The 55865-nt window shown below is 73.7% G+C and carries 52 protein-coding genes, 7 tRNA genes and 1 pseudogene (2 of these 60 cut by a window edge); 43 read left to right on the top strand and 17 right to left on the bottom strand.

All coding sequences use genetic code 11. The annotated features are described in order from the left end of the window. Positions 1 to 800: the 3' portion of an argininosuccinate lyase gene (argH, locus tag ACWD3O_RS12115; RefSeq protein WP_451410994.1), read on the top strand. It extends 631 nt beyond the left edge of the window; the window shows 800 of its 1431 coding nt (coding positions 632-1431); its start codon lies beyond the left edge, outside the window; it ends in the stop codon at positions 798 to 800. 86 nt (positions 801 to 886) lie between these two features. Here the strand turns inward: argH and ACWD3O_RS12110 are convergent, their stop codons facing one another. After that, positions 887 to 1576, bottom strand: a complete 690-nt coding sequence (locus ACWD3O_RS12110) for a lysophospholipid acyltransferase family protein (protein WP_451410993.1) — start codon at positions 1574 to 1576, stop codon at positions 887 to 889. A gap of 278 nt (positions 1577 to 1854) precedes the next feature. On the opposite strand from ACWD3O_RS12110, the gene ACWD3O_RS12105 reads away from it, so the two are divergent. From ACWD3O_RS12105 to ACWD3O_RS12095, 3 genes are all read left to right on the top strand, one after another. Further along, positions 1855 to 3045 (top strand): glycerophosphodiester phosphodiesterase, encoded by a 1191-nt coding sequence (locus ACWD3O_RS12105; RefSeq protein WP_451410992.1) that lies wholly within the window; start codon positions 1855 to 1857, stop codon positions 3043 to 3045. Positions 3046 to 3169: 124 nt separating this feature from the next. Then, positions 3170 to 3679, top strand: coding sequence for a sigma-70 family RNA polymerase sigma factor (locus ACWD3O_RS12100; RefSeq protein WP_451410991.1), 510 nt, complete (start codon positions 3170 to 3172; stop codon positions 3677 to 3679). A 45-nt stretch (positions 3680 to 3724) separates the two neighbouring features. Continuing rightward, complete coding sequence (locus ACWD3O_RS12095; RefSeq protein WP_451410990.1) at positions 3725 to 4252, top strand: GNAT family N-acetyltransferase; 528 nt, start codon at positions 3725 to 3727, stop codon at positions 4250 to 4252. Here the strand turns inward: ACWD3O_RS12095 and ACWD3O_RS12090 are convergent. Together ACWD3O_RS12090 and ACWD3O_RS12085 are read right to left on the bottom strand one after the other, a co-directional pair. Then, positions 4234 to 4656 (bottom strand): hypothetical protein, encoded by a 423-nt coding sequence (locus ACWD3O_RS12090; RefSeq protein WP_451410989.1) that lies wholly within the window; start codon positions 4654 to 4656, stop codon positions 4234 to 4236. The genes ACWD3O_RS12095 and ACWD3O_RS12090 overlap by 19 nt on opposite strands. Position 4657: 1 nt before the next feature. After that, the gene (locus tag ACWD3O_RS12085) at positions 4658 to 5017 is read right to left on the bottom strand and encodes a hypothetical protein (RefSeq protein ID WP_451410988.1); all 360 of its coding nucleotides are present in this window, start codon (positions 5015 to 5017) and stop codon (positions 4658 to 4660) included. 181 nt (positions 5018 to 5198) lie between these two features. Here ACWD3O_RS12085 and ACWD3O_RS12080 point away from each other — a divergent pair, with 181 nt between their 5' ends. The 9 genes from ACWD3O_RS12080 (at position 5199) to ACWD3O_RS12040 (ending at position 17603) form a co-directional block, all read left to right on the top strand. Continuing rightward, on the top strand, positions 5199 to 5876 hold the full coding sequence (locus ACWD3O_RS12080) for an HAD family hydrolase (RefSeq protein WP_451415763.1): 678 nt from the start codon (positions 5199 to 5201) through the stop codon (positions 5874 to 5876). 375 nt (positions 5877 to 6251) lie between these two features. Continuing rightward, positions 6252 to 7313 carry a methionine ABC transporter ATP-binding protein gene (locus ACWD3O_RS12075; protein ID WP_451410986.1) on the top strand — a complete coding sequence of 354 codons (1062 nt, stop codon included), beginning with the start codon at positions 6252 to 6254 and terminating at the stop codon, positions 7311 to 7313. Beyond that, the gene (locus ACWD3O_RS12070; protein ID WP_451410985.1) at positions 7310 to 8083 is read left to right on the top strand and encodes a methionine ABC transporter permease; all 774 of its coding nucleotides are present in this window, start codon (positions 7310 to 7312) and stop codon (positions 8081 to 8083) included. Before ACWD3O_RS12075 ends, ACWD3O_RS12070 begins: the two co-directional genes overlap by 4 nt. 144 nt (positions 8084 to 8227) lie before the next feature. Then, positions 8228 to 9055: a MetQ/NlpA family ABC transporter substrate-binding protein gene (locus ACWD3O_RS12065; protein ID WP_451410984.1), complete on the top strand. Its 828-nt coding sequence runs from the start codon at positions 8228 to 8230 to the stop codon at positions 9053 to 9055. Between the two features lie 153 nt (positions 9056 to 9208). After that, positions 9209 to 9817 carry a GNAT family N-acetyltransferase gene (locus ACWD3O_RS12060; RefSeq protein WP_451410983.1) on the top strand — a complete coding sequence of 203 codons (609 nt, stop codon included), beginning with the start codon at positions 9209 to 9211 and terminating at the stop codon, positions 9815 to 9817. A gap of 137 nt (positions 9818 to 9954) precedes the next feature. Further along, positions 9955 to 11190, top strand: a complete 1236-nt coding sequence (gene cbiE, locus ACWD3O_RS12055) for a precorrin-6y C5,15-methyltransferase (decarboxylating) subunit CbiE (RefSeq protein ID WP_451410982.1) — start codon at positions 9955 to 9957, stop codon at positions 11188 to 11190. A 353-nt stretch (positions 11191 to 11543) separates the two neighbouring features. Then, entirely contained in the window at positions 11544 to 15317 is a 3774-nt protein-coding gene (gene cobT, locus ACWD3O_RS12050; RefSeq protein WP_451415762.1) for a nicotinate-nucleotide--dimethylbenzimidazole phosphoribosyltransferase, read from the top strand. Between the two features lie 226 nt (positions 15318 to 15543). Then, positions 15544 to 16776: a uroporphyrinogen-III C-methyltransferase gene (gene cobA / locus ACWD3O_RS12045; RefSeq protein WP_451410980.1), complete on the top strand. Its 1233-nt coding sequence runs from the start codon at positions 15544 to 15546 to the stop codon at positions 16774 to 16776. A gap of 14 nt (positions 16777 to 16790) precedes the next feature. Continuing rightward, complete coding sequence (locus ACWD3O_RS12040) at positions 16791 to 17603, top strand: TrmH family RNA methyltransferase (protein ID WP_451415761.1); 813 nt, start codon at positions 16791 to 16793, stop codon at positions 17601 to 17603. Between the two features lie 13 nt (positions 17604 to 17616). On the opposite strand, the gene ACWD3O_RS12035 is transcribed toward ACWD3O_RS12040, so the two are convergent. Both ACWD3O_RS12035 and ACWD3O_RS12030 read right to left on the bottom strand, forming a co-directional pair. Continuing rightward, positions 17617 to 18768: a hypothetical protein gene (locus ACWD3O_RS12035; protein ID WP_451415760.1), complete on the bottom strand. Its 1152-nt coding sequence runs from the start codon at positions 18766 to 18768 to the stop codon at positions 17617 to 17619. 54 nt (positions 18769 to 18822) lie between these two features. Continuing rightward, positions 18823 to 20136: a serine/threonine-protein kinase gene (locus tag ACWD3O_RS12030; protein WP_451415830.1), complete on the bottom strand. Its 1314-nt coding sequence runs from the start codon at positions 20134 to 20136 to the stop codon at positions 18823 to 18825. 543 nt (positions 20137 to 20679) lie between these two features. Between ACWD3O_RS12030 and ACWD3O_RS12025 the strand changes: the two genes are divergently transcribed. After that, positions 20680 to 21597, top strand: a complete 918-nt coding sequence (locus tag ACWD3O_RS12025) for a phosphotransferase (RefSeq protein WP_451415759.1) — start codon at positions 20680 to 20682, stop codon at positions 21595 to 21597. A 109-nt stretch (positions 21598 to 21706) separates the two neighbouring features. Then, positions 21707 to 21982 carry a TFIIB-type zinc ribbon-containing protein gene (locus tag ACWD3O_RS12020; RefSeq protein WP_451415758.1) on the top strand — a complete coding sequence of 92 codons (276 nt, stop codon included), beginning with the start codon at positions 21707 to 21709 and terminating at the stop codon, positions 21980 to 21982. 55 nt (positions 21983 to 22037) lie between these two features. Here the strand turns inward: ACWD3O_RS12020 and ACWD3O_RS12015 are convergent. The 5 genes from ACWD3O_RS12015 to ACWD3O_RS11995 all read right to left on the bottom strand — a co-directional run bounded on the left by ACWD3O_RS12015 (position 22038) and on the right by ACWD3O_RS11995 (position 22521). Next, positions 22038 to 22109: transfer RNA gene (locus ACWD3O_RS12015), tRNA-Val, on the bottom strand. Positions 22110 to 22156: 47 nt separating this feature from the next. Then, a tRNA-Val gene (locus tag ACWD3O_RS12010) sits at positions 22157 to 22228 on the bottom strand. A 35-nt stretch (positions 22229 to 22263) separates the two neighbouring features. Beyond that, positions 22264 to 22335 (bottom strand) — tRNA-Val (locus tag ACWD3O_RS12005). 1 nt (position 22336) lies between these two features. Then, positions 22337 to 22410: transfer RNA gene (locus ACWD3O_RS12000), tRNA-Cys, on the bottom strand. Positions 22411 to 22448: 38 nt separating this feature from the next. Then, positions 22449 to 22521, bottom strand: a tRNA-Gly gene (locus ACWD3O_RS11995). 200 nt (positions 22522 to 22721) lie between these two features. Between ACWD3O_RS11995 and ACWD3O_RS11990 the strand changes: the two genes are divergently transcribed. The 3 genes from ACWD3O_RS11990 to ACWD3O_RS11980 are packed head-to-tail and all read left to right on the top strand — an operon-like array spanning position 22722 to position 25458. Next, on the top strand, positions 22722 to 23774 hold the full coding sequence (locus ACWD3O_RS11990) for a chorismate-binding protein (RefSeq protein WP_451410976.1): 1053 nt from the start codon (positions 22722 to 22724) through the stop codon (positions 23772 to 23774). Next, positions 23771 to 24595 carry an aminotransferase class IV gene (locus ACWD3O_RS11985; RefSeq protein ID WP_451415757.1) on the top strand — a complete coding sequence of 275 codons (825 nt, stop codon included), beginning with the start codon at positions 23771 to 23773 and terminating at the stop codon, positions 24593 to 24595. Before ACWD3O_RS11990 ends, ACWD3O_RS11985 begins: the two co-directional genes overlap by 4 nt. Before the next feature lie 32 nt (positions 24596 to 24627). After that, positions 24628 to 25458 (top strand): GNAT family N-acetyltransferase, encoded by an 831-nt coding sequence (locus tag ACWD3O_RS11980; protein WP_451410974.1) that lies wholly within the window; start codon positions 24628 to 24630, stop codon positions 25456 to 25458. Positions 25459 to 25489: 31 nt separating this feature from the next. Here ACWD3O_RS11980 and ACWD3O_RS11975 read toward each other — a convergent pair whose 3' ends face one another. Next, complete coding sequence (locus tag ACWD3O_RS11975) at positions 25490 to 26008, bottom strand: DsbA family protein (protein ID WP_451410973.1); 519 nt, start codon at positions 26006 to 26008, stop codon at positions 25490 to 25492. 172 nt (positions 26009 to 26180) lie between these two features. Here ACWD3O_RS11975 and ACWD3O_RS11970 point away from each other — a divergent pair, with 172 nt between their 5' ends. Beyond that, complete coding sequence (locus ACWD3O_RS11970) at positions 26181 to 26609, top strand: hypothetical protein (RefSeq protein ID WP_451410972.1); 429 nt, start codon at positions 26181 to 26183, stop codon at positions 26607 to 26609. 210 nt (positions 26610 to 26819) lie between these two features. Next, positions 26820 to 26984 carry a hypothetical protein gene (locus tag ACWD3O_RS11965; RefSeq protein WP_356133946.1) on the top strand — a complete coding sequence of 55 codons (165 nt, stop codon included), beginning with the start codon at positions 26820 to 26822 and terminating at the stop codon, positions 26982 to 26984. 65 nt (positions 26985 to 27049) lie between these two features. On the opposite strand, the gene ACWD3O_RS11960 is transcribed toward ACWD3O_RS11965, so the two are convergent. Together ACWD3O_RS11960 and ACWD3O_RS11955 are read right to left on the bottom strand one after the other, a co-directional pair. After that, the gene (locus tag ACWD3O_RS11960; protein WP_451410971.1) at positions 27050 to 27607 is read right to left on the bottom strand and encodes a CGNR zinc finger domain-containing protein; all 558 of its coding nucleotides are present in this window, start codon (positions 27605 to 27607) and stop codon (positions 27050 to 27052) included. Between the two features lie 272 nt (positions 27608 to 27879). Next, on the bottom strand, positions 27880 to 28293 hold the full coding sequence (locus tag ACWD3O_RS11955; RefSeq protein WP_004002642.1) for an SsgA family sporulation/cell division regulator: 414 nt from the start codon (positions 28291 to 28293) through the stop codon (positions 27880 to 27882). A 330-nt stretch (positions 28294 to 28623) separates the two neighbouring features. On the opposite strand from ACWD3O_RS11955, the gene ACWD3O_RS11950 reads away from it, so the two are divergent. The 4 genes from ACWD3O_RS11950 (at position 28624) to ACWD3O_RS11935 (ending at position 30115) form a co-directional block, all read left to right on the top strand. Further along, the gene (locus ACWD3O_RS11950) at positions 28624 to 29052 is read left to right on the top strand and encodes a TIGR02611 family protein (RefSeq protein ID WP_451415829.1); all 429 of its coding nucleotides are present in this window, start codon (positions 28624 to 28626) and stop codon (positions 29050 to 29052) included. 55 nt (positions 29053 to 29107) lie between these two features. Beyond that, positions 29108 to 29179, top strand: a tRNA-Val gene (locus ACWD3O_RS11945). Between the two features lie 357 nt (positions 29180 to 29536). After that, positions 29537 to 30004, top strand: coding sequence for an SRPBCC family protein (locus tag ACWD3O_RS11940; protein ID WP_451410970.1), 468 nt, complete (start codon positions 29537 to 29539; stop codon positions 30002 to 30004). A 39-nt stretch (positions 30005 to 30043) separates the two neighbouring features. Beyond that, positions 30044 to 30115 (top strand) — tRNA-Val (locus ACWD3O_RS11935). 131 nt (positions 30116 to 30246) lie between these two features. Here ACWD3O_RS11935 and ACWD3O_RS11930 read toward each other — a convergent pair. After that, positions 30247 to 30972, bottom strand: coding sequence for an exonuclease domain-containing protein (locus ACWD3O_RS11930; RefSeq protein WP_451410969.1), 726 nt, complete (start codon positions 30970 to 30972; stop codon positions 30247 to 30249). A 178-nt stretch (positions 30973 to 31150) separates the two neighbouring features. Between ACWD3O_RS11930 and ACWD3O_RS11925 the strand changes: the two genes are divergently transcribed. The 3 genes from ACWD3O_RS11925 (at position 31151) to thrS (ending at position 35075) form a co-directional block, all read left to right on the top strand. Continuing rightward, entirely contained in the window at positions 31151 to 31717 is a 567-nt protein-coding gene (locus ACWD3O_RS11925) for a DUF4365 domain-containing protein (RefSeq protein WP_451410968.1), read from the top strand. Further along, a complete protein-coding gene (locus tag ACWD3O_RS11920) occupies positions 31714 to 32991 on the top strand; it encodes a hypothetical protein (RefSeq protein ID WP_451415756.1) in 1278 nt (425 codons plus the stop codon). The genes ACWD3O_RS11925 and ACWD3O_RS11920 overlap by 4 nt, the downstream gene beginning before the upstream one ends. 107 nt (positions 32992 to 33098) lie before the next feature. Continuing rightward, a complete protein-coding gene (thrS, locus tag ACWD3O_RS11915) occupies positions 33099 to 35075 on the top strand; it encodes a threonine--tRNA ligase (RefSeq protein WP_451415755.1) in 1977 nt (658 codons plus the stop codon). 26 nt (positions 35076 to 35101) lie between these two features. Here thrS and ACWD3O_RS11910 read toward each other — a convergent pair whose 3' ends face one another. Continuing rightward, entirely contained in the window at positions 35102 to 35752 is a 651-nt protein-coding gene (locus tag ACWD3O_RS11910; RefSeq protein WP_451410965.1) for a potassium channel family protein, read from the bottom strand. Between the two features lie 66 nt (positions 35753 to 35818). On the opposite strand from ACWD3O_RS11910, the gene ACWD3O_RS11905 reads away from it, so the two are divergent. Next, on the top strand, positions 35819 to 36379 hold the full coding sequence (locus ACWD3O_RS11905; protein ID WP_451410964.1) for an HIT family protein: 561 nt from the start codon (positions 35819 to 35821) through the stop codon (positions 36377 to 36379). Between the two features lie 22 nt (positions 36380 to 36401). Here the strand turns inward: ACWD3O_RS11905 and ACWD3O_RS11900 are convergent, their stop codons facing one another. Both ACWD3O_RS11900 and ACWD3O_RS11895 read right to left on the bottom strand, forming a co-directional pair. Further along, positions 36402 to 38021, bottom strand: coding sequence for a hypothetical protein (locus tag ACWD3O_RS11900; protein ID WP_451415828.1), 1620 nt, complete (start codon positions 38019 to 38021; stop codon positions 36402 to 36404). A gap of 250 nt (positions 38022 to 38271) precedes the next feature. Further along, positions 38272 to 40470: an elongation factor G-like protein EF-G2 gene (locus ACWD3O_RS11895; RefSeq protein ID WP_451415754.1), complete on the bottom strand. Its 2199-nt coding sequence runs from the start codon at positions 40468 to 40470 to the stop codon at positions 38272 to 38274. A gap of 292 nt (positions 40471 to 40762) precedes the next feature. On the opposite strand from ACWD3O_RS11895, the gene pgsA reads away from it, so the two are divergent. From pgsA to ACWD3O_RS11820, 15 genes and pseudogenes are all read left to right on the top strand, one after another. Continuing rightward, complete coding sequence (gene pgsA, locus ACWD3O_RS11890; protein ID WP_451410962.1) at positions 40763 to 41407, top strand: phosphatidylinositol phosphate synthase; 645 nt, start codon at positions 40763 to 40765, stop codon at positions 41405 to 41407. Further along, the gene (locus tag ACWD3O_RS11885; protein WP_451415753.1) at positions 41404 to 42324 is read left to right on the top strand and encodes a phosphatidylinositol mannoside acyltransferase; all 921 of its coding nucleotides are present in this window, start codon (positions 41404 to 41406) and stop codon (positions 42322 to 42324) included. Before pgsA ends, ACWD3O_RS11885 begins: the two co-directional genes overlap by 4 nt. After that, a complete protein-coding gene (locus ACWD3O_RS11880; protein WP_451410960.1) occupies positions 42321 to 43484 on the top strand; it encodes a glycosyltransferase family 4 protein in 1164 nt (387 codons plus the stop codon). The genes ACWD3O_RS11885 and ACWD3O_RS11880 overlap by 4 nt, the downstream gene beginning before the upstream one ends. A 665-nt stretch (positions 43485 to 44149) precedes the next feature. Then, complete coding sequence (locus tag ACWD3O_RS11875; RefSeq protein ID WP_451415752.1) at positions 44150 to 44692, top strand: hypothetical protein; 543 nt, start codon at positions 44150 to 44152, stop codon at positions 44690 to 44692. Positions 44693 to 44807: 115 nt separating this feature from the next. Next, on the top strand, positions 44808 to 45719 hold the full coding sequence (gene pdxS / locus ACWD3O_RS11870; RefSeq protein ID WP_356134157.1) for a pyridoxal 5'-phosphate synthase lyase subunit PdxS: 912 nt from the start codon (positions 44808 to 44810) through the stop codon (positions 45717 to 45719). An 8-nt stretch (positions 45720 to 45727) separates the two neighbouring features. After that, positions 45728 to 46342 carry a pyridoxal 5'-phosphate synthase glutaminase subunit PdxT gene (gene pdxT, locus ACWD3O_RS11865; RefSeq protein ID WP_451415751.1) on the top strand — a complete coding sequence of 205 codons (615 nt, stop codon included), beginning with the start codon at positions 45728 to 45730 and terminating at the stop codon, positions 46340 to 46342. A 48-nt stretch (positions 46343 to 46390) separates the two neighbouring features. Then, entirely contained in the window at positions 46391 to 47143 is a 753-nt protein-coding gene (locus tag ACWD3O_RS11860; RefSeq protein ID WP_451410957.1) for a YebC/PmpR family DNA-binding transcriptional regulator, read from the top strand. A 142-nt stretch (positions 47144 to 47285) separates the two neighbouring features. Continuing rightward, positions 47286 to 47807: pseudogene (gene ruvC, locus ACWD3O_RS11855) on the top strand (crossover junction endodeoxyribonuclease RuvC); the annotation flags it as partial. A gap of 314 nt (positions 47808 to 48121) precedes the next feature. Further along, a complete protein-coding gene (ruvA, locus tag ACWD3O_RS11850) occupies positions 48122 to 48736 on the top strand; it encodes a Holliday junction branch migration protein RuvA (RefSeq protein ID WP_451410956.1) in 615 nt (204 codons plus the stop codon). A gap of 9 nt (positions 48737 to 48745) precedes the next feature. Next, on the top strand, positions 48746 to 49873 hold the full coding sequence (gene ruvB, locus ACWD3O_RS11845; RefSeq protein WP_451415750.1) for a Holliday junction branch migration DNA helicase RuvB: 1128 nt from the start codon (positions 48746 to 48748) through the stop codon (positions 49871 to 49873). A 178-nt stretch (positions 49874 to 50051) separates the two neighbouring features. Beyond that, entirely contained in the window at positions 50052 to 50483 is a 432-nt protein-coding gene (gene yajC, locus ACWD3O_RS11840; RefSeq protein ID WP_451415749.1) for a preprotein translocase subunit YajC, read from the top strand. A gap of 143 nt (positions 50484 to 50626) precedes the next feature. Continuing rightward, on the top strand, positions 50627 to 52399 hold the full coding sequence (secD, locus tag ACWD3O_RS11835) for a protein translocase subunit SecD (protein ID WP_451410954.1): 1773 nt from the start codon (positions 50627 to 50629) through the stop codon (positions 52397 to 52399). Position 52400: 1 nt separating this feature from the next. Next, the gene (gene secF / locus ACWD3O_RS11830; protein ID WP_451410953.1) at positions 52401 to 53489 is read left to right on the top strand and encodes a protein translocase subunit SecF; all 1089 of its coding nucleotides are present in this window, start codon (positions 52401 to 52403) and stop codon (positions 53487 to 53489) included. A gap of 4 nt (positions 53490 to 53493) precedes the next feature. Next, the gene (locus tag ACWD3O_RS11825; protein WP_451410952.1) at positions 53494 to 54033 is read left to right on the top strand and encodes an adenine phosphoribosyltransferase; all 540 of its coding nucleotides are present in this window, start codon (positions 53494 to 53496) and stop codon (positions 54031 to 54033) included. Positions 54034 to 54252: 219 nt separating this feature from the next. Beyond that, a protein-coding gene (locus ACWD3O_RS11820; RefSeq protein WP_451410951.1) for a RelA/SpoT family protein crosses the window boundary here: on the top strand, positions 54253 to 55865 show its 5' portion. Its footprint extends 919 nt past the window's final position; the window shows 1613 of its 2532 coding nt (coding positions 1-1613); the start codon lies at positions 54253 to 54255; the stop codon falls past the right edge of the window.

Raw genomic sequence — 55865 nt, 5'->3', positions numbered from 1 at the left:
CCCTCGGCCTCGACCCGGAGGCCGTCGCCAAGGACCTCGGCTTCGAGCACGGCTCCGCCGCCAACTCCATCGACGGCACCGCCTCGCGGGACTTCGTCGCGGAGTTCGCCTTCATCACCGCGATGATCGGGATCAACGTCTCCCGGATCGCCGAGGAGATCATCATCTGGAACACGAAGGAGTTCTCCTTCGTGACCCTGCACGACGCCTTCTCCACCGGCTCGTCGATCATGCCGCAGAAGAAGAACCCGGACATCGCGGAACTCGCCCGCGGCAAGTCCGGCCGGCTGATCGGCAACCTCACGGGCCTGATGGCCACGCTCAAGGCGCTCCCGCTCGCGTACAACCGCGACCTCCAGGAGGACAAGGAGCCGGTCTTCGACTCCATCGACCAGCTCGAAGTCCTGCTCCCCGCCTTCACCGGCATGATGGCCACGCTCACGGTGCACCGGGAGCGGATGGAGGAGCTGGCCCCGGCCGGGTTCTCGCTGGCCACCGACATCGCCGAGTGGCTGGTCAAGCAGGGCGTGCCGTTCCGGGTCGCGCACGAGGTCGCCGGGGAGTGCGTCAAGGCGGCGGAGGCGGAGGGCAAGGAGCTCGACGAGCTCACCGACGAGCAGTTCGCGAAGATCAGCGAGCACCTGACCCCCGAGGTGCGGACGGTGCTCAACGTCCCCGGCGCCCTGGCCTCGCGCGACGGCCGGGGCGGCACCGCCCCGAGTGCGGTCGCCGTCCAGCTGGCCGAGGTCAAGCAGAACGTCGCCGCCCAGCACACCTGGTCCACCGCGCGCCGCGCCTGACGCCTCCCCGGGGCCCCCGCCACCACCCTGGCCGGGGCCCCGGCCGGGCGCGCGGCACGAAGGCGAAGGCGGCCTGAGGCCCGGCCTCAGGCCGCCTTCGCCTTCGTGGCGTACATGTCGACGTACTCCTGCCCCGACAGCCGCATGACCTCCGCCATCACCGAGTCCGTGACCGCCCGCAGCACGTAGCGGTCGCGGTCCATCCCCTCGTAGCGGGAGAACTCCATCGGCTCCCCGAACCGCACCGTGACCCGGCCCGGCCGCGGCATGCCCTTGCCGCCGGGCTGCAGCTTGTCCGTGCCGATCATGGCGAACGGCACCACCGGCGCCCCGGTCATCAGCGTGAGCCGCGCGATGCCGGTGCGGCCCCGGTAGAGGCGCCCGTCGGGGGAGCGGGTGCCCTCGGGGTAGATGCCGAACACCTTGCCCTCCTCCAGGACCCGGCGCCCCGTCATCAGCGCCGCCACACCGCCGTTGGCCCCGTCCCGGTCGACCGGGATCATGCCGACGCCGGTGAAGAACCACGCCATCAGCCGGCCCTTGACCCCCTTGCCGGTGACGTACTCGTCCTTGCCGATGAAGAGGACCTGCCGGTCGGTGACCAGCGGCAGCACGATGGAGTCGATGAAGGTGAGGTGGTTTCCGGCCAGGATCACCGCCCCCGTCCCGGGAATGTTCTCCGCGCCTTCGACGCGTGGGCGGAACATCAGGCGCATGATCGGTCCGAGCACTGCCTTGATGAGCGCGAAGCGGGACAACGAGCCCTCCCATGTCAAGGGGTCCGACGGAAACGGACGAGTCCGTGCAGGTGAGGACGATACTCGCGCAGGAGCGCCGGACGCACATCCGGTTGACGGAGCCGTTGCACAGTGTTGACAGCGAGTCACCCGGCCGCCGATCCGCGACACGCGCCCGACACCGGAACGGAACAGGGAGGCGGCGGCGAGACGACACCCGCTGTTTTCCGCCCGGTCCTTCCGGGGACCTTCAGTCGTCATGGACACGCACCTACGATCCGGCCGACCCGTTGACGTGATCTCACGAGGGAGCACCGATGTCGAGAACCTCAGGCGCCGCAGAATCCGACGAGACCGCGGGCCCCGCCCTCGGCACCGGGCGGCGGGCCCTGCTGGGCGCGGCCCTGCTGGGCGCCTCGGCGGCCGCGCTCGGCGCCGGCGGCACCGCCGCGGCCGCCGAGGGGACGGGACGCGGACGCGGCCTCGCCGGGCTGCCGACGCCGGCCGTGATCGCCCACCGCGGCGCCAGTGGCTACCGCCCGGAGCACACCCTCGGCGCGTACCAGCTCGCCCTGGACATGGGCGCGGACATCATCGAGGCCGGCGACCTGGTGATCACCAAGGACGGCCACCTGGTCTGCCGCCACGAGCCCGAGATCGGCGGCACCACCGACGTCGCCGACCACCCCGAGTTCGCCTCCCGCCGCACCACCAAGTCGCTCGACGGCGTCCCCACCACCGGCTGGTTCGCCGAGGACTTCACCCTGGCCGAGCTCAAGACCCTGCGCGCCACGGAGCGGATCCCCGCCAACCGCCCGCAGAGCACGCTCTACGACGGCGTCTGGGAGATCCCCACCTTCGAGGAGGTGCTGCGCTGGCAGGACGAGCAGACCCGCAGGCGCGGAAAGCAGGTCTTCGTCTACCCGGAGCTCAAGCACCCCACCTACTTCCGCGAGCTGGGCCTGCCCCTGGAGGAGCGGGTCGCCAGGCTGCTGCGCCGCCACGGCAAGGACCGCCGCAACTCGCCGGTGCTGCTCCAGTCCTTCGAGCCGACCAGCATCCGCAGGCTGAGCAGGCTCGTCGACAACCCGCTGGCCGTGCTGCTCTCCTCGGCCGGCAGCCGCCCCTGGGACTTCCAGCGGCAGGGCGACCCCCGCAAGGTCGCCGACCTGATCACGCCGGAAGGGCTCGCCTGGATCGCCTCGTTCGCCGACGGCATCGGCCCCACCCTCGACCTGATCATCCCGCGCGACTCCGCCGGCCGGCTCACCTCGCCGACCACCCTCGTCGCCGACGCGCACAAGGCGGGCCTGGTCCTCCACCCGTACACGCTGCGCAACGAGAACCCTTTCCTGCCGGCCGACTTCCGCCGCGGCACCGAGCCGGACGGCTACGGCGACGCGTTCGGCGCCTTCAGCGCCTACTTCGACACCGGCATCGACGGCGTCTTCACCGACCACCCCGACACCGGTCTGGTCGCCCGCGAGCTCTGGCGCGCGGCACGCTGACCCGGCGCCCGGGCGCGCCCACCGGCGCGCCCGGCGTCAACCCGCCGCGTCCGCGGCCCGTCGTCCGGGTGAATCCGGTCCGGTGGCGGCAACCACCGCCGCCGGTCCGCCGTCCTGTGAGCGTATGAAGCCGCACGACATGGTGGACCGGCTGCGCCCCCTGCTGGCCGCCGAGGCGGCGGCCGAGGCCGCGGCGGCCGGAGCCGAGGCCCGGGACCTCGAGCAGGCCGTCTGGCTCCGCCTCCTGGAACGCCTCCACCGGGCGGAGCCCCCGCGCGACCCGGCCCGCTGGCTGCGCACGGCGGTCCGCGCCGAGGCCCGCGGCCTGCGCCGGGCCGCTCGCCGGGAACGCTCGCTGCGCCGCGACCCCGCCGACGACCCGCACCTCGGCCCCGAACAGCTCGTGCTGGCTTCCGCCCGCCGCCGGACCCTCCAGGAAGCCGTGCGCCGCCTCCCCGGCCGCTGCCCCCGGCTGCTCGCCGCGCTCTTCTCGCCGCACGACCTCACCTACCGGGAGATCGCCCGGGAGTTGGGTATCTCACAGGGCAGTCTCGGACCGGAACGTTCCCGATGTCTGGGATGTCTGCGCCGGCTGCTCGGTCCGGAGGTTGCGCCCAGGCCGAGGCGGGGATAGGTGTGAAGGACCACTGGTGAGCAAGTGAGCGGGAGGCATGCACACATGGGCATGAGCGTGACCATCTCCAGGGCGGCCGAGCAGGACGCCGAGCAGATCTTCCGGCTCCGGTATCTGAGCTTCCAGAGCGAGGCGGTGCTCTACGGCGACCACCGCATCGGCCCGCTGACCGAGTCCCTCGCCGACGTCCGCGAGGAGATCGCCTCGGGCATCGTCTGCGTCGCCCGCCTGGGCGAGGAGGTGATCGGCGCCGTGTACGCGCGCGTGACCGGCGACGGCGCCGGGGAGATCGACGGCCTGTGCGTCCACCCCCGGCTCCAGGGCCACGGCATCGGCGCCCGGCTGCTGCGCGCCGCCGAGGCCGCGGTCGCCGGGACGGCCCAGGTCACGGCCTTCCGGCTGAGCGCCGGCAACCGCAGCGAGCCCGGCCTGCGGCTCTACCGCCGCCTCGGCTACCGGACCACCGGCCGCGCCGAGGGGCCCGACGGCATCCCGCGCATCGTGCTGGAGCGGACCACCGCCGTGCCCGAGGACCCCGGCACGGGGACGGCGGTCTACGCGGCCACGGCCTGACGGTCGTCGGCCCGGCCCCGGAGCAGCCAGTAGAGCGCGGTCACCGGAAGCAGCACCGGGATGAAGAGGTAGCCCATCCCGAACTCCGACCAGACCGTGGCGTCCGGGAACGCCCCGGGGTCGAGGACCGTCCAGGTGCCGACCACCAGCACGCCGAGCAGCTCGGCGGCGCAGCACACCACCGCCGCCCGCCGGGCCCGCTCGCCGCCGCGCACCAGCGTGTAGGTGATGAAGAGGTACACCAGGCCGGCCACCGCCGACAGCGAGTACGCCAGCGGGGCACGGTCGAACTTGGTGGACATCTCGTACACCGAGCGGGACACCGCGCCGACCACCATCACGCCGTACAGCCACACCAGCAGAATGCCCGGCCCGGACGTCAGCTCCCGCCGAGTCGAGGTCATCTCAGCCTCCCCAGATGTCGTAGAGCCGCACCTGCAGCACCGCCAGGACGAAGCCGCCCGCGGCGACCGTGACCGAGCCCCACCGGGTGCGCTCCGCCAGTGACATGAACCCGGCCGCCGGCACGCAGGCGAAGGCGCCGAGCAGGTAGGCCACGAAGATCACCGTGCCCTGCTCCGGGCGGTCGCCGCGGGCCAGCTGCACGATCCCCACCACGAGCTGCGCGGTGGCCAGCAACGTGACCACACCCATGCCGATGAAGTGCCAGTCCTTGGTCGGCTGGTCCCGCGAGGCGGCCCAGCCGCACCAGGCGGCGAGGAGGAGAGCCGCGACGGCGGTCGCCACGGTCAGGGGTACGAGCATGCCAGCGACCTTATTACGCGCGCCCCGCGCCGCTCCGCCCGACCCTGACCGCGGCGGAGGCGGGGGACAGGCCCGACCACGGTGCGCAACCGGCCCGCCCGCACGCGCCCCCGGGGCACCCCGAGCTTCCCTCGAACGGCGCCCCGGCGACCCCCGCGCGGGCCTCGCTAGGGTCGGACCCATGACGACGACCCTTCGCGCCGACGCCCTCCTGTTCGACAACGACGGCACGCTCCTGTCCTCCCTGGAGTCCGTCACCCGCTGCTGGACCCTCTGGGCCCACGAGCACGGCGTCTCCCGCGAGCAGTTCGCGGCCGTCGAGCTGCACGGCCGCCCCGCCGCCGAGATCGTCGCCGACCTGCTCCCCGTGCCGCGCGTCCCCGCCGCCGTCGCCCGCATCGAGGAGATCGAGGTGGAGGACGTCCCCCGCGGCGGCGTCACCCCGCTCCCCGGCACCCGGGAGTTCCTGCACGGCCTGCCCGCCGACCGCTGGGCCGTCGTCACCTCCGCCTCGCGCCGCCTCGCCGAGGCGCGGCTCGCCCGGGTGGGCCTCACCCCGGCGACCCTGGTCGCCGCCGACGACATCACCCGCGGCAAGCCCGACCCGGAGCCCTACCTGCTCGCCGCCAAGGCCCTCGGCGTCGACCCCGCGCGCTGCGTCGTCTTCGAGGACGCCCCCGCCGGTCTCCGCTCCGGCCGCGCCGCCGGGATGCGCACGGTGGCGTTGGCCACAACCCACCAGGCCCACGAGCTGGACGCCGACCTGGTGGTCCCGGACCTCTCCGCACTGTCCGCGCAGGTCACCCCCGACGGCATCGTGGTCTCGCTCCGCGAGGGAAACGCGACGAACCGGCTCTGAGAAGCACCGCCGACCGGACAGGGTGTCCGCATGCCGGACACCCCGCCCCACCTGCCCGTGATCGTCTGATTTACTGACCTCATGACCACGACGAGCTGCACCACCCCTGCGACCGAGGCGACCCCGACGCCCGGTGCTCGTCGCATGTGTCGAATGTGCGCCTGTTAGAGGGCCCCCGCAAGACGTTCCGGCCTCGCGCCCCGAAGCGAGCCCCGCGGCCTCACCGTGCCGCCCGCGCACACGGATCTCCCCGTCCTCCCTCCGCCGCGCCGCCGCGACCGGAGCCGGAGCGACACGCCGTGCCGCGGTCCGACCGAATGCACCCGTGTCCGGGGCAGCACCCCGCCCCGGCACTCGACAGTGACGGAACCCCCTGTGATCACCACCTCGGGTCTCACCAAGATCTACCGCTCCGGCGGCCGTGAGGTCACCGCCATCGACGGCGTCGACCTGCACGTCCGCGAGGGCGAGGTCTTCGGCGTCATCGGCCAGTCCGGCGCCGGGAAGTCCTCCCTCATCCGCTGCGTCAACCTCCTCGAGCGCCCCACCTCCGGCACGGTCACCGTCGCCGGCCAGGACCTCACCGCCCTCGCCGGGCGGGGACCGCGCGCCTCCAAGGCGCTGCGGGAGGCCCGCAGCCGGATCGGCATGGTCTTCCAGCACTTCAACCTGCTCTCCTCGCGCACCGTGCAGGACAACGTCGAGCTCCCGCTGGAGATCCTCGGGAAGTCCGGCCGGGAACGCTCCGCCAAGGCGCTCGAACTCCTCGACCTGGTCGGCCTCGCCGACAAGGCCAAGGCCTACCCGGCCCAGCTCTCCGGCGGCCAGAAGCAGCGCGTCGGCATCGCCCGCGCCCTGGCCGGCGACCCCAAGGTGCTGCTGTCCGACGAGGCCACCAGCGCCCTCGACCCGGAGACCACCCGCTCGATCCTCCAGCTGCTGCGCGACCTCAACCAGCAGCTCGGCCTCACCGTGCTGCTGATCACCCACGAGATGGACGTCGTCAAGACCGTCTGCGACTCCGCCGCGCTGATGGAACGGGGCCGCATCGTGGAGTCCGGAACCGTGGACGAGCTCCTCGCCACCCCCGGCTCCCAGCTCGCCGCCGCGCTGTTCCCGGTCGGCGGCGGCACCTCCGGCCCCGGCAGCACGGTCGTGGACATCACCTTCCACGGCGAGTCCACCGGCCGCCCGGTCATCTCCCAGCTCGCCCGCACCTACAACGTCGACGTCTCCATCCTGGGCGCCGCGGTCGACACCGTCGGCGGAGCCCAGATCGGCCGGATGCGGATCGAACTGCCCGGCCACCACGACGACAACGTCGTCCCGATCGGCTTCCTGCGCGAGCAGGGCCTCCAGGTCGAGGTCGTCGGCCGCCCCGACGCCGCGGACGACGTGGACGCGAAGACCGCGAAGACGAAGGAAGTGGCCAAGTGACCTGGTCCGAAATGCAGCCGCTGCTCACCCAGGCCAGCTGGGACACCCTTTACATGGTCGGCTGGTCCACCGTGATCGCGATCGTCGGCGGTCTGCCGCTGGGCGTCCTGCTGGTCCTCACCGACCGCGGCGGCCTCCTGCAGAACGTCGTCGCCAACAAGGTCATCGGCCAGGTCGTCAACATCGCCCGCTCGCTGCCGTTCATCATCCTCATGGTGGCGCTGATGAGCTTCACCCGCCTGATCACCGGCACCACCATCGGCCGCGACGCCGCCATCGTGCCGCTGGCCATCGGGGCCATCCCCTTCTTCGCGCGCCTCGTCGAGACCTCGGTCCGCGAGGTCGACCACGGGCTCGTCGAGGCCGTGCAGGCGATGGGCGGCAACACCTGGACGGTCGTCCGCAAGGTCCTCGTCCCCGAGGCCCTGCCCTCGCTGATCTCCTCCGCCACCACCACCGTGGTCGCGCTGATCGGCTACTCCGCCATGGCCGGCACGGTCGGCGCGGGCGGACTCGGCGACATCGCCGTCCGCTACGGCTACCAGCGCTTCGAAACCGGCCTGATGTGGGTCACCGTGGCGGTCCTCGCCGTGGTCATCGCCCTCATCCAGTTCGCCGGCGACGCCGGGGCCCGCGCCCTGCACCGCCGCGGCGGACGCGGCGGACCCGCCCCCCGGCTCCGCCTGCTGAAGGCCAAGGAGCCCGCCGCGAACTCCGACGCCACCGCCGCGAAGGCCGACGCCGCCGCGGAGGCCCGCCAGGCCGCCTAACCGCCAGGCCGCCTAGCCCGCCAGGCCGCCGCCCAGGCCAGGCCGCCCAGGCCGGGTCGCCCCCCACAGACCTCCCCGCACCACCCGACGCGGGGCAGCACCACCAGGCACGCCCCCGCGTGCCGCAACGGAAAGGCACTTTTCGTGCGTAACACCGCCAAGCTCACCACCGCCGTCCTGACCGCCGGAGCCCTCACGCTGGGCCTGAGCGCCTGCGGCGGCTCCGACGACAAGGCCGCCTCCTCCGACGGCCCGCTGATCGTCGCCGCCACCCCCGTCCCGCACGCGGAGATCCTGACCTACGTCAAGGACAACCTCGCGGAGAAGGAGGGCCTCGACCTGGAGGTCAAGGAGTTCACCGACTACGTGACTCCCAACACCGCCACCGAGGACGGCTCGGTCGGCGCCAACTACTTCCAGACCAAGCCCTACCTGGACGACTTCAACAAGAAGAACGGCACCCACCTCGTGCCGGTCGTCTCCGTCCACGTGGAGCCCCTCGGCCTCTACTCCGACAAGTTCGAGAAGGTCGACGAGCTGAAGAACGGCGCCACCGTCGCCGTCCCGAACGACACCGCCAACGAGGCGCGTGCCCTCAAGCTCCTCGCCGACAACGGGCTGATCGAGCTGAAGAAGGGCTCCGAGGCCGACGCCACCCCGGCCGACATCACCAAGAACCCCAAGAACCTCAAGTTCAAAGAGATCGAGGCCGCCCAGACCCCGCGCGCCCTCGCGGACGTCGACGCCGCCGTCGTCAACGGCAACTACGCCATCGAGGCCGACCTCAAGCCCGCCGAGGACGCCGTCGTCCTGGAGTCCGCCGAGAACAGCCCGTTCGGCAACTACCTCGTCGTCAAGGAGGGCTCCGAGGACGACCCGCGCGTCAAGAAGCTCGTCAAGCTGCTCACCTCGCCCGAGGTGAAGAAGTTCGTCGAGGACAAGTACGCCGGCTCCGTCCTCGCCACCTCCTGACTGCGGGCCGCACAGCCGGCCCGACGCACCGTCAGGACCAGCGGGGTCCACTCCGGACGCAGGAGTGGACCCCGCCCCCCTGTTCGGTGCTTTCATGCTGCATGCTGAAGAGTTCAGCAGGTCCGAACGGTCCCCTAGGTTACGGAGCGGCGCATGCACGGCACCTTCCCCGACATCTCCATCAGCACGGAGCGGTTGGTCCTGCGCCCGCTCGAGGACGCGGACGTTCCCGCCTACACCGAGATGCTCAACGACGAGCAGGTCGTCGCCTGGACCTCCGTCCCGCACCCCTACGCCGAGGCGCACGCCCGCCGGTGGATCGGCCAGGACGCCCCCGCCGAGCGCACCGAGGGCCGCGGCATCGTCCTGGCCGTCACCGAGTTCCTCACCCAGCGGCTGGTCGGCACCCTCCACCTCCACCACACCGACTGGCGGATCCGCTCCACCGAACTCTCCTACGTGATCGCCCCCTGGGCCCGCGGCGAGGGATACGCCACCGAGGCCGCCCTGGCCTGCGCCCAGTGGCTCTTCCGGGACCAGAAGTTCGAACGCGTGGAACTGCGCACCGCCGCCGACAACGCCGCCGCCCAGCAGGTCGCCCAGAAGATCGGCTGCGTCAGCGAGGGCGTCCTGCGCGGCGCCTGGATAGCCCGGGCCAAGGACGACCGCGACCTCTGGACCGACGTCCGCACCGACCTCATCGTCTGGAGCCTCCTCCCCGAGGACTTCGAGGGCGTCGGCGCGTACGCGGACTGGGACTGACCACCGCGCCCCGCCCGCGGGGTAACCTCACAGCGCGCCCCGGCGGCGGACCCCACCGCCCGCCCGCGACACCCCGCGACCGCGCCCCCGACACCCCTGCCCCCGCCGGCACCGCACACCCCTGGAGACTGACGACGATGGCCGACCGGGTCACGGTGATCGGCTGGGACGGCTCGCCGCTGACCGCCGCGGGACACTCCGCGCTCGGCGCCGCCACCCTGGTGGCCGGCGCACCGCACCACCTCGCGCTCCCCGAGGTGCCGCCCGGCGCGGAACGCATCCGCCTCGGCAGTCTCCCGCTCGCCGCCCGCAGGATCGCCGCCCACCGCGGCACCGCGGTCGTCCTCGCCGACGGCGACCCCGGCTTCTTCGGCGTCGTACGCGCCCTGCGCGCCCCCGAGTTCGGACTCGAGGTCGAGGTGGTCCCGGCGGTCTCCTCCGTCGCCGCAGCCTTCGCCCGCGCCGGAATGCCCTGGGACGACGCCCAGGTGGTCGTCGCCCAGCCCCGCACCCTGCGCCGGGCCGTCAACGTCTGCCGCGCCCACACCAAGGTCGCCGTCCTCACCGCCCCGGGCGCCGGCCCCGCCGAACTCGGGCTGCTCCTCGAGGGCGCGCCCCGCACCTTCGTGGTCTGCGAGGAACTCGGCACCGACCGGGAGCAGGTGAGCGTCGTCACCTCCGACCGCGCCGCCGACCACATCTGGCGCGACCCCAACGTGGTCATCGCCATCGGCGCGCCCAGCCACACCGAGTCGGCCCCCTGGATCGCCGGCCGCGCCCCCTCCGGGCCCCGCGGCTGGGTCCTCCCCGCCGACTCCTACGAGGGCCCGTTCGGCGAGGCGGAGGCCGAGTCCCTGCGGGCCGCCCAACTCTCCCGTCTCGGACCGCGCGTGGGCGACCTGGTGTGGGACATCGGCTGCGGCTCCGGCGCGTTCGCCGTCGAGGCCGCCCGCGCCGGGGCCGCCGTCATCGGCGTCGACCGCGACCCCGACGCCTGCGCCCGCACCGAGCGCGCCGCCCGCCGCCTCGGCGTCCAGCTCCAGGTCGTCCACGGGGCCGCCCCGCACGTCCTGGAGGACCTGCCGGAGCCCGACGTGGTGAGAATCACGGCCGGGGGAGCGGACGTCGTCGCCGCGGCCGCCGACCGGCGCCCCGAGCGCATCGTGGCCCACGTCCCCACCCGCGACGCCGCCGAACTCGCGGGCCGCCGCCTGGCCGAGCGCGGCTACCAGGTCGACTGCTCCCTCCAGCAGTCCGTGACGCTCGACGCCGAGCGGTGGAGCGAGAACGGACGGAGCGTCGGCTTCCTGCTCTGCGGTGAACTCCTCCGCGACCGGCCCCCCGGCCGGCCCGCCCGCCCCGCCTCCCAGTAGCGCCCCGTGATCGAACGGTGCCGGGCCGCGGGGTAGGCTGGCCGATCGTTGTACCGCGCCTGGATTTCGGTTCTCGTCGGGCCATGTCCGGACAAGACCGCCGGCCGGGTCCACCGGGTGGGGTACGACGGCGCCGGAGGCGCACGAGAGGGTGAGTTCCAGGACGGACCTTGCCGGATCGGCCTGCGTCGGAGGGCGGGGGACGGCGACAATCGGGTCGTCGCCTCCTCGTCCGAGTGGGCGGGTCTCTCGTGCCGCTCGGCGGCCCCGCTCGTTCAACAGGACGGGCGGTCCGCGCGCCGCTCCGGACGAGCAGGCTGTAAGAGGCACCAACCGATGGGCGAGGGGTACGCATGACCGACACCGGCCAGGTCCCGGGCGACGGACTGCCGGAGAGCGCAGGCACGGTGGAACAGCCGGGCGTCCCCACGCCGGGCTCCTACCCCTACCTCTCCGCACCGACCGCCGAGGAAGAAGACCTCCTGCTGCCGGGCGCCCAGGGCGCCTGGGGCAACGAGGTGGCGCCGGCGCCGGAGGGCGGCTACCCGGAGGGCGCGTACGCCGACGGCGGTTACCCGGAGCAGCACCCCGGCCACGAGCCGCACCCCGGCCACGAGCAGCACCCGGGCCACGAGCCGCACCCCGGGCTCGACCAGCACGGGTACGCCGAGCAGCAGGTCTACGCGCAGCAGCGGATGACGGCCGAGCAGCAGGCGTACGCCCAGCCCCACGCCGCCCAGCAGGCCGTCGACCAGGCCGTGCAGCAGGAGGCCGCCGGGCAGGTGCCGCCCGCCGGGCCGGAGCACACCGTGCCGGAGCAGGGCCTGCCCGTGGAGGGCGCCGCCCCGTACGCGCCGGAGGGCGCGGGACAGACCTCGCACGCCACCGGCGTCCACGACAGCGGGAGCTACGACCTCGGCGCCGCCGCCCAGGCGCCCGGCCGGGCCGCCTCCCCGCGCCGTCCGCTGCACCTCGGACCGCCGACGCCCGACGCCTCCATGAGCCCGGTCCGCTCCCTCGCCGACCGCGGACCGGCCACCGTGGTGCGGCAGTTGGGGCAGCAGGCCCCGGGCGCCGAGTACCCCGACCCCCAGGGCGGCGCGAGCGCCCAGCACCACACGCCGTGGGCCGGCGTGCCCACCGGGCAGGCCGCCGCCCAGGCGTCCCCGGAGCAGCACGAGGCCCAGCCGCACGCGGGCCAGGCGTACGCGACGGCGGGGGAGACCTACCCGGCGGCCGACGCCTCCCTCGGCGCGGGTCTCGCCCACGCCGCCGGGGCCGACCCGGCCGCCGGCCCGTACGAGGCCGCCGCCCAGCAGCAGGCCTACCCGGGCCAGGAGACCGCCGCCCCGCAGGACACCTTCGGCGGGCAGCAGACGTTCGACGGGCAGCAGGCGTTCCCCGCCGCCCCGCAGGAGACCCACGCCGGGCAGGACGCGTACGCGGCCCAGGACGCCGCCCTGCGGCAGCAGACCTACCCCAACGACACCCTCTCCGGCCAGGGCACGCTCGGCGGCGGGCAGGCGTTCGTCGGCCACGAGGCCCCGGCCCACGGGGCGGACGCCTCCGGGCAGTTCGCGGTGACCGAGCCGCTGGGCGAGTTCGTGCCCGTCCCCGGCACCGTCCCCACCCCGCCGCACCTCGCCCCCGGCCACCAGCCGGCCCCCGCCGGGGAGGCCTGGCCCGCGCAGGCCCCGGACGCCGCCGAGCCGGTGACCGAGCAGGCGGGCCCGGAGCAGGAGTTCGTCCCCGAGCAGTCCGCCGGGGGACAGCCCGCCGAGCAGGCCGCCGCCGAGCAGCCCGCCCAGCCCGAGCAGCAGGAGCAGCACGAGGCGACGGCCGCGGAGGTCACCGCCGCGGACGCCGACGCGCCGGTGGCCGAGCAGGCCCCGTCCGCCCCGGAGGCGCCCGCCGAGGAGGCCCCGGCCGCCCCCGCCGAGCAGCCGGAGCAGCCGCAGGCCCCCGAGGCCCCGGTCGCCGTGGTTCCCGCTCCGCGCGAGGGCGAGCGGATGGCCGCCCCGGAGCCCGCCGCCGAGGCCGAGGCCGCCGAGGAGCCGCAGGACGGGACCGCCGACGCCGAGACGCCGCAGGCCGAGGCCGACTTCATCGAAGCCGACTTCACCGAACCCGGCGCCACCGAACCCGACGTCACCGAGGCCCCGCAGGCCGACGACGCGGCCCTCGCCGGTGAGCCGCGGCCGGAGCCCGCCCCGCAGGACGACGACCAGGCCCGTGCCGCCGCGGCAGAGGCCGCCGACACGGTCCCCGCCCAGGCGGCCTCCGTGGACGACGCGGCCCCCGCCGAGGCGCCCCACGCGTCCGCCGAGGAGGCCCTCGTGGAGGAAGCCCTCGTGGAGGAGGCCCCCGAGGAGGAGGCCCCCGAGGCGGAGCCCCAGCCCCCTGCCCCCGGTTACGCCGAGTCCGAGCGGGAGGCCGTGCTGCGGGTGATGCGCGAACGCCGCGACATCCGCCAGGGCTTCCGCCCCGACCCCATCCCGCACGAGGTGCTGCGCCGCGTCCTCGAGGCCGCGCACCACGCGCCGTCCGTCGGGCACTCCCAGCCGTGGGACTTCGTGGTCATCCGCTCCGAGGAGACCCGGCAGCAGATGCACGAACTGGCCATGCGCCAGCGCGAGGCGTACGCCAAGTCGCTGCCCAAGGGCCGGGCGAAGCAGTTCAAGCAGATGAAGATCGAGGCCATCCTCGACACCCCGGTGAACATCGTCGTCACCGCCGACCCGACCCGCGGCGGCCGCCACACCCTCGGCCGCCACACCCAGCCGCAGATGGCGCCGTACTCCGCCGCCCTGGCCGTCGAGAACCTCTGGCTCGCCGCGCGCGCCGAGGGCCTGGGCGTGGGCTGGGTCAGCTTCTTCGACGAGCGCGAGATGGTCCGCTCCCTCGGCCTGCCCGAGTACCTCGAGGTCGTCGCCTACCTGTGCGTGGGCTACGTCGACGAGTTCCCCGACGAGCCCGAGCTGGTGCAGGCCGGCTGGTCCAAGCGCCGCCCGCTGTCCTGGGCCGTCCACGAGGAGACGTACGGCCGCCGCGCCCTGCCCGGCGAGGACCCGCACGACCTGCTCGCCGAGACCATCGCCGGGATCCGCCCGCTGGACGCCAAGGCGCTCGGCGAGGCGTGGGAGCGGCAGAAGCGGATGACCAAGCCGGCCGGCGCGCTCGGCATGCTGGAGATCATCTCCGCCCAGCTGTGCGGCCTGTCCCGGCAGTGCCCGCCGCCCATCCCGGAGCCCGCGGCCGTCGCGGTGTTCGCCGGCGACCACGGCGTCCACGCCCAGGGCGTCACCCCGTGGCCGCAGGAGGTCACCGCCCAGATGGTGGCCAACATGCTGGGCGGCGGCGCGGTCAGCAACGCCTTCGCCACCCAGGTCGGCGCCGAACTCTGCGTGGTGGACGTCGGCGTGGCCGCCGAACTGCCCGCACAGCAGGGCCTGTTGCCGCGCAAGGTGCGGCCCGGCACCGCCGACATGACGCAGGGCCCGGCGATGACCCGCGAGGAGGCCAAGGCCGCCATCGAGGTGGGCATCGAGACCGCCCGCGACCTGGTCGCGGCCGGCAACAAGGCGCTGCTCACCGGCGAGATGGGCATCGCCAACACCACCGCGTCCGCCGCGCTGATCGCCGTCTTCACCGGGACCGACCCGGCCGAGGTCACCGGCCGCGGCACCGGCATCGACGACGAGACGCTGGCCCGCAAGACCGACGTGGTCCGGCACGCCCTCGAACTGCACCAGCCGGACCCGGCCGACCCGATCGGCGTCCTGGCCGCCGTCGGTGGCCTGGAGCACGCCGCCATGGTCGGCCTGCTGCTCGGCGGCGCCTGCCTGCGTACGCCGGTCATCCTGGACGGCGTGAGCGCCGGAGCCGCCGCCCTGGTGGCCCGCGCCATCGCCCCCGAGGTGCTGGCCGCCTGCATCGCCGGACACCGCAGCGCCGAACCCGGCCACGTCGCCGCCCTCAACAAGCTGGGGCTGCGTCCGCTGGTCGACCTCGACCTGCGCCTCGGCGAGGGCACCGGCGCCCTGCTGGCGCTCCCGCTGGTCCAGTCGACGGCCCGCGCCATGCACGAGGTGGCCACCTTCGACTCCGCCGGCGTCACCGAGAAGTAACCGCGGCGCCGAGCAGTAACCGCGGCGCCGAGAAACCGCGCCACCGGAACCGGGGCAGGGCAGTAGATCGTGCGAAGATCACACCGCCCTGCCCCGGTCCGCGTCGGCCGCACGACATAAACTCCCCCTGTCAGGGCAGCTCCGACGGTGCAGCTCCCATCCGGCCGGGCACGCCCCGAAGCGGCCCGGCAGCGTCCCCCGCACCCCGTCCCCAGGGAGCCGCCCCATGGCCGAACACCCCGCCTACCCCGTCGGCCTGCGCCTGACCGGCCGTCGAGTGGTCGTGCTCGGCGGCGGCCAGGTCGCCCAGCGCCGCCTCCCCGCCCTGGTCGCGGCCGGCGCCGACGTCACCCTCGTCTCCCCGTCCGCGACGCCCTCCGTCGAGGCGATGGCCGACGCCGGCGAAATCACCTGGGAGCGCCGCCGCTACGCCGACGGCGACCTCACCGGCGCCTGGTACGCCGTCGTCGCCACCAGCGACCCCGCGGCCAACACCGCCGCCTCCGCCGAGGCCGAGCGCGCCCGGGTCTGGTGCGTCCGCTCCGACGACGCCGACGCCGCCACCGCCTGGACCCCCGCCACCGGCCGCGCCGGAGGCGTCACCGTCGCCGTCCTCACCACCGAGGCCAAGGACCGCGACCCGCGCCACACCGCCGCCATCCGCGACGCCGTCGTCGAGGGCCTGCGCGACAACACCCTGGTCGCCCCGCAGCACCGCACCAAGACCCCCGGCGTCGCCCTGGTCGGCGGCGGCCCCGGCGACCCCGACCTGATCACCGTGCGCGGCCGCCGGCTGCTCGCCGAGGCCGACGTGGTCATCGCCGACCGCCTCGGCCCCCGCGACCTCCTCGACGAACTCCCGCCGCACGTCGAGGTCATCGACGCCGCGAAGATCCCCTACGGGCGGTACATGGCCCAGGAGGCCATCAACAACGCCCTGATCGAGCACGCCAAGCAGGGCAAGGCCGTGGTCCGCCTCAAGGGCGGCGACCCGTTCGTCTTCGGCCGCGGCATGGAGGAGGCCCAGGCGCTCGCCGAAGCCGGCATCCCCTGCACCGTCGTGCCCGGCATCTCCTCCTCCATCTCCGTCCCCGCCGCCGCCGGCATCCCCGTCACCCACCGCGGCGTCGCCCACGAGTTCACCGTCCTCAGCGGCCACGTCGCCCCCGACGACGAGCGCTCGCTGGTCGACTGGGCGGCCATGGCGAAGCTCACCGGCACCCTCGTGATCCTGATGGGCGTCGACAAGATAGGCCGCATCGCCGAGACGCTGATCGCCCACGGCAAGACCCCGGACACCCCGGTGGCCCTCGTCCAGGAAGGCACCACCAGCGCCCAGCGGCGGGTGGACGCCACCCTCGCCACCGTCGCCGAGGTCGTGCGCGCCGAGGACGTCCGGCCGCCCGCCGTCATCGTCATCGGCCCCGTCGTCTCCGTCGGCGCCGCCACGCTCCAGTAAGGCACCCCCTCCGCATGACCGACCTCATCCCCGTCGACGACCCCGCCGACCCCCGCCTCGCCGACTACACCGACCTCACCGACGTCGAACTGCGGCGCCGCCGCGAGCCCGCCGAGGGCCTGTTCATCGCCGAGGGCGAGAAGGTGATCCGGCGGGCCGTCGCGGCCGGCTACGGGATGCGGTCGATGATGCTCACCCCCAAGTGGACCGGGGTGATGGCCGACCTGACCGGGTCCACCGACGCACCGGTCCACCTGGTGACCCCCGAGGTCGCCGAACAGGTCACCGGCTACCACGTCCACCGCGGCGCGCTCGCCTCCATGGAACGCGAGCCGCTGCGGGACGTCGCCGAACTCCTCCCCGGAGCACGGAGGGTGGCCGTCTTCGAGGACATCGTCGACCACGCCAACATCGGCGCGGCCTTCCGCAACGCCGCCGCCCTCGGGGTCGACGCCGTGCTCCTCACCCCGCGCTGCGCCGACCCGCTGTACCGGCGGTCGGTCAAGGTCTCGATGGGCACCGTCTTCCAGGTGCCGTGGACCCGGCTCGAGTCCTGGCCCGCGGACGTCGACCGGCTCCGCGACGCCGGCTTCACGGTCGCCGCCCTGTGCCTCAGCGACCGGGCCGTCACCCTGGACGAACTGGCCGCCCGCCGCGACGACCGGCTCGCCCTCGTCTTCGGCACCGAGGGCGACGGCCTCAGCCCTCGCGTCCTCGCCGCCGCCGACCTCCACGTCACCATCCCCATGACCCAGAACGTCGACTCCCTCAACGTCGCCGCCGCCTCCGCCGTCGCCTTCTACGCGACCCGCCCCCACCCGGCCTGACCACGGCCCACGGTCACCAGTCCCGCACCGACTCCACCCCCTCGAACAGCGCCTCCCGAGCGGCGCCCAGGTCACGTCCGGTATCCCTCCGAGCCTCGTCCACCAGGAAGCCCAGAGCGTCGAACAGTTCCTCGCGTTCCACGGTTTCGATGAACGCCCAACGGCTGTCCAGCGCGTTCAGAGCGGTGCCGAAGGCATGCCCCACCCCGGTGACACGGTCCCGGCTGCCACCCCCGTGGACCTCGGTGAGGAACGCCTCCCGCGCGGCCCGGTACCGGGCGAGGACCTCGCGGTACACGGCGCGGGGTATGTGCTCGCGGCCGTCCCAGTCGCGGAGCGGGTTGGCGGCGTTGGCGGCGACCCACTCCGGACTCCGGGCGCCGTGGACGTCGAGCTGCACGCCGTGCCGCTCCTGGGGGCGCCACGCCTCGCGCATCGCCTTGGCGTACTCGGCCGGAATGCCGTACAGCCGCACCTGCTCCAGCTTTGGGACGTGGCGTGGCAGCAGGCAGTCGGACGCCTCCATCCCGAACAGTTCGCGCACCGACAACCCCTGCAGCCACGGCAACCGGTTCAGGGCGGCCGCCGAGGTGAGCGTGCCCATCGTGCCCGACAGCGACAGCCGGGTCAGTGCCGGGAAGCAGGCCACCAGGCGGGCGCAGTCGAGCCGGGTGATCCCGTGGACGCGCAGATGGCGGACGTCCGTCCGCGGGGCGCCGTCGCCGTGTTCCGCGGTCACCTCGGACGCGGAACACGTCAGCGCGTACGGGGCGTCCCGGTCCTCCCGGTCACCGGCGTCCCACCGCCGCTGCCTGGCCAGTTGCTCGCCGCGCCCCCACTGCGGGGACCAGGCGGGCGACGGCGCGGTCACCAGCGGCGGCAGTGAGCCGATCACTGTGAAACTCCTCGGCACCACCCAGCCGTGGTTGCAGTGCGCCAGCGCGCCGCCCCAACTGTGGTGGGTGAGCCGGAGCGGCCCTACGTCGCCCAGGTCCGCCACGGTCCCGGGCTCGGGCCCCGACCAGTCCAGTGCGAGGACCGCGACGCTCCGTGTCGCGGCGTCGACACCGGTGATCTGCGAGGCGGTCCAGGCGCCGAGTGCCTCGGAGTGCACCGCCACGACGTCACCGACGGCCACCGGCCTCGGCGGTTGCTTCTGTGCCATGTCCGGAGGCTAGCCGCGGGGTCCGACAGCCACGTCGCGGCGGCCGACCCGTGATCAGAGTCTCTGTGGCGTACCGCCCGGAGCCGCTCGGGTCGACTCCACGGGAGCCGCCCCCGAGGTGTCGGAGGGGCCCTGGCAGCCCTGGACGGCGGCGATGCCGAGGGCGACCAGCAGGGTCACCACCACGAACACGATCAGCCGCTGCCGCAGCAGCCGCGGATTCGCGGGCCGCAGCTTCGTCCCGCTCCGCGCGCCCCCGCCGGAGCCGCCCGCGCCCGTGCCGGACGCCGGGCGCCCGCCCCGGGACGCCGCGGCCCCGCCGCCCCGGGACCCGCCCGTGGACGACGGGCGGCGCCGCGCCGGCGTCGGGCCCGAGGACCGCCGCGCGGCCGGCGCCGACGACGGACCCGTGCCGCCCGAGGACCGCACCGGCGTCCGGCCGGCGGACGGGGAGGCACCCCGCGGCACCGGCGTCCGCACCGTGGACACCCCCGCGCCGTCCTCGCGCCCCGCCGGACGCACGTCTCCCAGCACCAGCCCCTGCGCCTCCCGCGCCGCGATCTCCTTCAGCCGCAGCGACAACTGCAGCGTCGTCGGCCGCTGTTCCGGATCCTTGGCCAGGCACGCCCGCACCAGCGGCGCCAACGCCCCCGGCACGCCCCGCAGCTGCGGCTCCTCGTGCACCACGCGGTACAGCATCACCTCGGAACTGCCGTGCCCGAAGGGGGAGTCACCGGTGGACGCGTACGCCAGCGTGGCACCCAGCGCGAACACGTCGGTGGCCGGCGTGACCGCCGCCCCCCGCACCTGCTCGGGCGCCAGGAAGCCCGGCGAGCCCACCGCCGTGCCGACATGGGTGAGCGTGGACGCGCCCGTGGCCCAGGCGATGCCGAAGTCGATGATCCGCGGGCCCTTGGGGGAGAGGAGGATGTTGGACGGCTTCAGGTCACGGTGGACCACCCCGGCCTCGTGCACCGCGACGAGCCCCTCGGATAGCGCCGCGCCGACCGCCGCGACCTCCGCCGCCGGCAGCGGGCCCTCCTCGGCGACCTTGTCGTGCAGCGACGGCCCCGGCACGTACTGCGTGGCGAACCACGGCCGCTCCGCCTCCAGGTCCGCGGCCACCAGCCGCGCCGTGCACCCGCCCCGGATCCGCCGCGCCGCCGACACCTCGCGGGCGAAGCGGGACCGGAACTCCTGGTCCTCGGCCAGGTCCGGCCGGATCACCTTGAGCGCGACCCGCTGACCCCGCCGGTCGGAGCCCAGGTAGACCACGCCCATCCCGCCCGCGCCGAGCCGCCGGTGCAGCCTGAACGAGCCGACGACGCGCGGGTCCTCGCGCCTGAGGCGCATCATCGCCATGTTCATCCCCGCTGCCCGGTCCGTGTGACGAGCCAACAGCTTACGTTTCCCGGCCGCGCCGTGCGCTCAGGCCGCGCCCGCTCACCCCACGGGGAACGCGTTTGCGGGCCCGCGGCTGCCAAGATGCCGCCCCCGTAAGGGGTTTGGCGACGTCGCCGCCACGTGAAGCATGTCACTCGCGCCCCCGGTCCGCCACCGGCTCCGCCCCTCGCTTCTCCACCCTGGGAAGTAGCGCACGCCGCCGTATTCATCCGGGGGCATGACGTCCGGCGCCGGTTTCCGCGCGAGGATTCGGTGTGTGGCCACGCAGTCGTCGTCCGAGGGCGTGGTGCCGGGGCGCCCAGCGCGTCCCGGGCCCGGAAGAGCGGTCCGGGTGGGGACACCAGCCCTGACGAACCCCGTGGGGACGGGGGTACGACGGACGGCACCACGCCGGCGCGGCGCGATCGCCGCGCCGGCGTGGGGTTTCCGGGGCAGCCGTCGCCCCGCCGAGTCGTCCTCGTCAGCCTCGTCAGCACGACGATCACCTGCCCGCGTACGCTCACGGCCATGCCGGCAGACCTGCACGCCCACGCCCGCGCCGCGGCCCACCCCGCCTCCGCGCCCTGCCCCGGCTGCGTCACCGCGACCCTCGCCGACCGCCCCGACGCCACCGTCGTGCGCCACCACCGCACCGTCGCCAAGGCCCACGCCCCCGGCACCGACCCGGCCGAGCTCAGCCGCCGGGTGGCCGTGGCCGCCGCCCTGCCGGAGATCCTGCTGCCCCCGCTCGACGCGCCCCCGGCCCTGCTGGACGGCCGTCCGGCGACCTGCTGGCCGCTCGGCCTCCCCGTCGACCCCGACGACCCGGCCGCCGCGCCCTGGGAGGACGCCGCCACCCTGACCGCCCGCCTGCACCGCGCCCAGCCGCCGCCCGGCCTCCCCGCCATGCGCGGCCCCGAGAAGGCCGCCCTCGCGGTCGCCCGCCTCCTCGCCGAAGCCCCCGGCCACCCCGCCGTACCCGCGCTGCTGGGCGCCTGGGCCGCCCTCCCGCCCTGGGCCCGCGCCGAGGAACCCGCCCCGCCGGAACTGGGCGCCGCGCTCTGCCACGGCGACCTCCACCTCGGCCAGCTGGTCCGCCATCCCGCGCCCGACGGGCCGTGGCGGCTGATCGACGTCGACGACCTGGGCGTCGGCGTCCCCGCCTGGGACCTCGCCCGCCCCGCCGCCTGGTACGCCTGCGGCCTGCTCCCGGCCGACGCGTGGCGGCGCTTCCTGGACGCCTACCGGTCCGCCGGCGGTCCCGCCGTGCCGCCCGACGGGGACCCCTGGCCGGCCCTGGACGTCCCGGCCCGCGCCCTCACCGTGCAGACCGCCGCCCGCTCCGTCACCAAGGCCGCCCTCGCCGGACGCCCCGTGGACGAGGCGGAGGAGGCGCTGATCGACGCCTGTGGCCGGATGACCGCCGGGCGGACCGGAGCGGTGTGACCAATCCTGCCGTTCGAGGTGCAACCGGCCGCCGCCGGGGGAGAGTCTGTGGGGGCGAAGCCGACGCGGCGCCAGAACACGCACCGCGATACGAGGAGTTGATCCGTAGATGCACTGTCCGAAGTGTCACGCGCCGATGCACACCTACAACCGCAACGGGGTCCAGATCGAGCAGTGCTCCGGCTGCCGCGGGATCTTCCTGGACTACGGGGAGCTGGAGACGCTGACCCGGCTCGAGGCGCAGTGGTCGCAGCAGGCGCCGCCGGCCGCGCCCGCCGCCCCCGCCTGGGGCGCCCCGCACGCCGGTCACCACGGCGGCCACGGCCACCACGGCGGCCACGGTCACCACCCGCGCAGCTTCGGCCGGATGCTCTTCTCCTCCTGAGCGGACACGCGAGAGCCCCCGTCCACCGGAGTGGACGGGGGCTCTCGTCACCGTGTGCGCGATACTGGGATTGAACCAGTGACCTCTTCCGTGTCAGGGAAGCGCTCTCCCGCTGAGCTAATCGCGCGGGGGTATCGCCTCGGGTCCTGAGACCCGACGGCCCCGGAGGGCCAGTGCGCGATACTGGGATTGAACCAGTGACCTCTTCCGTGTCAGGGAAGCGCTCTCCCGCTGAGCTAATCGCGCGGGGATCCTTGCGGATCAAGATCCTTGCGGACCAGTGGACGATACTGGGATTGAACCAGTGACCTCTTCCGTGTCAGGGAAGCGCTCTCCCGCTGAGCTAATCGTCCTTGGAGGTGGAGACGGGATTTGAACCCGTGTAGACGGCTTTGCAGGCCGTTGCCTCGCCTCTCGGCCACTCCACCAGGAGCACAGGGTTTCGGGAAGATCCCCTGCTCTTTCGAGCGGACGACGAGGCTCGAACTCGCGACCTCAACCTTGGCAAGGTTGCGCTCTACCAACTGAGCTACGTCCGCCTGTCGTTTCGGTCCGCTTCCGCGTCCCGGCGACGTGTTGAACTTTAGCCCATTCCCGGGCCAGTACAAAAACGCGTTTGCGCAGCATGCCGCCACCGAGCCCCCCGGCGCCCGTTCCGGCAGGTACGCGGCCGCTCACCCAGGGGCCCGGCCCACGGCCCGCCGGAGGCCGTCCCCGGCGCCGACCTACACTCGGCCGGGTGCAGCACCTCCCACCCCTCGCCCGGTTCGGCGACCTGGTCGCCACCGGTCTGCTCGACGTCACCGACGACCCCGCCGCGCTCGACTCCAGCGGCTTCTGGGCCGTGGCCGCGGACTACGAGGGCCGGCTGACCTGCGCGCGCTTCGCCGACGTCCGCCGCGAGCCGGTCCCCGCGCCCGTCCCCGGCCGCTGGCCCGCGCCCGCCACGGGCGACTGGACGTCCTCGCTCGACCGCGCCGCGTACACGGCGGGCGTGCGGCGGATCCACCGGCACATCGCGGCCGGCGAGGTCTACCAGGCCAACCTCTGCCGCGTCCTCACCGCCCCGGTCGCCCCGCACGCCGACGTCGACGACCTCACGGCCCTGCTGGCGCGCGGCAACCCGGCGCCCTATGCCGGAACGATTCGCCTCCCCGGGCACGGCGTGGAGATCGCCACCGCCTCCCCGGAGCTCTTCCTCGCCCGCCGAGGGAGCGTGGTCGAGTCCGGCCCCATCAAGGGCACCGGCCGGACCGAGGCCCACCTGCTGCCCAAGGACACCGCCGAGAACGTGATGATCGTCGACCTGGTCCGCAACGACCTGGGCCGCGTCTGCCGCACCGGCAGCGTCACCGTCCCCGACCTGTGCGCGGTGGAGAAGCACCCCGGCCTGGTCCACCTGGTCTCCACGGTCCGCGGCGAGCTGCTGCCCGGGGCGGGCTGGCCCGAACTGCTGGCCGCCGCCTTCCCGCCCGGGTCGGTCACCGGCGCCCCCAAGGAGAGCGCCCTGACCGTCCTGGCGGCCCTGGAGACGGCCCCGCGCGGCCCCTACTGCGGCGGCGTCGGCTGGGTGGACGCCGACCGCGGCCGCGCCGAGCTGGCCGTCGGCATCCGCACCTTCTGGATCGACCGCGACCCGTCCGGGTCCGCCGTGCTCCGCTTCGGCACCGGCGCCGGGATCACCTGGGACTCCGACCCCGAGCGCGAGTGGGCGGAGACCGAGCTCAAGGCGTCCCGGCTGCTCGCGGTAGCGTCGGGGACGTACGACACCAGTGGAGGGACCCTTTCGTGAAGATATGGCTCGACGGCGGGCTGAAGGACATCGAGTCCGCCCGCGTCTCCGTCCTGGACCACGGCCTGACCGTGGGGGACGGCATCTTCGAGACGGTGAAGACGGTCGAGGGAAAGCCCTTCGCGCTCACCCGCCACCTGGACCGGCTCGCCCGCTCCGCCCGGGGCCTCGGCCTGCCCGCCCCGGACGCCGACGAGGTCCGCCGCGCCTGCGCCGCGGTGATCGAGGCCAACCCCGGCGTCGCGCTCGGCCGCCTGCGGATCACCCTGACCGGCGGCCAGGGCCCGCTCGGATCCGCCCGCGGCGACCAGGGCACCACCCTGGTCGTGGCGCTCGGCGAGGCCCGGCCCCGCCCGGACTCCACGGCCGTGGTCACCGTGCCCTGGACCCGCAACGAACACAGCGCGGTCACCGGCCTGAAGACCACCTCCTACGCGGAGAACGTGGTCGCGCTGGCCCGCGCCCAGGAACAGGGCGCCTCCGAGGCCCTGTTCGGCAACACCGCCGGGCAGCTCTGCGAGGGCACCGGCTCCAACGTCTTCGTCGTCGTGGACGGCGAGATCCTCACCCCGCCGCTCGCCTCCGGCTGCCTGGCCGGCATCACCCGCGAGCTGGTGGTCGAGTGGACCGGCGCCCAGGAGACCGACCTCCCGCTGGACGTCCTGACCCGCGCCGAGGAGGTCTTCCTGACCTCCTCGCTCCGCGACGTGCAGGCGGTGCACCGCGTCGACGACCGTGAACTCCCCGGCGTCGAGGGCCCGTCGACGGCCAAGGTCATGCGGATCTTCGCCGAGCGCTCCGGCGACGACCTCGACCCGTAGTCGCGGGCGCCCGGGTGGGGTAGAACCACCGCATGACCACCACCCTGCGGCCCATCGAGCCGTTGCAGCAGGAGGCCGACGGGACCCGCACACGCCGCTTCCAGGTGTGCGTGAACAGCCGTCCCGTCGGCGCCGTGCGCCTGGGCACGTCGGAGGCGTTCGGCGCCGCGGTGGCGCGGGTCCTGGAGCTCCGGATCGACGAGGCGGACCGCCGGCGCGGCCGCGGCACGGTGGCCGCGCTGGCCGCCGAGGAGGTCGCCCGGGTCTGGGGCTGCCGGCGGATCGAGGTCACCGTGCCGGCCGGCGCGGAGCCCGCGCTGCGGCTGGCGGAGGCGCTCGGCTACACCCCGCGCAGCCGGATCATGGAGAAGCGGCTCGGCACGACCGCCCCCGCGCTGCCCGCCGGGAGCCGCGCGCGGCCCATGACCGCCGAGGAGTTCGCGGACTGGCGCGTGGGCGAGGTGGCGGCCTTCGCCCGCGAGTGGATCGACCGGGGCGTGCCCGAGGAGGAGGCGCTGGCCGCCTCACGCCGGGGCCAGGCGCGGCTCCTGCCCGACGGCCTCGACACCGCGGGCATGGAGTTCCACGTCCTGGAACACGGGGGCGAGCGGGCCGGCATGCTCTGGCTCCGGCTGGGCGGGGACCCGGAGCCGCCCTACGTCTACAAGGTGGAGACCGAGGAGTCCCGGCGCGGACAGGGGCACGGCCGCACGCTGATGCTGCTGGCCGAGGCCCGGGCCCTCGCCGCGGGACGGCGCGTCCTCGGCCTCAACGTCTTCGCCGGCAACACCCCGGCGGAGCGCCTCTACGCCTCCCTGGGCTACCGGCCGACCCTGCACCACCTGGGCAAGCCGCTGCTCTGACCCGCCCCCGCCGCCCCCGCGGACCCGGCGGTCAGACCTCGCCGAGGAGGCGGTCGGCCACCGCCTCGATCCGGGCGCGCAGGCCCTCCTGGCTCTTGCCGCCGTCGAACCGCTCCCCGTCGATCACGTAGGTGGGCGTCCCGCTGACCCCGATCGCCTTGCCCTCGGCCTGGTCGGCGTCGACGATCAGGATGTGCCGGCCGTCCACCAGCGCCGTGTCGAACTCCTCGGCGTCCAGGCCGAGTTCACGGGCCGTCTCGACCAGCAGCGCCTCGCCGCGCCGGTCCAGCTCCTCGACCCGCCCGAGCACCGCCTCGACGTACTCCCAGCCCTTGCCCTGCTCCAGCGCCTCCTCGGCGGCCTGCGCGGCGGCGAAGGCGTGCTTGTGCTTCTCCAGCGGGAAGTGCCGCAGCCGCACCTCCAGCCGGTCGCCGTAGCGGGCGCGCAGCGCGCGGACGTCGTCCAGGGCGGTGCGGCAGTCGGGGCACTGCAGCTCGCACCAGACGTCGAGCACGAGGGGGGCGGGGGTGCTGGAGGAGGTGTCGCTCATGCCCCCAGTCTCCCAGCCGCGCCGGGTCCGCCGGTCCCCAGGGGGAGATCCCGGAGATCTCCCTGATTCCCGCTCCGTGTCGTGGCGCCGCCTCGTGCGGCGGGGGCACGATGGAGGGGGAGCGCGAACCCGAGCGGCATCCGGCCGCCGGCCCGTCCGTCAGGAGGCCCTGATGCTCGCCGAGACCATCTGCAGCGCGGTGTCCGTGGCCGGCCTGGGCATCGCCGCGATCACGGCGTTCCGGCGCCGTTTCCTGACCGCCGCCCGAATCGCCGCCTACGCCCTGATCCCGGTCGGGCTGGTGATGATCGGCGCCGTCGCCTGGGTGGCGGAGACCGCCTTCAGCCCGACGGCCTGGGCGGGCTTCGGCCTGCTGGGCGCGGCCTGGCTGCTGTTCCTGCTCACCCGCTTCGTGGAGCGCCGCCGCCTGCGCCGGGCCGGGGTGGCCCCGGCCGAGGGGCGCCCGGCCGCCGCCGGCGGCGCGCAGCGCCGGGCGGTGGGCACGGCCCCGGAGCAGGCCCGCCCCGCGCCCAAGGCCGGCTCCGGCGACCAGGACGACTTCAGCGACATCGAGGCGATCCTGAAGAAGCACGGCATCTGAGGCGCCGGCCGTCGGCCGAGGCGGGTGCGGTGGCGTTGCCGTGGCTGCGGAATGATGATCCGACCGGTTTCGTCGATGATCCCGGCGTGCTCCCGGACCGGTCCGATCCGGTCGGGAAGCGCGCCGGTCGGCCTACGGTCGGCGCACTACCGTGCAGGGCGGGCCGCTTGATCGACTTCGGTTCGCGCGTCGGCCCATGATGGCCGCGAGATGCTGGACACGACTCGGAGCGGGGCCGAAGCACCTCCGGAGGGAGACGAGCCCGAGCCCCGCGGGTGCCTCTTCGCCCTCTCCCAGCCGCCGCTGATGATCTTCCTGGCGGTGATCGGGACCCTGTTCCTCATGGCAGCGCTGCACGACCTGCTGCTGCTGTGAGCCGGCCGCGCGCGTCCCCGGCGACACCCGTCGGGGGCGGCGTTCTCAGCCGCCGCGCCGGCGGCTCAGCCCGCCGCTTCCTTGCGCCGGGCCCGGTAGGCCGCCACGTGCAGCCGGTTCCCGCAGGTGCGGCTGTCGCAGTACCGCCGCGAACGGTTCCGGGAGAGGTCCACGAAGGCCCGCCTGCAGTCCGGCGCGTCGCAGCGCCGCAGCCGCTCCCGCTCCCCGGCGACCACGAAGAAGGCCAGCGCCATCCCGCAGTCCGCCGCCAGGTGGTCGGCGACCGAGGCTCCCGGGGCGAAGTAGTGGACGTGCCAGTCGTAGCCGTCGTGGTCGGTCAGCCGCGGAGTGGTGCCCGCCGCCGCGACCAGCTCGTTGATCAGGCCCGCCGCGATGCGGCCGTCCGGGGCGGTGAAGACCGCCGCGAAGCGGCCGCGCAGCCGCCGCACCGCCGAAAGGTCCAGCTCGGTCAGCGTCCCCACGTCGCTGATGCGGTGCCGAGCGACGAACGCCTCGAGTGCGCCGAGGTCCGCCAACCCGTCCGCCACGCCGTCCTCCGGCGAGGTGTTCACCAGGTCCACGACGGCGTCGAGGGCACACCTGGTGTCATGGGTGATCAGCACGTATCGCTCCCTGCCTGGGCATCCGCGGGCCGCCCGCCGATGGTGGCCGATCGTAATGGCTTTTCGGCCGGGGGGAAGGGCCGAGCGCCCGGCGGAACGCGACGGCGCCGTCGCCGCGGACGAATCCGCGGCGACGGCGCCGCTGCGTGCGTATGAAGTTGTGCCGGCCCGTATGAGGTTGTGCCGACCCCGGCCGTCTCCCCGAGTGGACGGCCGAGGCTCTTCGAGCTGCGGTGCGGCCGGGGCCGGAGGCGCCCCGGGGGTCTTCCGCCCTAGCTCTCCGCCAGGATGTGCGAGAGTTCCTGGTCGAGATCGAAGTGCCGGTGCTCCGTGCCGGGTGGCACGGCCGCGTCCGTACGCTTCAGGAAGGACTCCAGGGCCCGCGCCGGGGCCTCGAGCAGGGCTTCGCCCTCGGGCGAGCTCAGGGCGATGCAGACGACTCCCTGACCGTGACTGCGGGACGGCCAGACACGGACGTCGCCCGTGCCGGTGGGCCGGTGCAGCCCCTCGGCGAGGAGATCACGGGCGAACACCCACTCGACCGTCTCCTCGGCTCCGGTGTGGAAGGTGGCGTGCACGGCGTAGGGGTCGGCCGTGTCGTACCGCAGGCCTGCGGGGACAGGCAGTGAGGACTCGCTCGATACAACGAGGCGCAGGTGCAGCTCGCAGCTGACCGTGGTGTTCATAAGCGCCAGGGCCTTTCGCTCAGTGTGCGCTCGGGGATTCGCACGTCGGCGAAATCGACATGCCACACACGATGCCGTTGTAAACCCCTCTGAGGGTTTTGCGTGCGTTTATGTACCTCTTCTGGCCGAGGGTACTTCCTGTGAGGCGACCATTCCGGTGATCACTTTCCCTCGGGTAGGGTTTCTCGTGTGAATACGGGGAGTGACGAACCTGGGGGGACACGGGGGATGCGCACGACAGCGGGCGAGGTGGAAACCGACGTGACACAGGACGATCGTGGAACCCCGGCCGACGCCAAGGAAGGCGGCGCGCCGGGCGCCGGTGCCACCATGAGCGAGGTGGCGGACACGGAGAGCGCCGGACCGGCGGACGGGAGGCACGAACGGGGCCTGGGCTCACGCGCGCCGGGCTTCATCCGGCGGAGCCGGGCGCTCCATCTGAGCTGGCAGGTCGGCGTCTTCCTGGTCGGCCTCGCGGTGATCGCGGCCGGCGTGGTGATGCTGGTCGTGCCCGGCCCCGGCTGGGTGGTCATCTTCGCCGGCATGGCGATCTGGGCCACCGAGTTCGTGTGGGCCCAGCTGGTGCTGCGCTGGACGAAGCGCAAGGTCACCGAGGCCGCGCAGAAGGCCCTGGACCCCAAGGTGCGGCGGCGCAACCTGATCCTGACGTCGATCGCGCTGGTGATCGTGGCGGCCCTGTGCGGCTTCTACCTGTGGAAGTTCGGGCTGGCGCTGCCCTGGAACATCACGTCCCGGTGACCCGGGGGGTGGTGCGGAGCACCCCGTGACATGGGGTAATGTTCTTCCTGCGCCCGGGCGATTAGCTCAGCGGGAGAGCGCTTCGTTCACACCGAAGAGGTCACTGGTTCGAACCCAGTATCGCCCACCGACGAGGAGGGCCCGGCTCCGCGGGAACGCGGTGGCGGGCCCTCCTTCCGTTGTCCCTCCAGGGGCCTCGTGGCGCGCCCGTCCCGGCCGTGCCGGGGTAATTCGATGCGGAATTCACCGGATTGTTTTCGGTGGAACGCCGTGTATTTGTCCGTGCGTTCACGGACCCTCTTCCTCCGTTTATCCGGCGGGTCGTCAAGTCGTGCCCGTGCTTCGGTAATTCGGTGTCCCCGCACGAATGCGGAAATAGGAGCGGGGCCTTCCGCGGAGGGAATCCGGCAACTCGCCGCGACCTCCGGCGGGTTCGCCGCCCGCCCGGCGGGCCCGGCCCGAACGGGTCGTGGACACTGGGCTCATGAGGCCGCACGAGCTCGCCCGCTACCGCTTCTCCGGGCGCTGGACCCTCTCCGCCCCCCGCGGAGCCGTCTACAGCGCGCTGGAGCGCGTCGACGACTACCCCCGCTGGTGGCCCGAGGTGCGAGGGGCCGAGCGGACCGGCGAGGCCTCCGGCCGGGTCCTCGTCCGCTCCTTCCTCCCGTACGACCTGCGCATGGAGATCCGGGCGGTCCGGCGGGAACCGGAGAACGGCGTGCTGCAGGCCGCGCTCTCCGGGGACCTCGAGGGCTGGATGCGGTGGACCGTCCGCCCGGCCGGCCGTGGAACCCTGGTGGTCCACGAGCAGGAGACCGACCTCACCAAGCCGCTGCTGCGCCTGCTGGGCGTGCCCGGCCGGCCGCTGCTGCGGGCCAACCACGCCCTGATGATGCGCGGCGGGCGCCGGGGACTCGAGGCCTTCCTGGCGGGCGACGGGGAAGCGGTTTGAACCGAGGGGCGTCGGACCTGTATGGTTCAGTGCGTTCCCGGGCGATTAGCTCAGCGGGAGAGCGCTTCGTTCACACCGAAGAGGTCACTGGTTCGAACCCAGTATCGCCCACAGCACCGGAGGCGATCCGAGACCGCGACACAGCGGCCGGGTCGCCTCCGTCGTTCTGTCCTGCTGTGCTGCTGTGCTGCGGTCCTGCGGTCCTGCTGTCTCGCCGTCCGGCCGTTTCGGGGCCGGTCGCCTCAGGCCGCGGCCGTCAGGCCCGGACGCAGCGGCCAGGAGCGGTCCACCGTCTCCGGTGTCCCACTGCGCGCGAACCACGCCTCCAGGCCCTTCGCCTGCGCCGCGTGCCAGGTCTGCTGCAGCGTGTGCAGCTCCGCCGGGGACAGGCGCTCCAGCCGGGACGCGAACCGCCGCCCGACCGCCCGCGTGACCTCCATGGCCGCCAGCGCGTCCGCCGCCGCGTCGTGCGCCTCGGCCAACTCCACGCCGTAGAACTGGGCCAGGTCGGCCAGGGTCCGGCGCCCCTTGCGGTAGCGGTCGAAGTGCTTGTCCAGCACCCGCGGGTCGATCACCCGCAGCGGCGCCGAACGGAACCAGCGGTCCAGCGAGGACGCCCGGTGCCGGCGCAGCTCCCGGTCCAGCAGCGTCAGGTCGAAGGGCGCGTTCATCACCACCAGCGGCCGCCCCGCCGCGCACTGCTCGCCCAGCGTCCGGCCTATCTCGTACATCACCGGAGCGGGCCACCGGCCGTTGCGCTCCAGGTGATCCTGCGTCAGCCCGTGCACCGCGGTCGCCTCGGCCGGCACCGGGACCCCCGGGTTCACCAGCCAGCGGGTCGTCCGCGGCCTGGTCCCCGGCGCGTCCTGCACCACCAGGGCGGCCGACACGATGCGGTCGTTCTCCACGTCAACACCGGTCGTCTCCGTGTCGAAGGCGGCCAGTGGGCCCTCGTACCAGCACGTCATGTCTCCGCAACCCCTCGCTCAACTCCCCGCACACGCAAGGCGGCAGACGAAACGTCCGCCGTGCACCGGTGATACCCGGGCCGTTTGCGCCGTACGCCGGGAGGAGACAACAGAGATACGGGTCGGCGCAGTTCAGCGGCCCGGTCCTCGACTCGTCCGGCCGGAGAGGCTGTTGGGCATGGCTACGGCGCAGCCCGAGCGCGGCGGGCTGCTGCCCGACCGCACGGCGCACCCGCGCGGCACACTCGCCACCACCGCCTGCATGGAGACGCTCCAGGTGGGATACCTGCACGCCGTGGCGGCCGCCGCGGGCTGCTCGCTGTCCCAGCCGTTCCCCGACAACGGGATCGACTGGCACATCAGCCACAGCTCACCCGGCCACACGGTGGACGACGAGGTCACCATCAAGGTCCAGCTGAAGAGCACCTACCAGATACCGCCCCGCCCGCCGGGCCGGCACTTCTCCTTCACGCTGGACAACGGTCACCTGGCCAAGCTGGCCCGCACCCCCGTCACCGTCCACAAGATCCTCGTGGTGATGCTGGTGCCCCGGGCCCGCGACCAGTGGCTGACCGCGGGGCACGACCGGCTCGACCTGAGGCACTGCTGCTACTGGGTCAACCTCGCCGGCCACCCGGTCACCGGCCGCACCCGCACCACCGTGCGGGTGCCGACCTCGCGCATCTTCGACGACCGGGCGCTCTGCGACATCATGAACCGGGTCGGAAGGGGAGGCATACCGTGACGCACCGCCCGATCGACGACCCCGGCCGCGCGGGGGACACCGTGCGCCCTCTGACGCCGCGCCGGCACGGGCCGCGGCAGGGCGTGGGGCCGCGGCCCCAGGAGGCCCTGCCCGACCCCGGCCTGGTCGACCCCGCCGTGCTCGCCGCCCTGCTCGCCCGGCACGGCTGGCGGCGGCGCGGCGGCGCCCCCGGCCGCTACGGCCGCTGGACGCCGCCCGGACCGCGCGGCGAGCGGACCAGCCTGCTGGTGCCGGAGCACCGCGGCTTCCCCGACAGCGCCGACCTCCTCGGCGAGGCGCTGGACGCCCTCGCCCGCCTCGGCGAGCCCGCCGCCCGGGAGATCCTGCTCGCCCTCACCGTGCCCAGCGACGAGATCCGCTGGCGGCGCGACGTCCCCGCGGGCCACGGCGCGGGGCCCGCCGCCGCGCCCTGGACCGCGGAGGAGGGACTGCGGCAGGCCGCCCGCCACACCCTGCTCGCCGCCGCGCTGGCCGGGCGCGCCCGCACCGGCTACCACGGCGCCCGCCACCGCCGCGCCGCCGCGGCCACGCTGGACGACGTGCTGCTGCTCGGCGCCACCTCCGGCGGGCGGGTGCTCACCGCCTTCGCCCCGGTCGCCGCCGCCCGCCCGCTGGCCGTCCGGCTGCACCACGCGCTGCACGCCGCGCGCGAGGCGATCGACCACCGGCGGGCCACCGGGGGCATGGACGCCTTCGACGCCGCCGTCGCCGCAGGCGTCAGCCGCGAGCTCACCGAGGCGCTGATCTCCCTGGTGCGCGGGACCGAGGGAGCCGCCGTCACCGTCTCCTGGGCGCCCGCGGCCGGGGTGCCCGAGGGCTGCGGGCCCGACGCGGAACCGGTCGAGTTCTCGCCCGGCGACCTGCCCTCCCTCCGCGAGGCCGGCGCCCGCTACCAGTGCGCCGAGCCCTCCGTCTCCGTGCGGCTCACCGGCACCGTGGACCGGCTGCGCCGCACCGGGGCGGACCGCGGCGGCACGGTGCGGCTGCGGGTGCTCGCCGGGGCGGAGGTGCCGCACGTGCGGATCCCGCTCGACGAGGAGTCGTACCGCATCGTCGGCCAGGCCCACCTGGTCGGCCTGCCGGTCCGCGTCGACGGCCGCCTCGACAGCCGGGCCGGATTCCGCCGCCTCGTCGGCGCCTGCGGCGTCACCCCCGTCGCCGTCGACGACGCGGAACGCGACCGCCTGATGAAGTCCCTCCAGGAGAACCTCGACTTCTTCGAGGAGGCCTGCGGCGGCGACTGCGAGGGTTGACCGCTTCGCGCCCGGCCCGCGCGGCTCGGTAGGATTCCGGTGTCACGTCGCCTGTGACGTGTCGAGACTTCCTCAGTCTCAGCGAGGCCTTCAGTCAGGAGAGACCGGTGTCAGACGTCCGTGTGATCATCCAACGCGATTCCGAGCGGGAAGAACGCGTGGTGACGACGGGCACTACGGCCGCCGACCTCTTCGCCGGTGAGCGCTCGATCGTCGCCGCCCGTGTCGGGGGCGAGCTCAAGGACCTCTCCTACGAGCCGCAGGACGGCGAGACCGTCGAGGCCGTGGAGATCTCCTCCGAGGACGGGCTCAACATCCTCCGGCACTCCACCGCGCACGTCATGGCCCAGGCCGTCCAGGAGCTCTTCCCGGAGGCCAAGCTGGGCATCGGCCCGCCGGTCAAGGACGGCTTCTACTACGACTTCGACGTCGAGAAGCCGTTCACCCCCGAGGACCTCAAGGCCGTCGAGAAGAAGATGCAGGAGATCCAGAAGCGCGGGCAGAAGTTCGCCCGACGCGTGGTGACGGACGAGGCCGCCCGCGAGGAGCTGGCCGACGAGCCGTACAAGCTGGAGCTGATCGGCCTCAAGGGCTCCGCGTCCTCGGACGACGGCGCGGACGTCGAGGTGGGCGCCGGCGAGCTGACCATCTACGACAACCTGGACGCCAAGACCGGCGAGCTGTGCTGGAAGGACCTCTGCCGCGGTCCCCACCTGCCCTCCACCCGGCTGATCCCCGCGTTCAAGCTGATGCGCAACGCCGCCGCCTACTGGCGGGGCAGCGAGAAGAACCCCATGCTGCAGCGCATCTACGGCACCGCCTGGCCGTCCAAGGACGAGCTGAAGCAGTACCTGGACTTCCTCGCCGAGGCGGAGAAGCGCGACCACCGCAAGCTGGGCAACGAGCTCGACCTGTTCTCCGTCCCGGAGCAGATCGGGTCCGGCCTCGCCGTCTTCCACCCCAAGGGCGGCATCGTCCGCCGCGTGATGGAGGACTACTCGCGCCGCCGCCACGAGGAGGAGGGCTACGAGTTCGTCTACACCCCGCACGCGACGAAGGGGAAGCTCTTCGAGACCTCGGGCCACCTGGACTGGTACGCCGACGGCATGTACCCGCCCATGCAGCTCGACGAGGGCGTGGACTACTACCTCAAGCCCATGAACTGCCCGATGCACAACCTGATCTTCGACGCGCGCGGCCGGTCCTACCGCGAACTGCCGCTGCGTCTCTTCGAGTTCGGGACGGTGTACCGGTACGAGAAGTCCGGCGTGGTGCACGGCCTGACCCGCGCCCGCGGCTTCACCCAGGACGACGCGCACATCTACTGCACCAAGGAGCAGATGGCGGAGGAGCTCGACAAGACGCTCACCTTCGTGCTGAACCTGCTGCGCGACTACGGCCTCACCGACTTCTACCTGGAGCTCTCCACCAAGGACCCGGAGAAGTTCGTCGGCTCCGACGAGGTGTGGGAGGAGGCCACCGAGACGCTGCGGCAGGTGGCCGAGAAGCAGGGCCTGCCCCTCGTGCCCGACCCGGGCGGCGCCGCGTTCTACGGCCCGAAGATCTCCGTCCAGGCCAAGGACGCGATCGGCCGGACCTGGCAGATGTCGACCGTGCAGCTCGACTTCAACCTGCCCGAGCGGTTCAACCTCGAGTACACCGCCGCCGACGGCACCAAGCAGCGCCCGGTGATGATCCACCGAGCCCTGTTCGGCTCCATCGAGCGGTTCTTCGCGGTGCTGCTGGAGCACTACGCGGGCGCCTTCCCGGCCTGGCTCGCCCCGGTGCAGGCCGTCGGCATCCCGGTCGGCGACGCCCACGTGGAGTACCTCCAGGACTTCGCCGCCGACGCGAGGAAGAAGGGCCTGCGGGTCGAGGTGGACTCCTCCTCGGACCGGATGCAGAAGAAGATCCGCAACGCGCAGAAGCAGAAGGTGCCGTTCATGATCATCGTCGGTGACGACGACATGAACGCCGGCACGGTCTCCTTCCGCCACCGCGACGGTTCCCAGGAGAACGGCATCCCGCGCGACGAGGCCATCGCCAAGCTGGTCGACGTGGTGGAGCGCCGCGCCCAGGTGTGACGCGCTGACGGAAGGCCCCCGGGAGCTCAGGCTCCCGGGGGCCTTCCGCGTTCCTCCTCCGTGGCGAAGACGGTCATCAGCCAGGAGGCGAAGGAGCCCGTGACCGCGCCGAGGAGGGCGAGGCCGCAGGCCATCAGGCCGGCCGCGATCACCCGGCCGAGCGGCGTCACCGGGGAGACGTCGCCGTAGCCGACGGTGGCCAGGGTGGCGCACGCCCACCACACCGAGTCCCCGAAGGTGCGGATGGTGGCGCCGGGGGCGCCCCGTTCCTGCTGGTAGACGGCGAGCGCCCCGGCCAGGCCGAGCAGCGTCACGGAGACCCCCGCGTAGGTCATCACCCGCGCCTGCAGCGAGAGCCTGGGGCGGCCCCGGCGGCGCAGCACCGCCTCGTAGAGCCGCACGATCCGCAGCGGGCGGAGCAGGGGGAGCAGCAGCACCAGGGTGTCCAGCCAGTGGGTGCGCACGAACCGCAGGCCCTGGCCGCTGCGGCGCCAGCGGGCCGCGTAGTCCAGGGCCAGGACGAGCCAGGCCCCGGCGATCACCGCGAGGGCCAGGCGCCGCCACCCGGTCGGCAGCCCGTGGCCCAGGACCAGGAGGGCGTAGGCGGCGAGGAAGAGCAGGGAGGCGGCGGCGAGCGGGATCTCCGCACGGTTGTCGCGGGGGTCGCGGGTGTCCATGCGGTCAGCCTGTCGGCCCGGGCGGGCGGCCGCACCCGGCGACACGTTCCGTACGGGCGACGCCATATGCTGCGTGGTATGACGAGTGAGCCGGAGCTGCAGATCGGGGTGGGTTCGCCGGACGCCTTCCAGCGGCTGTGGACCCCCCACCGGATGGCGTACGTCCAGGGCGAGAACAAGCCCACCGGTCCGGAGGCCGGCGAGGGCTGCCCGTTCTGCTCGATCCCCGGCAAGTCGGACGAGGACGGGCTGGTCGTCCGGCGCGGCGCCCACGTGTACGGGGTGCTGAACCTGTACCCGTACACCGGCGGTCACCTGATGGTGGTGCCCTACCGGCACGTCGCGGACTACACCGGGCTGACCGCCGAGGAGACGGCGGAGCTGGGGGAGCTCACCAAGCAGGCGATGGTCGCGCTGCGCCGCTGCTCGGGGGCGCACGGCTTCAACATCGGCATGAACCAGGGCACGGTCGCGGGGGCGGGCATCGCCGCCCACCTGCACCAGCACGTGGTGCCCCGCTGGGGCGGGGACACCAACTTCATGCCGGTGGTGGGGCACACCAGGATCCTCCCGCAGCTCCTGGCCGACACCCGCGCGATGATCGCCGCCGCCTGGCCCTCCGACTGACCGGTCCGCCGGCTTGACCGGTCTACGCGTCGTAGGTGTCGGCCTTGCGCGGGGTCGGGTCCTGGACGGCTCCGCTGACGACGGAGGAACGGGCGCCGAACTTGTCGGTGGCGACGCCGTGCTCGTCCAGCACGCCGATGACCGCCTGGTGGACGGCCCGCAGCACCGGCGTGGCCACGCGCATCGCGTCGTCGGCCATGAAGCGGTGCCGCCAGGGCTGCTCGGCCCAGGAGTGACGCAGGCCGAACGGTTCGGGCAGGCTCAGGCTGCCGCCGAGCCAGTTGAGCGGCTTGTGGAACCAGGTCAGCGGGGCGCGGGCGGCGAGGCGGACCACCTCGTCGGGGTCGACCAGCGGCAGGGCGACGGTCCGCTTCTCCCAGGGCTTGAAGGCCTTGTCGACGGACTTCTCCTTGGCGGCGGGCTTGGAGTTGAACAGCCCGTGCACGGGGCCGAGCGCGTGCCCGGTGACCTCGATGCGCAGCGTCTGGTAGAGCACGGTGACCGTGATCAGCATGGTGAGGACCAACTGGCCCTCCCACAGCACCCATTGGACGCCCAGGTAGTGGCGGTCGCCGCTGCCGAACTGCTGGCGGTTGCAGATCTGCTGTATGGCGTGCGACTTGTAGCGGAAGCCGTCGAGGTCGGCGCCCTCCGGCCGGGCGACGGAGTCCGTGCCCTCCGGGACGGGGGAGACGATCCAGTGCTCGACCGAGGGCTTGGGAATGCCCTCGGTGGGGACGGGGGTGCGCTCCATCAGGGAGAGCTTGGCGTGGATGGCGCGGACCACGTCCCAGCTGCGGAAGGCGTAGATCTCCTTGTCCGCCTCCGCGGGCACCAGGTCCTCGGCCATCTGCCAGCTGCCCCAGCGTGTTCCCATGCCGAGGATGCCCTTGGGGCCCGCGTAGAAGACGACGTTGGACTGCTGCTCGGCGCCCAGGCGGTTGAGGGACTGGCGGAGCCGTTCGGCCGACTCGTCGGGGTTGGAGGGGACGGCCTCGGGGACCTTGGCGCCGATGCTGCTGCCGGAGAGCAGGCTGGCCCACCGGTCGCGCAGGTCGCGGGCGGTGGACTCGCAGATCCGCTTGGCGACGAGCCAGCCGATCACCGGGGCGACCACCGCTCCGCGCGAGTACCAGGCCCAGATCCCGCCGAAGGGCATCTGGACGAAGAAGACCACCGCGAGCAGGCCGAAGGCGGCCAGCAGCAGGCTGCCCATGCCGGAGGTGCGGCGGTTCTCCGCCTTGGCGAGGGTGGCGCGGATCGTGAAGACCAGCAGCCAGGCCAGCAGGCCGGGCAGGAAGAGGACGCCGCACAGCAGCATCACGGCGGTGAGCCGCAGGTCGCGGGTGCGGCGCAGGCCGTTGGCGGCCAGGCAGTGGACGACCACGGTCTGCGGGTCCATGCCGAAGGACTGGACGACGGGCTTGCGGCCGGGGTCGACCAGCCGGTCGATCACCGCGCGGGAGAAGGCCTCGCCGAGGTTGGGGCGGAAGATCCTGGCCCAGGACTTGCCGGGGTTGACCTTCGACCGGTGCCACTCGTTGTCGGCGTCGAGAATCTTCTCGACCGGGTCGTCCCGGTACGCCGCGGAGGCCAGCGCGAAGGTGGCCTGCTGCCCCTCGCCGCCGGCCGCCGGCACCATCGGCCCGAATGCGTCGCTCGACACGGTTGTTTCCGCCCCCCCTGCCGCGGTGTTCCGCGGCGGTGTGTCCTGGCCTGCCCGCACGCCCGTCGATCGGCTCGTCAGCCTATCGGCCCGGTGACGGGCCGGGTGGCCCCCGGCGGAATCGTCCGCCCGGGACCGGCCCGTCCGGCTCCGGTCGCGCACTACACAGACTGCCCAGGACGGGGGCCGGGTCAACCCCCGTTCCCGGGCGCACTGTTGCGGGAGGTCAGGCGGGCGCGGCCGCCTTCTCGCGCAACCGCCGTACCGCGTGCTCGGGGACCGGCTCGTGCCGCAGGTACCGGCGGTGGAAATCGGCGGTGCCGTGGGAGAGGGAGCGCAGCTCCACGGCGTAGCGGTCGATCTCCAGCTCGGGGATCTCGGCGCGGACCAGGACGCGGCCTCCCTCGGTCTGCTCGGTGCCCAGCACCCGGCCACGGCGGGAGGACAGGTCGCTCATCACGGCCCCCACGTACGCGTCGCCGGTCAGCACGGTCACCTCGGCCACCGGCTCCAGGACGTGCAGCCGGGCCTCGGCGGCGGCCTCGCGCAGGGCGAGCGCCCCGGCGGTCTGGAAGGCGGCGTCGGAGGAGTCCACCGAGTGCGCCTTGCCGTCGAGCAGGGTGATCCGGACGTCGGTGAGCGGATGTCCGGAGCCGAGGCCCTTGGCGGCCTGGGCGCGGACCCCCTTCTCCACGGACGGGACGAACTGGCGCGGGATCGCCCCGCCCACCACCTCGTCGGCGAACTCCACGCCGGAGCCGGCCGGCAGCGGCTCCACCCGGATCTCGCAGATGGCGAACTGCCCGTGCCCGCCGGACTGTTTGACGTGCCGGCCGCGCCCGGGGGCCGGCTCCGCGAAGGTCTCGCGCAACGCCATCCGGTGCGGGACGACGTCGACCCGCACGCCGTAGCGGGTGCGCAGGCGCTCCAGGGCGACCTCGGCGTGGGCCTCGCCGAGGCACCACAGGACGACCTGACGGGTGTCGCGGTTGTGCTCCAGCCGCAGGGTGGGGTCCTCGGCGGCCAGGCGGGACAAGCCCTCGGAGAGCCGGTCCTCGTCCGCCTTGGAGTGCGCCTCGACGGCGAGCGGGAGCAGCGGGTCGGGCAGCGCCCAGGGCTCCATCAGCAGCGGATCCTCGCGGGCGGAGAGGGTGTCGCCGGTCTCCGCGCGGGAGAGCTTCGCGACGCACACCAGGTCGCCGGCGACGGCGTGGGTGACCGGGCGCTGCTGCTTGCCGAACGGGCTGGTCAGCGCGGAGACCCGTTCGTCGACGTCGTGGTCCTCGTGCCCCCGGTCGGTGAGCCCGTGGCCGGCGACGTGGACGACGGTGTCGGGACGCAGGGTGCCGGAGAAGACGCGGACCAGCGACATCCGGCCCACGTACGGGTCGGAGGCGGTCTTGACCACCTCGGCGAGCAGCGGTCCGCCGGGGTCGCCGAGCCGCACCTCGCGGGGCGTGCCGTCGAGGGTGGTGACCGCGGGGGCGTGGCGTTCGGGCGGGGAGGGACAGCCACGGGTGATCAGGTCGAGGAGCTCCACGGTGCCCAGCCCCTGGCGGGCGCCGGGCGGCGCGGGCGCGGCGCACAGGACGGGGTGGAAGGAGCCGCGGGAGACGGCCTTCTCCAGGTCCCCGATCAGCGTGGCGGTGTCGACGTCCTCGCCGCCGACGTAGCGGTCCATCAGGGTCTCGTCCTCGCTCTCCGCGATGATCCCCTCGACGAGCCGGGTGCGGGCCTCCTCGATCAGCGGGACGCGGTCGGCGTCGGGCTCCCGCTCGGCGCGTTCGCCGGTGGAGTAGTCGAAGAGCTTCTTGGTGAGCAGGCCGACCAGCCCGGTCACCGGGGCCTGCCCGTCGGGGCCGGCGGGGCCGCGCAGCGGCAGGTAGAGGGGGAGGACGGCGTCGGGGTCGTCGCCGCCGAAGGCCTCGGCGCACAGCCGGGTCATCTCCTCCACCCCGGTGCGGGCGGACTCCAGGTGGGTGACGACGATGGCACGGGGCATGTCGACCGCCGCGCACTCGTCCCAGAGCGCACGGGTCGTGGCGTCCACCCCGTCCGAGGCGGAGACGACGAAGAGGGCCGCGTCCGCGGCGCGCAGACCGGCCCTGAGTTCGCCGAGGAAGTCGGCGTACCCCGGGGTGTCCAGCAGGTTGATCTTGAAGCCGTCCCATACGACGGGCACCAGCGAGAGCTGCACCGAGCGGTGCCGGCGCTGCTCGATCTCGTCGTGGTCGGAGACGGTGCCGCCGTCCTCGACCCGGCCCGCCCGGCTGACCGCTCCGGCGGTCCGGGCGAGGGCCTCGACCAGCGTGGTCTTGCCCGACCCGGTGGGGCCGACCAGCACCACGTTCCGGATGGAGGCGGGCCGGTCGGCCGCTCGCGCCCTTCCGGCGGCCCCGGGGTGGTCCTTGTTCCTGTCGCCCATGGTCCTGCCCTCCCGTGCACGGTGAGGTGGCTGTCGCCGGCCGTCGCCGGCGCGGACGGGCGGTCCCAAGGGCCGCTGCGGCGGCGCCCGGCGCGCCCGCGGTTCCCTTCGAGCTTCGCACCGTCGCCGGGACCCGTCCATACGAGGGACGGCCGCCCTCCGGGGGGAGGCCGTGTCCGGGCCGTGACCCGGCACGGTGGGTGCCCCGCCTTCGGCGCCCCGGACGCGTGGCTACGATGGGCCGGGCCGGTGGCCAGCAGGGGCGCCGGCCGCCAAGACCCTCGGGAAGGCCATGCTGAACAAGTACGCGCGTGCTTTCTTCACGCGTGTTCTCACACCGTTCGCCGCGTTTCTCATCCGCCGGGGCGTCAGCCCCGACACGGTCACCGTGCTGGGGACCGCCGGTGTGGTCGTGGGTGCGCTGGCCCTCTTCCCGCTGGGGGAGTTCTTCTGGGGCACGATCGTCATCACCCTGTTCGTGTTCTCGGACCTGGTCGACGGCAACATGGCCCGCCAGCTCGGCCGCTCCAGCCGGTGGGGCGCCTTCCTGGACTCCACGCTCGACCGCGTCGCGGACGGCGCGGTCTTCGGTGGCATCGCCCTGTGGTACGCGGGCGGCGGGGACAGCGTGACGCTGTGCGCGGTGGCGATCTTCTGCCTGGCCAGCGGTCAGGTGGTGTCCTACACCAAGGCGCGCGGCGAGTCGATCGGACTGCCGGTGGCGGTCAACGGGCTGGTGGAGCGGGCCGAGCGGCTGGTGATCACGCTGGTGGCGGCCGGCCTCGCCGGACTGCACGCGTTCGGCGTCCCGGGCGTCGACGTACTGCTGCCCGTCGCGCTGTGGATCGTCGCCGTGGGCAGCCTGGTCACGTTGGCCCAGCGGGTGGTCACGGTGCGCCGCGAGGCCGCCGAGGCCGACGCCGGGGCCGCCTCGTGAGCGGCCTGAAGGACCGCCTCGCCGACGCGCTGTACGGGCTCGGCTGGGCCACCGTGAAGAAGCTGCCCGAGCCGGTGGCCGCCGGACTCGGCCGGAGGATCGCCGACACCGCCTGGCGCAGGCGTGGCGCGGGGGTGCTGCGGCTGGAGCGGAACCTGGCGCGGGTGGTGCCCGACGCGTCGCCCGAACGGCTCGCGGAGCTGTCCCGGGCGGGCATGCGGTCCTACCTGCGGTACTGGATGGAGTCGTTCCGGCTGCCCGCCTGGAGCAGGGAGCGCATCGACTCCTCGGTCGAGGCCGAGGACCTCCACCTGCTCACCGACGCCCTGGCCGGCGACCGCGGCGTGATCGTCGCCCTGCCGCACATGGCCAACTGGGACCTCGCCGGGGCCTGGGTCACCACCCACCTGGGCACCCCGTTCACCACCGTCGCCGAACGCCTCAGGCCCGAGACGCTCTACGACCGGTTCGTCGCCTACCGCGAGGGGCTGGGCATGGAGGTGCTGCCGCACACCGGCGGTTCCGCCTTCGGCGCCCTGGCCCGGCGGCTGCGCAAGGGCGGCATGGTCTGCCTGGTCGCCGACCGGGACCTGTCCGCCTCCGGCGTCGAGGTCGACTTCTTCGGCGAGAAGGCCCGGATGCCGGCCGGTCCGGCGATACTCGCCCAGCAGACCGGGGCGCTGCTGTTCCCGGTCACCCTCTGGTACGACGACACGCCGGTGATGAAGGCGCGCATCCACCGGCCGGTGGAGGTGCCGGAGAGCGGGACGCGCGCGGAGAAGTCGGCCGTGATGACGCAGGACCTCGCCGACGCCTTCGCGTCCGGCATCGCCGAGCACCCGCAGGACTGGCACATGCTGCAGCGGCTGTGGACCGGCGACCTCGACGAGCGGCCCGGCACGGGGGAGAGCGCATGAGGATCGGCATCGTCTGCCCGTACTCCTGGGACGTCCCCGGCGGCGTCCAGTTCCACATCCGGGACCTCGCCGAGTACTTCGTCCGGCAGGGCCACGAGGTGTCCGTCCTGGCCCCCGCCGACGACGACACCCCGCTGCCGCCCTACGTGGTCTCCGCGGGACGCGCGGTGCCGGTGCCGTACAACGGCTCGGTGGCCCGGCTCAACTTCGGCTTCCTGTCCGCGGCGCGGGTCCGGCGCTGGCTGCACGACGGGGCGTTCGACGTCATCCACATCCACGAGCCCGCCTCGCCCTCGCTCGGCCTGCTCGCCTGCTGGGCGGCGTCGGGGCCGATCGTGGCGACCTTCCACACCTCCAACCCGCGCTCGCGGGCGATGATCGCCGCGTACTCGATCCTCCAGGCCGCGCTGGAGAAGATCAGCGCGCGGATCGCGGTCAGCGAGTACGCCCGGCGCACGCTGGTCGAGCACCTGGGCGGCGACGCGGTGGTCATCCCCAACGGCGTCGACGTCGACTTCTTCGCCAAGGCCGAGCCGAACCCCGAGTGGCAGGGCGGCACCATCGGCTTCATAGGACGGATCGACGAGCCGCGCAAGGGACTGCCGGTCCTGATGCGGGCGCTGCCGCGGATCCTCGCGGCGCGGCCGGAGACCCGGCTGCTGGTCGCCGGACGCGGCGACGAGGAGGAGGCGGTGGCCTCGCTCCCCGCGGAGCTGCGGTCCCGGGTGGAGTTCCTCGGCATGGTCAGCGACGAGGACAAGGCGCGGCTGCTGCGGTCGGTCGACGTGTACGTGGCGCCCAACACGGGCGGGGAGAGCTTCGGGATCATCCTGGTCGAGGCGCTCTCGGCGGGGGCGCCGGTGCTGGCCTCCGACCTGGACGCGTTCGCGCAGGTCCTCGACCAGGGCGCGGCGGGGGAGCTGTTCGCCAACGAGGACGCGGACGCGCTGGCGGACGCGGCGGTCCGGCTGCTCGGGGACCCCGCGCGGCGGGACGAACTGCGGGAGCGGGGGCGGGCGCACGTCCGGCGGTTCGACTGGTCGACGGTCGGGGCGGACATCATGTCGGTCTACGAGACGGTCACGGCGGGCGCGGCGGCGGTCGCGGCGGACGACCGCGCCACGGGGCTGCGGGCCCGCTGGGGCCTAGCCCGCGACTGACCCTTCCCGCGCCCCGCGGTACCCCCCGCTCGCACGGCCCCCGCGAGCAATGCGCCCCAGCGGGTGAGGCCCCCTTGCGGGACACTCGCCCTGCGGGGTACGCCTCCCTGCGGGGGGACCCGTCCCTGCGGGGTACGCCTCCCTGCGGGGGGACCCGTCCCTGCGGGGTACGCCTCCCTGCGGGGGGACCCGTCCCTGCGGGGCATCCCCCCCTGCGGGGGCATGCGTCCCTGCGGGGTACGTCTCCCAGCGGGGCACGCGCTCCTGCGGTGCACTCGCCCCTGCGGGGGATCGGGATCCCGCGGGGTACGCGCCCCTGGGGGAACACGCCTCCGTGGACAACGGGTACGCCCGCCCCCTGCGGGCGGCGGTTGGGCCGCCCAGGGGGCGATGGGGGTCCACGGTCCATCTGCTGAGCGCAGCCGAGAGCCCGGGGGGTGGTGCCTTCGTGGAGGGTCGCTTGCTTCGACCGGGCCCGGGCGGGTGGCGTGAGCCGCGGTGTGCGTAGGCGAGGGCCTGCGCGCTGCCCAGGGCCTCGACAGGGCCCCAGCGGCACGCTTGCCCGTTCGCCGGCGGCGGCGGCGCCCCGCACCAGGACCGGACCGGCGGCGCCGTACGCACGCCGTGGCTGCGAGGCCCGCAGCGGCGGCGGATACCCTGCCGCGGTGACCGCAACGCTGATCTGGATCCTCGTCGCCCTCGTCGCGATCGGGCTGTACCTGAGCTGGACCGCCGGCCGCCTCGACCGCCTGCACGCCCGGATCGACGCCGCCCGCGCCGCCCTGGACGCCCAGTTGCTGCGCCGCGCCTCCGTCGCCCAGGAGCTGGCGACCGCCGGCGTGCTCGACCCCGCCGCCTCCATCGTGCTGTACGAGGCCGCGCACGAGGCCCGCCAGGCGGAGGAGGAGCACCGCGAGATCGCGGAGAGCGAGCTCAGCCAGGCCCTGCGCGCCGTGTTCGCCGAGACGCAGCAGGTCGAGGGCGTCCGCGAGGCCCCCGGCGGCGAGGAGGCGGTGCGCGAGCTCGCCGAGGCGGTGCGCCGCGTCCCGATGGCCCGCCGGTTCCACAACGACGCCGTCCGCGCCGCCCGCGCCCTGCGCCGGCACCGCAAGGTGCGCTGGTTCCGGCTGGCCGGCCACGCCCCGTTCCCGATGGCGTTCGAGATGGACGACGAGGCCCCCGCCGCCCTCGTCGAGCGCGCGAACTGACCTCCGGCCGCGTGCGGGGCAGGCCACGACCTGCGCATTGGCTCTTGTCCCGCCCCCGCCGCGCGGCGTTTCCTCACAGGGACAACACTCCTCCGCACCCTTGTGAGGCATGCCCATGTCCACCCTCAACGGCACCGAGTCCGCCCCCGTCACCGGCACCGCCCGCGTCAAGCGCGGCATGGCCGAGCAGCTCAAGGGCGGCGTCATCATGGACGTCGTCACCCCGGAGCAGGCGAAGATCGCCGAGGACGCCGGCGCGGTCGCCGTGATGGCCCTGGAGCGGGTGCCCGCCGACATCCGCAAGGACGGCGGCGTGGCCCGGATGTCCGACCCGGACATGATCGAGGGCATCATCGGCGCGGTCTCCATCCCGGTGATGGCCAAGTCCCGCATCGGTCACTTCGTCGAGGCGCAGGTCCTCCAGGCCCTCGGCGTCGACTACATCGACGAGTCCGAGGTGCTCACCCCGGCCGACGAGGTCAACCACTCCGACAAGTGGGGCTTCACCACTCCCTTCGTCTGCGGCGCGACCAACCTGGGCGAGGCGCTGCGCCGGATCTCCGAGGGCGCGGCGATGATCCGCTCCAAGGGCGAGGCCGGCACCGGCAACGTCGTCGAGGCGGTCCGCCACCTGCGGCAGATCAAGGGCGACATCGCGCGCCTGCGCGGCCTGGACGAGCACGAGCTGTACGCCGCCGCCAAGGAGCTGCGCGCCCCCTACGAGCTGGTCCGCGAGGTCGCCGAGCTCGGCAAGCTGCCCGTGGTGCTGTTCTCGGCGGGCGGCGTCGCCACCCCGGCCGACGCCGCGCTGATGCGGCAGCTCGGCGCGGAGGGCGTGTTCGTAGGCTCCGGCATCTTCAAGTCCGGAGACCCGGCCAAGCGTGCCGCCGCCATCGTGAAGGCCACCACCTTCTACGACGACCCCAAGGTGATCGCGGACGCCTCCCGCAACCTGGGCGAGGCCATGGTCGGCATCAACTGCGACGTGCTCCCCGAGTCGGAGCGCTACGCCAACCGCGGCTGGTGACCGGGGAGATGACGGAGCACGACCGTCCCGTGATCGGCGTCCTGGCCCTCCAGGGCGACGTCCGGGAACACCTCGCGGCGCTGGCCGAGGCCGGCGCCGCGCCGGTCACGGTCCGCCGGCCCGAGGAGCTCGACGCCGTGGACGGACTGGTCCTGCCCGGCGGCGAGTCGACCGTGATCTCCAAGCTGGCCGAGCTGTTCGGGCTGCTGGAACCGCTGCGCGAGCGGGTGCGGGCCGGGATGCCGGTCTACGGGACGTGCGCCGGGATGATCCTGCTCGCCGACCGGATCGCCGACCCGCGCTCGGGCCAGCAGAGCGTCGGCGGCATCGACATGACCGTGCGCCGCAACGCCTTCGGGCGGCAGAACGAGTCCTTCGAGGCGCCGCTCGACGTGGCCGGGGTGACGGGCGACCCCGTGCCGGGGGTGTTCATCCGCGCGCCCCTGGCCGAGTCGGTCGGGGAGGGCGTGGAGGTCCTCGCCCGGCACGAGGGCGCGGTGGTCGCCGTGCGCCAGGGCAACGCCCTGGCCACCGCCTTCCACCCGGAACTCACCGGCGACTGCCGGGTGCACGCGCTGTTCACCGGGATGGTGCGGGCGAAGCGGACAGCGGGAGCCTTGTAGGATCTCTGGCGTTCGTACGGAGATGGGTAACGCGAAGGAGACAGGCAGATGTCCGGCCACTCTAAATGGGCTACGACGAAGCACAAGAAGGCCGTGATCGACGCCAAGCGCGGCAAGCTCTTCGCGAAGCTGATCAAGAACATCGAGGTCGCTGCGCGGACCGGCGGCGCCGACCCGGACGGCAACCCGACGCTCTACGACGCCATCCAGAAGGCGAAGAAGTCGTCGGTCCCGAACAAGAACATCGACTCGGCCGTCAAGCGCGGCGGCGGCCTCGAGGCCGGCGGCGTCGACTACGAGACGATCATGTACGAGGGTTACGGCCCGAACGGCGTCGCGGTGCTCATCGAGTGCCTCACCGACAACCGCAACCGCGCCGCCTCCGACGTCCGCGTCGCCATGACCCGCAACGGCGGCTCGATGGCCGACCCCGGCTCGGTGTCGTACCTGTTCAACCGCAAGGGCGTGGTGATCGTCCCCAAGGGCGAGCTGTCCGAGGACGACGTCCTGGCCGCCGTCCTGGACGCGGGCGCCGAGGAGGTCAACGACCTCGGCGAGACCTTCGAGGTCCTCAGCGAGGCCACCGACCTGGTCGCGGTCCGCACCGCGCTCCAGGACGCCGGCATCGACTACGACTCGGCCGACGCCAACTTCGTCCCCACCATGCAGGTCGAGCTGGACGAGGAGGGCGCGCGCAAGATCTTCAAGCTGATCGACGCGCTCGAGGACAGCGACGACGTGCAGAACGTCTACGCGAACTTCGACGTCTCCGACGAGGTCATGGAGAAGGTCGACGCCTGATCGCGCGTGCGGCGGGCCGGCGGGACGGACACGTTCCGCCGGCCCGCCGTCTGCTTCAGGGGTCCTGTCGGTGCGGCGCGATAGCCTTCCTGCCTGCGGGAACACGTGAACGAACGCGGAACGAGGCCGGGAGGCGAACGCGGTGCGCGTACTGGGGGTGGACCCGGGGCTGACCCGGTGCGGCGTCGGCGTGGTCGAGGGCGTGGCCGGACGGCCGCTGACCATGCGCGGCGTCGGCGTGGTCCGCACGCCCACGGACGCCGAGCCCGCGCTGCGGCTGGTCGCCCTGGAGGAAGGGCTGGAGCGGTGGCTCGACGAGTACCGCCCGGAGTTCGTCGCCGTCGAGCGGGTCTTCGCCCAGCACAACGTCCGCACGGTGATGGGCACCGCCCAGGCAAGCGCCGTCGCCATGGTCTGCGCCGCCCGCCGCGGCATCCCCGTCGCGCTGCACACCCCCAGTGAGGTCAAGGCCGCCGTCACCGGCAGCGGCCGGGCGGACAAGGCGCAGGTCGGAGCCATGGTCACGCGCCTGCTGCGGCTGGACGCCCCGCCCAAGCCGGCCGACGCGGCGGACGCGCTGGCCCTGGCCATCTGCCACATCTGGCGGGCCCCGGCGCAGAACCGCCTGCGGCTCGCGGTGGACCGGCAGGCGCTGAGGAACCAGCACACCGCGCGCACCCTCGGCCGCCCCCGCCCGGCCCGCGCCAGGCCCCCACAGGCCGCGCCCGCCACCGGGGCCACGCCGCCGGAAGCGCCCGGGCCCGCGCCCGGCCCCGGAAGCGCCGCAGCCGACCCCGGAGGCCCCGCAGCCGGTCCCGGCCTTCGCGGCACCGGCGGCACCGGGCCCGAAGCCCCCGCCGCTCCCGCCCCCGCCGCCGCGCCGGAGACCACCCCGCGCGCCGCGGCCCCGCGGACCACCACCGCACCCGCCACCACCACCGCACCCGCCACCACCCCGCAACCGAAAGGCCGCCCCGCATGATCGCCTTCGTGAGCGGCCCCGTCGCCGCCCTCGCCCCGGACTCCGCCGTGGTCGAGGTGGGCGGCATCGGCATCGCCGTCCAGTGCACCCCCGGCACCCTCGCCGCCCTCCGCCAGGGGGAGAACGCCCGGCTGGCCACCTCCCTGGTGGTCCGCGAGGACTCGCTGACCCTCTACGGCTTCGCCGACGACGACGAGCGCCAGGTGTTCGAGCTGCTGCAGACGGCCAGCGGCGTCGGCCCCCGGCTCGCCCAGGCCATGCTCGCCGTGCACAGCCCCGACGCGCTGCGCCGGGCGGTCGCCGCCGGGGACGAGAAGGCGCTGACCGCCGTCCCCGGCATCGGCAAGAAGGGCGCCCAGAAGCTGCTGCTGGAGCTCAAGGACCGCCTCGGCGCGCCCGTCGGCTCGGCCCCCCGCCCCGCCACCGCCGGCGCCGCCGGACCGGCGGGCTGGCGCGACCAGCTGCACGCCGCCCTGGTCGGCCTCGGCTACGCCGCCCGCGAGGCGGACGACGCCGTCGAGGCGGTCGCCCCCCAGGCCGAGGCGGAGACCGACCCGCAGATCGGACGCCTGCTGAAGGCGGCGCTGCAGACCCTCAACCGAGCCCGCTAGGAGACCCCGGTGAACTGGGACGACACGTCCGACGGCATGTCCGACGGCACGGCCGGCACCGCCGGTGGCGCCTACCCCGCCGCCGAGCGGCTGGTCGGCGCGTCCGCGGACGGCGACGACCAGGCCGTCGAGGCCGCGCTGCGCCCCAAGGACCTGGACGAGTTCATCGGCCAGGAGAAGGTCCGCGAACAGCTCGACCTGGTGCTGCGGGCCGCCCGCGCCCGCGGCGCCACCGCCGACCACGTCCTGCTCTCCGGCGCGCCCGGCCTGGGCAAGACCACCCTCTCGATGATCATCGCCGCCGAGATGGGCGCCCCCATCCGCATCACCAGCGGCCCCGCGATCCAGCACGCCGGCGACCTCGCCGCGATCCTCTCCTCCCTCCAGGAGGGCGAGGTCCTCTTCCTCGACGAGATCCACCGCATGTCGCGGCCCGCCGAGGAGATGCTGTACATGGCGATGGAGGACTTCCGGGTCGACGTGGTCGTCGGCAAGGGGCCCGGCGCCACGGCGATCCCGCTCGAGCTGCCCCCGTTCACCCTGGTCGGGGCCACCACCCGGGCCGGTCTGCTGCCCCCGCCGCTGCGGGACCGCTTCGGCTTCACCGCCCACATGGAGTTCTACTCCCCCCAGGAGCTGGAGCGGGTCATCCACCGCTCGGCCCGACTGCTCGACGTGGAGATCGACGCCGAGGGCGCCGCCGAGATCGCCGGCCGCTCCCGCGGCACGCCCCGCATCGCCAACCGGCTGCTGCGCCGGGTCCGCGACTACGCCCAGGTCAAGGTGGACGGCGTGATCACCCGTGAGGTGGCATCCGCGGCGCTCCAGGTTTACGAGGTCGACTCCCGCGGACTGGACCGGCTGGACCGGGGGGTGCTGGAGGCGCTGCTCAAGCTGTTCGGCGGCGGCCCGGTGGGCCTGTCCACGCTCGCCGTCGCGGTGGGGGAGGAGCGCGAGACGGTCGAGGAGGTGGCCGAGCCGTTCCTGGTCCGGGAAGGACTGCTCGCCCGCACGCCCCGCGGCCGGATCGCCACGCCCGCCGCGTGGGCCCACCTCGGACTGACCCCGCCGCAGGCGTCCGCGCCCGGCGCCGGGCGGGCCGGTCAAGCGGGACAAGGCGACCTGTTCGGGGCGTGACGACGTGTGACGGCAGGTAAAGCTCGCTACGGAAGGAACCCCGGTGACATGCTGGGCGTTGTTCCATCTGCGCGGGCTCGCTTAGACTCCGCCGATGCCGCCCCTGTGGGGCGGCGCCCCCAAGCCCCCGTCAACAGGCCGCTCACCATCGCGGTCGTGCGAAGGAAATCTCCGTCCCGTGGATATCTTGACCCTTTTCCCGTTCATCATTCTTATCGGGGCCATGTTCCTGATGACCCGCTCGGCCAAGAAGAAGCAGCAGCAGGCGGCCGAGATGCGGAATCAGATGCAGCCCGGCACCGGCATCCGGACGATCGGGGGCATGTACGCCACGGTCAAGGAGGTCAGCGACGAGACCGTGCTCCTCGACGCCGGCCCGGGCGTCGAACTGCTCTTCGCGAAGAACGCCATCGCCGCGGTGCTCCCCGACGACGAGTACAACCGGATCGTGCACGGCATCGAGGCCGACCTCAAGGACGACGTCGTTCCCGACGACGCCTCCTCCCTCACCGAGGCGGACACGGACGCCGGCGCCGGCGACAAGGTCGACCTCGGCAAGAAGGCGGAGGACGAGCCGAAGAAGACCGACGGCGAGTCCGACGCCAAGTAGGCACGCTCCTGCGTGGGGGGTGACTGGTCGCGCCCCGCGCACCCCGGGGGGGAACGCCCGCGTTCCGTACGGGGTCCGAACTTGTCATGGCCGCCCGCCGGCCCCTCAGGGGCGCGCGGCGGCCCGAGAGGGAGTACGAGAAGGTGGCAGCACCTAAGAAGGGCCGCAGCGCGAACGCGCCGAGCAAGCCGGGACGCGCCCTCGCCCTGATCCTGATCGCCATGGTGGCGCTCACCGGAGGCATGTTCGCCTCCGGTCACACCACCCCGCGTCTCGGCATCGACCTGGCCGGCGGCACCAGCATCACGCTGCGCGCGGTGGCCGAGCAGGGCCAGGAGTCGGCGATCAACCCGACGAACATGGCCACGGCGGTCGACATCATGGAGCGCCGGGTCAACGGCCTGGGCGTCTCCGAGGCCGAGGTCCAGACCCAGGGCGACCGCAACATCATCGTCAACATCCCCAAGGGCACGAACTCGCAGCAGGCCCGGGACCAGGTCGGCACCACCGCCAAGCTGTACTTCCGCCCCGTGCTGCAGACCGAGGTCTCCGGGGCCCAGCCCGTCCCGACGCCGGGCGCCACCGACGGGGCCTCCCCGTCGGCAGAGCCCTCCGGGAAGCCCAGCGGGAAGGCGAGCGACTCGCCCTCCGCGCCCGCCGCCTCCGACCCGTCCGCGGACGCCTCGCCGCAGGGCCGTGCCCTGACCGAGGGCCTCAAGGCCGCCACCGCCTCTCCCTCGCCGGACGCCTCCGGCGCCCCCGAGGCCCCGGCCGAGACCCCCGCCCCCGCGGCCACCGCGCCCGTGGACGAGAAGGTCCAGGCGCAGTACGCCACGCTCGACTGCACCGACGCAAAGCAGCGCTCCGGCGCGGGCGAGGGCAGCAAGCCCTCCGACTCCATGGTCGCCTGCGGCCAGAACGCCCAGGGCCAGTGGCAGAAGTACGTGCTCGGCCCCGCCGCGGTCGACGGCACCGACGTCGACGACGCCCAGGCGGTCTACAACACGCAGACCGGCGCCGGCTGGACCGTCACCATGGAGTTCACGGACAAGGGCGCCGACAAGTTCGCCGACATCACCGGCAAGCTCGCCACGCAGCCCAGCCCGCAGAACCAGTTCGCCATCGTCCTCGACAACGAGGTCATCTCCGACCCGTACGTGAGCCAGGCGCTGACCGGCGGCAACGCCGAGATCTCCGGCAGCTTCGGGCAGGAGGAGGCGCAGTCGCTGGCCAACATGCTGTCCTACGGCGCCCTGCCGCTCTCCTTCGAGGAGGACAGCGTCACCACGGTCACCCCGGCGCTCGGCAGCGAGCAGCTCGAGGGCGGCCTGATCGCCGGCGCCATCGGCCTCGCGCTGGTCGTGATCTACCTGCTGACCTACTACCGCGGTCTCGGTTTCGTCGCGCTCCTGTCGCTGGGCGTCTCCGCGGTGCTGACCTACACGATCATGTCGCTGCTCGGCCCGGCCATCGGCTTCGCGCTGAACCTGCCGGCCGTCTGCGGCGCCATCGTCGCCATCGGCATCACGGCGGACTCGTTCATCGTGTACTTCGAACGCATCCGGGACGAGATCCGCGACGGACGCACGCTGCGTCCCGCCGTCGAGCGGGCCTGGCCCCGTGCCCGGCGCACCGTCCTGGTCTCCGACTTCGTGTCGTTCCTCGCCGCCGCCGTCCTCTTCGTGGTGACCGTCGGCAAGGTGCAGGGCTTCGCGTTCACCCTCGGCCTGACCACGCTGCTCGACGTGGTCGTGGTGTTCTTCTTCACCAAGCCGCTGATGACGCTCCTGGCCCGCACCAAGTTCTTCTCCAGCGGCCACCCGTGGTCCGGCCTGGACCCGAAGCGTCTGGGTGTGCAGCCCCCGCTGCGCCGCACCCGTCGTTCCTCCGCCCTCGTCGAACCGAAGGAGGCCTGAGATGTCGAAACTCGGCAACCTCGGCGCCCGGCTCCACCGCGGCGAGGTCGGCTACGACTTCGTCGGCAAGCGCTTCGTCTGGTACGGCGTCTCGATCGCGATCACGGTCGTCGCCATCCTCGGCCTGACCTTCAAGGGTCTCCACATGGGCATCGAGTTCCAGGGCGGCGCCGTCTTCACCACCCCGAAGACCAGCCTCTCGGTCACCCAGACCGAGGAGATCGCGGAGGAGGCGTCCGGCCAGGACGCCATCGTCCAGGGCCTCGGCACCGGCGGCATGCGCGTCCAGGTCGCCGGCATCGACACCGACAGGTCGGACGCCATCAAGGCGGAACTGGCAGAGCGGCTCGACGTCGACTCCGAGCAGATCAACGCCGAGCTGGTCGGCCCGAGCTGGGGCGAGCAGATCGCCGACAAGGCCTGGCAGGGCCTGGCGATCTTCATGGTCCTGGTCGTGATCTACCTGGCCATCGCCTTCGAATGGCGCATGGCCCTGGCCGCGCTGGTGGCCCTGATCCACGACATCACCATCACCGTCGGCATCTACGCCCTGGTGGGCTTCGAGGTCACGCCGGGCACGGTGATCGGTCTGCTGACCATCCTCGGTTACTCCCTCTACGACACGGTCGTCGTCTTCGACAGCCTCAAGGAGGGCACGCAGGGGATCACCAAGCAGACCCGCTGGACCTACCGGGACGTCGCCAACCGCTCCATCAACGGCACGCTCGTCCGGTCCATCAACACCACCGTGGTGGCGCTGCTGCCGGTGGCGGGCCTGCTGTTCATCGGCGGTGGCGTCCTCGGCGCCGGCATGCTGAACGACATCTCCCTGTCGATCTTCGTGGGCCTCGCGGCCGGCGCCTACTCGTCGATCTTCATCGCCACCCCGCTCGTCGCCGACCTCAAGGAGCGCGAGCCGGAGATGAAGGCCCTGCGCAAGCGGGTGCTCGCCAAGCGCGCGCAGGCCGGCGAGGGTGCCACGGCCGTGGCCGACGCGGACGCGGTCGACGAGGACGCGCCGGAGACCGGGCCCGCCGTGGTGGGCCCGCGCACCGGTCGCAGCGGCCGGGCCTCCGGAAGGAGGCGGTGACCCCGTGACGGACATCCAGGAGCTCCTGCTCAGCCGCATCCGCGAGGTCGAGGACTACCCCGAGCCCGGCGTGAAGTTCAAGGACATCACGCCGCTGCTGGCGGACCCGGCGGCGTTCGCGGCGCTCACCGACGCGCTCGCCGACATCGCGGTGCACACCGGGGCGACGAAGATCGTGGGCCTGGAGGCCCGCGGCTTCATCCTGGGCGCGCCCGCGGCGGTGCGGGCCGGGATCGGCTTCGTTCCGGTCCGCAAGGCCGGCAAGCTGCCGGGGGCCACGCTGAGCCAGGCATACGACCTGGAGTACGGATCGGCCGAGATCGAGGTGCACGCGGAGGACCTGTCCGCCGAGGACCGGATCCTGGTCGTCGACGACGTCCTCGCCACCGGCGGCACGGCGGAGGCCTCCCTCCAGCTCGTCCGCCGGGCGGGCGCCGAGGTCGCGGGCCTGGCCGTGCTGATGGAGCTCGGTTTCCTCGGCGGCCGCGCCCGCCTGGAGCCCGCCCTCGCCGGCGCGCCCCTGGCGGCCCTCCTGGTCGTCTGACCCCCCTCGCCCCACCGTGTCGGGCCCGGCGGACCTCCGCCGGGCCCGACGCCGTTCCTCCGTCTCCGTCCGCGGCGTCCGAGCCCTTGCCTCCCGCACCGCCCCCGCCGCGGAAAACAGCGCCCGCGTCAGGCTGACGGGCGTCGAAGGGGGAACGCTCGCTACCATGGGATCTCCGGGGCCCGACCGGGTGACCCGGAACGCGCCCGAGGAGTCCTCTTGCCAGACGAGGCCCAGTCACTGACCGCCGCCCAGCCCGAGCGGGCGAGGGGCGACGCGGCGAGCCCCGCGCCGGACACGGACGCGCAGGACATCCGCGAGGAGCCCGCAGGCCGGGAGCGCGCGCAGGACCGGGCCGCCGCGCCCGCCGAGGAGGCGGCCCGCCCGAGGCCCTCGTCCCGCACCACCGGCCCCGCCGGCGCCAGCGGCACGGGCGCCGCCCCCCGCTCCGGCTCCTCCAGCCGCGTCCGCGCCCGCCTGGCCCGCCTCGGCGTGCAGCGCTCCAGCGCGTACAACCCCGTCCTGGAACCGCTGCTGCGGATAGTGCGCGGCAACGACCCCAAGACCGAGACGTCCACGCTCCGCCAGATCGAGAAGGCCTACCAGGTCGCCGAACGCTGGCACCGCGGGCAGAAGCGCAAGAGCGGCGACCCGTACATCACCCACCCGCTCGCGGTCACCACCATCCTCGCCGAGCTCGGCATGGACCCGGCGACGCTGATGGCCGGCCTGCTCCACGACACCGTCGAGGACACCGAGTACGGCCTCGAACAGCTGCGCCAGGACTTCGGCGACACGGTGGCCCTGCTGGTCGACGGCGTGACCAAGCTGGACAAGGTCAAGTTCGGCGAGGCCGCGCAGGCCGAGACCGTGCGCAAGATGGTCGTCGCCATGGCCAAGGACCCCCGGGTCCTGGTGATCAAGCTCGCGGACCGCCTGCACAACATGCGCACCATGCGCTACCTCAAGCGGGAGAAGCAGGAGAAGAAGGCCCGCGAGACCCTGGAGATCTACGCCCCGCTGGCCCACCGGCTGGGCATGAACACCATCAAGTGGGAGCTGGAGGACCTCGCGTTCGCGATCCTCTACCCCAAGATGTACGACGAGATCGTCCGCCTGGTCGCCGAGCGCGCCCCCAAGCGCGACGAGTACCTCGCCACCGTCATCGACGAGGTCCAGGCCGACCTGCGGGCCGCCCGCATCAAGGCGACCGTCACCGGCCGCCCCAAGCACTACTACAGCGTCTACCAGAAGATGATCGTCCGCGGCCGCGACTTCGCGGAGATCTACGACCTGGTGGGCATCCGCGTCCTCGTGGACACCGTCCGCGACTGCTACGCGGCCCTCGGCACGGTGCACGCGCGCTGGAACCCGGTCCCCGGCCGGTTCAAGGACTACATCGCGATGCCCAAGTTCAACATGTACCAGTCGCTGCACACGACGGTCATCGGCCCCGGCGGCAAGCCCGTCGAGCTGCAGATCCGCACCTTCGACATGCACCGCCGCGCCGAGTACGGCATCGCCGCGCACTGGAAGTACAAGCAGGAGGCCGTGGCCGGAGCCTCCAAGGTCCGCACCGACTCCCCGCGCTCCGCGGGCTCCGGCAAGGACAAGGACGCGGTCAACGACATGGCGTGGCTGCGCCAGCTCCTCGACTGGCAGAAGGAGACCGAGGACCCCGGCGAGTTCCTGGACTCCCTGCGCTTCGACCTGTCGCGCAACGAGGTCTTCGTCTTCACCCCCAAGGGCGACGTCATAGCGCTGCCCGCCGGGGCGACGCCCGTCGACTTCGCCTACGCCGTCCACACCGAGGTCGGCCACCGCACCATAGG

Source organism: Streptomyces sp. NPDC002640 (genome assembly GCF_053592575.1).
Note: the sequence above shows the minus strand (reverse complement) of the source record. Positions and strands in the feature narration are given on the sequence as shown.

Bases quoted from the DNA above. Each gene is read 5' to 3' on its own strand.
- ACWD3O_RS12105 (WP_451410992.1), top strand. From the start codon at position 1,855: ATGTCGAGAACCTCAGGCGCCGCAGAATCCGACGAGACCGCGGGCCCC.
- ACWD3O_RS12100 (WP_451410991.1), top strand. From the start codon at position 3,170: ATGAAGCCGCACGACATGGTGGACCGGCTGCGCCCCCTGCTGGCCGCC.
- ACWD3O_RS12095 (WP_451410990.1), top strand. From the start codon at position 3,725: ATGGGCATGAGCGTGACCATCTCCAGGGCGGCCGAGCAGGACGCCGAG.
- ACWD3O_RS12090 (WP_451410989.1), bottom strand. From the start codon at position 4,656: ATGACCTCGACTCGGCGGGAGCTGACGTCCGGGCCGGGCATTCTGCTG.
- ACWD3O_RS12085 (WP_451410988.1), bottom strand. From the start codon at position 5,017: ATGCTCGTACCCCTGACCGTGGCGACCGCCGTCGCGGCTCTCCTCCTC.
- ACWD3O_RS12080 (WP_451415763.1), top strand. From the start codon at position 5,199: ATGACGACGACCCTTCGCGCCGACGCCCTCCTGTTCGACAACGACGGC.
- ACWD3O_RS12060 (WP_451410983.1), top strand. From the start codon at position 9,209: ATGCACGGCACCTTCCCCGACATCTCCATCAGCACGGAGCGGTTGGTC.
- cbiE (WP_451410982.1), top strand. From the start codon at position 9,955: ATGGCCGACCGGGTCACGGTGATCGGCTGGGACGGCTCGCCGCTGACC.
- cobT (WP_451415762.1), top strand. From the start codon at position 11,544: ATGACCGACACCGGCCAGGTCCCGGGCGACGGACTGCCGGAGAGCGCA.
- cobA (WP_451410980.1), top strand. From the start codon at position 15,544: ATGGCCGAACACCCCGCCTACCCCGTCGGCCTGCGCCTGACCGGCCGT.
- ACWD3O_RS12040 (WP_451415761.1), top strand. From the start codon at position 16,791: ATGACCGACCTCATCCCCGTCGACGACCCCGCCGACCCCCGCCTCGCC.
- ACWD3O_RS12035 (WP_451415760.1), bottom strand. From the start codon at position 18,768: ATGGCACAGAAGCAACCGCCGAGGCCGGTGGCCGTCGGTGACGTCGTG.
- ACWD3O_RS12030 (WP_451415830.1), bottom strand. From the start codon at position 20,136: ATGAACATGGCGATGATGCGCCTCAGGCGCGAGGACCCGCGCGTCGTC.
- ACWD3O_RS12025 (WP_451415759.1), top strand. From the start codon at position 20,680: ATGCCGGCAGACCTGCACGCCCACGCCCGCGCCGCGGCCCACCCCGCC.
- ACWD3O_RS12020 (WP_451415758.1), top strand. From the start codon at position 21,707: ATGCACTGTCCGAAGTGTCACGCGCCGATGCACACCTACAACCGCAAC.
- ACWD3O_RS11980 (WP_451410974.1), top strand. From the start codon at position 24,628: ATGACCACCACCCTGCGGCCCATCGAGCCGTTGCAGCAGGAGGCCGAC.
- ACWD3O_RS11975 (WP_451410973.1), bottom strand. From the start codon at position 26,008: ATGAGCGACACCTCCTCCAGCACCCCCGCCCCCCTCGTGCTCGACGTC.
- ACWD3O_RS11970 (WP_451410972.1), top strand. From the start codon at position 26,181: ATGCTCGCCGAGACCATCTGCAGCGCGGTGTCCGTGGCCGGCCTGGGC.
- ACWD3O_RS11965 (WP_356133946.1), top strand. From the start codon at position 26,820: ATGCTGGACACGACTCGGAGCGGGGCCGAAGCACCTCCGGAGGGAGAC.
- ACWD3O_RS11955 (WP_004002642.1), bottom strand. From the start codon at position 28,293: ATGAACACCACGGTCAGCTGCGAGCTGCACCTGCGCCTCGTTGTATCG.
- ACWD3O_RS11950 (WP_451415829.1), top strand. From the start codon at position 28,624: ATGAGCGAGGTGGCGGACACGGAGAGCGCCGGACCGGCGGACGGGAGG.
- ACWD3O_RS11940 (WP_451410970.1), top strand. From the start codon at position 29,537: ATGAGGCCGCACGAGCTCGCCCGCTACCGCTTCTCCGGGCGCTGGACC.
- ACWD3O_RS11930 (WP_451410969.1), bottom strand. From the start codon at position 30,972: ATGACGTGCTGGTACGAGGGCCCACTGGCCGCCTTCGACACGGAGACG.
- ACWD3O_RS11925 (WP_451410968.1), top strand. From the start codon at position 31,151: ATGGCTACGGCGCAGCCCGAGCGCGGCGGGCTGCTGCCCGACCGCACG.
- ACWD3O_RS11910 (WP_451410965.1), bottom strand. From the start codon at position 35,752: ATGGACACCCGCGACCCCCGCGACAACCGTGCGGAGATCCCGCTCGCC.
- ACWD3O_RS11905 (WP_451410964.1), top strand. From the start codon at position 35,819: ATGCTGCGTGGTATGACGAGTGAGCCGGAGCTGCAGATCGGGGTGGGT.
- ACWD3O_RS11900 (WP_451415828.1), bottom strand. From the start codon at position 38,021: ATGGTGCCGGCGGCCGGCGGCGAGGGGCAGCAGGCCACCTTCGCGCTG.
- ACWD3O_RS11895 (WP_451415754.1), bottom strand. From the start codon at position 40,470: ATGGGCGACAGGAACAAGGACCACCCCGGGGCCGCCGGAAGGGCGCGA.
- pgsA (WP_451410962.1), top strand. From the start codon at position 40,763: ATGCTGAACAAGTACGCGCGTGCTTTCTTCACGCGTGTTCTCACACCG.
- ACWD3O_RS11880 (WP_451410960.1), top strand. From the start codon at position 42,321: ATGAGGATCGGCATCGTCTGCCCGTACTCCTGGGACGTCCCCGGCGGC.
- pdxS (WP_356134157.1), top strand. From the start codon at position 44,808: ATGTCCACCCTCAACGGCACCGAGTCCGCCCCCGTCACCGGCACCGCC.
- pdxT (WP_451415751.1), top strand. From the start codon at position 45,728: ATGACGGAGCACGACCGTCCCGTGATCGGCGTCCTGGCCCTCCAGGGC.
- ACWD3O_RS11860 (WP_451410957.1), top strand. From the start codon at position 46,391: ATGTCCGGCCACTCTAAATGGGCTACGACGAAGCACAAGAAGGCCGTG.
- ruvA (WP_451410956.1), top strand. From the start codon at position 48,122: ATGATCGCCTTCGTGAGCGGCCCCGTCGCCGCCCTCGCCCCGGACTCC.
- secF (WP_451410953.1), top strand. From the start codon at position 52,401: ATGTCGAAACTCGGCAACCTCGGCGCCCGGCTCCACCGCGGCGAGGTC.